The organism is Pseudomonas sp. TWI929, from assembly GCF_039673335.1.
In the GTDB taxonomy this organism is placed as follows: Bacteria; Pseudomonadota; Gammaproteobacteria; order Pseudomonadales; family Pseudomonadaceae; genus Aquipseudomonas.
The window spans coordinates 1-57,671 of the sequence record NZ_JBDJLK010000029.1 but is presented as its reverse complement, the minus strand read 5'-3'; the positions used below and the strand labels follow the sequence as shown (position 1 = coordinate 57,671).

The 57,671-nt window shown below is 63.1% G+C and carries 49 protein-coding genes (1 of these 49 running past the window's edge); 28 read left to right on the top strand and 21 right to left on the bottom strand.

The annotated features are described in order from the left end of the window. Positions 1 to 1,614 carry the 3' portion of a membrane-targeted effector domain-containing toxin gene (locus tag ABE456_RS14285; protein ID WP_346644490.1) on the top strand. 1,071 nt of this gene lie to the left of the window's left edge, so 1,614 of the gene's 2,685 nt are visible here — the last part of the coding sequence; the start codon falls outside the window, past its left edge; its stop codon occupies positions 1,612 to 1,614. Between the two features lie 99 nt (positions 1,615 to 1,713). Here the strand turns inward: ABE456_RS14285 and guaA are convergent, their stop codons facing one another. The 4 genes from guaA to ABE456_RS14265 form a co-directional block, all read right to left on the bottom strand. Continuing rightward, entirely contained in the window at positions 1,714 to 3,291 is a 1,578-nt protein-coding gene (guaA, locus tag ABE456_RS14280; RefSeq protein WP_079229545.1) for a glutamine-hydrolyzing GMP synthase, read from the bottom strand. A 78-nt stretch (positions 3,292 to 3,369) separates the two neighbouring features. Then, positions 3,370 to 4,839 carry an IMP dehydrogenase gene (gene guaB, locus ABE456_RS14275; RefSeq protein WP_346644489.1) on the bottom strand — a complete coding sequence of 490 codons (1,470 nt, stop codon included), beginning with the start codon at positions 4,837 to 4,839 and terminating at the stop codon, positions 3,370 to 3,372. Positions 4,840 to 4,925: 86 nt separating this feature from the next. Further along, complete coding sequence (locus ABE456_RS14270; RefSeq protein ID WP_346644488.1) at positions 4,926 to 5,483, bottom strand: sugar ABC transporter ATPase; 558 nt, start codon at positions 5,481 to 5,483, stop codon at positions 4,926 to 4,928. A gap of 47 nt (positions 5,484 to 5,530) precedes the next feature. After that, positions 5,531 to 6,286, bottom strand: coding sequence for a sulfite exporter TauE/SafE family protein (locus tag ABE456_RS14265; RefSeq protein ID WP_346644487.1), 756 nt, complete (start codon positions 6,284 to 6,286; stop codon positions 5,531 to 5,533). 97 nt (positions 6,287 to 6,383) lie between these two features. On the opposite strand from ABE456_RS14265, the gene ABE456_RS14260 reads away from it, so the two are divergent. The 4 genes from ABE456_RS14260 to leuA all read left to right on the top strand — a co-directional run bounded on the left by ABE456_RS14260 (position 6,384) and on the right by leuA (position 11,692). Beyond that, entirely contained in the window at positions 6,384 to 7,262 is an 879-nt protein-coding gene (locus tag ABE456_RS14260) for a LysR substrate-binding domain-containing protein (RefSeq protein WP_346644486.1), read from the top strand. 102 nt (positions 7,263 to 7,364) lie between these two features. Then, on the top strand, positions 7,365 to 8,744 hold the full coding sequence (gene xseA, locus ABE456_RS14255) for an exodeoxyribonuclease VII large subunit (protein WP_346644485.1): 1,380 nt from the start codon (positions 7,365 to 7,367) through the stop codon (positions 8,742 to 8,744). Positions 8,745 to 8,747: 3 nt separating this feature from the next. Then, positions 8,748 to 9,575 carry a peptidoglycan DD-metalloendopeptidase family protein gene (locus tag ABE456_RS14250; protein ID WP_346644484.1) on the top strand — a complete coding sequence of 276 codons (828 nt, stop codon included), beginning with the start codon at positions 8,748 to 8,750 and terminating at the stop codon, positions 9,573 to 9,575. Between the two features lie 443 nt (positions 9,576 to 10,018). Then, positions 10,019 to 11,692, top strand: coding sequence for a 2-isopropylmalate synthase (leuA, locus tag ABE456_RS14245; protein WP_346644483.1), 1,674 nt, complete (start codon positions 10,019 to 10,021; stop codon positions 11,690 to 11,692). Between the two features lie 156 nt (positions 11,693 to 11,848). On the opposite strand, the gene ABE456_RS14240 is transcribed toward leuA, so the two are convergent. From ABE456_RS14240 to zwf, 3 genes are read right to left on the bottom strand one after another with little or no spacing between them, the layout of a single operon-like run. Continuing rightward, a complete protein-coding gene (locus ABE456_RS14240; RefSeq protein WP_346644482.1) occupies positions 11,849 to 12,529 on the bottom strand; it encodes a bifunctional 4-hydroxy-2-oxoglutarate aldolase/2-dehydro-3-deoxy-phosphogluconate aldolase in 681 nt (226 codons plus the stop codon). A 17-nt stretch (positions 12,530 to 12,546) separates the two neighbouring features. Then, a complete protein-coding gene (gene pgl, locus ABE456_RS14235; RefSeq protein ID WP_346644481.1) occupies positions 12,547 to 13,260 on the bottom strand; it encodes a 6-phosphogluconolactonase in 714 nt (237 codons plus the stop codon). Then, entirely contained in the window at positions 13,247 to 14,716 is a 1,470-nt protein-coding gene (gene zwf, locus ABE456_RS14230) for a glucose-6-phosphate dehydrogenase (RefSeq protein ID WP_346644480.1), read from the bottom strand. The genes pgl and zwf overlap by 14 nt, the downstream gene beginning before the upstream one ends. Positions 14,717 to 14,927: 211 nt before the next feature. Between zwf and hexR the strand changes: the two genes are divergently transcribed. After that, a complete protein-coding gene (gene hexR, locus ABE456_RS14225) occupies positions 14,928 to 15,791 on the top strand; it encodes a DNA-binding transcriptional regulator HexR (RefSeq protein ID WP_346644493.1) in 864 nt (287 codons plus the stop codon). On the opposite strand, the gene ABE456_RS14220 is transcribed toward hexR, so the two are convergent. The 11 genes from ABE456_RS14220 to ABE456_RS14170 form a co-directional block, all read right to left on the bottom strand. Further along, on the bottom strand, positions 15,784 to 16,638 hold the full coding sequence (locus ABE456_RS14220; RefSeq protein WP_016485098.1) for a D-hexose-6-phosphate mutarotase: 855 nt from the start codon (positions 16,636 to 16,638) through the stop codon (positions 15,784 to 15,786). The two genes, hexR and ABE456_RS14220, sit on opposite strands and share 8 nt — an antisense overlap. Before the next feature lie 116 nt (positions 16,639 to 16,754). Continuing rightward, the gene (locus ABE456_RS14215; protein WP_346644479.1) at positions 16,755 to 18,098 is read right to left on the bottom strand and encodes a carbohydrate porin; all 1,344 of its coding nucleotides are present in this window, start codon (positions 18,096 to 18,098) and stop codon (positions 16,755 to 16,757) included. Positions 18,099 to 18,139: 41 nt separating this feature from the next. Beyond that, complete coding sequence (ugpC, locus tag ABE456_RS14210) at positions 18,140 to 19,294, bottom strand: sn-glycerol-3-phosphate ABC transporter ATP-binding protein UgpC (protein ID WP_346644478.1); 1,155 nt, start codon at positions 19,292 to 19,294, stop codon at positions 18,140 to 18,142. Positions 19,295 to 19,297: 3 nt separating this feature from the next. Next, on the bottom strand, positions 19,298 to 20,143 hold the full coding sequence (locus ABE456_RS14205; RefSeq protein WP_346644477.1) for a carbohydrate ABC transporter permease: 846 nt from the start codon (positions 20,141 to 20,143) through the stop codon (positions 19,298 to 19,300). Next, positions 20,136 to 21,044, bottom strand: coding sequence for a sugar ABC transporter permease (locus ABE456_RS14200; RefSeq protein WP_346644476.1), 909 nt, complete (start codon positions 21,042 to 21,044; stop codon positions 20,136 to 20,138). The genes ABE456_RS14205 and ABE456_RS14200 overlap by 8 nt, the downstream gene beginning before the upstream one ends. A gap of 140 nt (positions 21,045 to 21,184) precedes the next feature. Next, complete coding sequence (locus ABE456_RS14195) at positions 21,185 to 22,471, bottom strand: ABC transporter substrate-binding protein (RefSeq protein WP_346644475.1); 1,287 nt, start codon at positions 22,469 to 22,471, stop codon at positions 21,185 to 21,187. Between the two features lie 297 nt (positions 22,472 to 22,768). Further along, positions 22,769 to 24,223: an ATP-binding protein gene (locus ABE456_RS14190; protein WP_346644474.1), complete on the bottom strand. Its 1,455-nt coding sequence runs from the start codon at positions 24,221 to 24,223 to the stop codon at positions 22,769 to 22,771. Continuing rightward, positions 24,204 to 24,929 (bottom strand): two-component system response regulator GltR, encoded by a 726-nt coding sequence (gltR, locus tag ABE456_RS14185; protein WP_346644473.1) that lies wholly within the window; start codon positions 24,927 to 24,929, stop codon positions 24,204 to 24,206. Before gltR ends, ABE456_RS14190 begins: the two co-directional genes overlap by 20 nt. A 171-nt stretch (positions 24,930 to 25,100) precedes the next feature. Then, a complete protein-coding gene (locus ABE456_RS14180) occupies positions 25,101 to 26,063 on the bottom strand; it encodes a glucokinase (RefSeq protein ID WP_346644472.1) in 963 nt (320 codons plus the stop codon). After that, complete coding sequence (edd, locus tag ABE456_RS14175; protein WP_346644471.1) at positions 26,060 to 27,886, bottom strand: phosphogluconate dehydratase; 1,827 nt, start codon at positions 27,884 to 27,886, stop codon at positions 26,060 to 26,062. The genes ABE456_RS14180 and edd overlap by 4 nt, the downstream gene beginning before the upstream one ends. Positions 27,887 to 27,957: 71 nt before the next feature. Then, the gene (locus ABE456_RS14170; protein WP_346644470.1) at positions 27,958 to 28,152 is read right to left on the bottom strand and encodes a hypothetical protein; all 195 of its coding nucleotides are present in this window, start codon (positions 28,150 to 28,152) and stop codon (positions 27,958 to 27,960) included. Between ABE456_RS14170 and gap the strand changes: the two genes are divergently transcribed. The 6 genes from gap (at position 28,151) to ABE456_RS14140 (ending at position 35,030) form a co-directional block, all read left to right on the top strand. Next, positions 28,151 to 29,152: a type I glyceraldehyde-3-phosphate dehydrogenase gene (gap, locus tag ABE456_RS14165; RefSeq protein WP_346644469.1), complete on the top strand. Its 1,002-nt coding sequence runs from the start codon at positions 28,151 to 28,153 to the stop codon at positions 29,150 to 29,152. The genes ABE456_RS14170 and gap overlap by 2 nt on opposite strands. 246 nt (positions 29,153 to 29,398) lie before the next feature. Further along, positions 29,399 to 29,911: a sigma-70 family RNA polymerase sigma factor gene (locus ABE456_RS14160; protein ID WP_346644468.1), complete on the top strand. Its 513-nt coding sequence runs from the start codon at positions 29,399 to 29,401 to the stop codon at positions 29,909 to 29,911. 88 nt (positions 29,912 to 29,999) lie between these two features. Beyond that, positions 30,000 to 30,962 (top strand): FecR domain-containing protein, encoded by a 963-nt coding sequence (locus ABE456_RS14155; protein ID WP_346644467.1) that lies wholly within the window; start codon positions 30,000 to 30,002, stop codon positions 30,960 to 30,962. Positions 30,963 to 31,218: 256 nt separating this feature from the next. Further along, positions 31,219 to 33,807, top strand: a complete 2,589-nt coding sequence (locus ABE456_RS14150; protein WP_346644466.1) for a TonB-dependent receptor — start codon at positions 31,219 to 31,221, stop codon at positions 33,805 to 33,807. Positions 33,808 to 33,968: 161 nt separating this feature from the next. Then, the gene (locus tag ABE456_RS14145) at positions 33,969 to 34,562 is read left to right on the top strand and encodes a biliverdin-producing heme oxygenase (protein ID WP_346644465.1); all 594 of its coding nucleotides are present in this window, start codon (positions 33,969 to 33,971) and stop codon (positions 34,560 to 34,562) included. Between the two features lie 54 nt (positions 34,563 to 34,616). Continuing rightward, a complete protein-coding gene (locus ABE456_RS14140; protein WP_346644464.1) occupies positions 34,617 to 35,030 on the top strand; it encodes a YbaN family protein in 414 nt (137 codons plus the stop codon). Here the strand turns inward: ABE456_RS14140 and arcD (ABE456_RS14135) are convergent. Further along, positions 35,010 to 36,437: an arginine-ornithine antiporter gene (gene arcD / locus ABE456_RS14135; RefSeq protein WP_346644463.1), complete on the bottom strand. Its 1,428-nt coding sequence runs from the start codon at positions 36,435 to 36,437 to the stop codon at positions 35,010 to 35,012. The two genes, ABE456_RS14140 and arcD (ABE456_RS14135), sit on opposite strands and share 21 nt — an antisense overlap. A gap of 435 nt (positions 36,438 to 36,872) precedes the next feature. On the opposite strand from arcD (ABE456_RS14135), the gene arcD (ABE456_RS14130) reads away from it, so the two are divergent. The 13 genes from arcD (ABE456_RS14130) to ABE456_RS14070 all read left to right on the top strand — a co-directional run bounded on the left by arcD (ABE456_RS14130) (position 36,873) and on the right by ABE456_RS14070 (position 52,631). Continuing rightward, positions 36,873 to 38,300 carry an arginine-ornithine antiporter gene (arcD, locus tag ABE456_RS14130; protein WP_346644462.1) on the top strand — a complete coding sequence of 476 codons (1,428 nt, stop codon included), beginning with the start codon at positions 36,873 to 36,875 and terminating at the stop codon, positions 38,298 to 38,300. 33 nt (positions 38,301 to 38,333) lie between these two features. After that, positions 38,334 to 39,587 carry an arginine deiminase gene (gene arcA, locus ABE456_RS14125; RefSeq protein ID WP_346644461.1) on the top strand — a complete coding sequence of 418 codons (1,254 nt, stop codon included), beginning with the start codon at positions 38,334 to 38,336 and terminating at the stop codon, positions 39,585 to 39,587. A 69-nt stretch (positions 39,588 to 39,656) separates the two neighbouring features. After that, entirely contained in the window at positions 39,657 to 40,667 is a 1,011-nt protein-coding gene (locus ABE456_RS14120) for an ornithine carbamoyltransferase (RefSeq protein WP_346644460.1), read from the top strand. A 181-nt stretch (positions 40,668 to 40,848) separates the two neighbouring features. Continuing rightward, positions 40,849 to 41,778: a carbamate kinase gene (arcC, locus tag ABE456_RS14115; protein WP_346644459.1), complete on the top strand. Its 930-nt coding sequence runs from the start codon at positions 40,849 to 40,851 to the stop codon at positions 41,776 to 41,778. Positions 41,779 to 41,834: 56 nt separating this feature from the next. Continuing rightward, positions 41,835 to 42,203 (top strand): DUF5064 family protein, encoded by a 369-nt coding sequence (locus tag ABE456_RS14110; RefSeq protein WP_346644458.1) that lies wholly within the window; start codon positions 41,835 to 41,837, stop codon positions 42,201 to 42,203. Positions 42,204 to 42,372: 169 nt separating this feature from the next. Further along, a complete protein-coding gene (locus ABE456_RS14105; RefSeq protein ID WP_346644457.1) occupies positions 42,373 to 43,881 on the top strand; it encodes a sigma-54-dependent transcriptional regulator in 1,509 nt (502 codons plus the stop codon). 166 nt (positions 43,882 to 44,047) lie between these two features. Beyond that, positions 44,048 to 45,253 carry a sodium/glutamate symporter gene (gene gltS / locus ABE456_RS14100; protein WP_346644456.1) on the top strand — a complete coding sequence of 402 codons (1,206 nt, stop codon included), beginning with the start codon at positions 44,048 to 44,050 and terminating at the stop codon, positions 45,251 to 45,253. Between the two features lie 307 nt (positions 45,254 to 45,560). Further along, positions 45,561 to 45,944, top strand: coding sequence for a glycine cleavage system protein GcvH (gene gcvH, locus ABE456_RS14095; protein WP_346644455.1), 384 nt, complete (start codon positions 45,561 to 45,563; stop codon positions 45,942 to 45,944). A gap of 11 nt (positions 45,945 to 45,955) precedes the next feature. Next, entirely contained in the window at positions 45,956 to 48,811 is a 2,856-nt protein-coding gene (gcvP, locus tag ABE456_RS14090; protein ID WP_346644454.1) for an aminomethyl-transferring glycine dehydrogenase, read from the top strand. A 146-nt stretch (positions 48,812 to 48,957) separates the two neighbouring features. Then, the gene (locus ABE456_RS14085) at positions 48,958 to 50,334 is read left to right on the top strand and encodes an L-serine ammonia-lyase (RefSeq protein ID WP_346644453.1); all 1,377 of its coding nucleotides are present in this window, start codon (positions 48,958 to 48,960) and stop codon (positions 50,332 to 50,334) included. 27 nt (positions 50,335 to 50,361) lie between these two features. Further along, the gene (gene gcvT, locus ABE456_RS14080) at positions 50,362 to 51,483 is read left to right on the top strand and encodes a glycine cleavage system aminomethyltransferase GcvT (protein WP_346644452.1); all 1,122 of its coding nucleotides are present in this window, start codon (positions 50,362 to 50,364) and stop codon (positions 51,481 to 51,483) included. Positions 51,484 to 51,840: 357 nt separating this feature from the next. Continuing rightward, a complete protein-coding gene (locus ABE456_RS14075; protein WP_050704121.1) occupies positions 51,841 to 52,053 on the top strand; it encodes a cold-shock protein in 213 nt (70 codons plus the stop codon). Positions 52,054 to 52,142: 89 nt separating this feature from the next. Continuing rightward, positions 52,143 to 52,631, top strand: coding sequence for an RDD family protein (locus tag ABE456_RS14070; protein WP_009687037.1), 489 nt, complete (start codon positions 52,143 to 52,145; stop codon positions 52,629 to 52,631). 135 nt (positions 52,632 to 52,766) lie between these two features. On the opposite strand, the gene lptG is transcribed toward ABE456_RS14070, so the two are convergent. Both lptG and lptF read right to left on the bottom strand, forming a co-directional pair. Further along, positions 52,767 to 53,828 carry an LPS export ABC transporter permease LptG gene (gene lptG, locus ABE456_RS14065; RefSeq protein WP_346644451.1) on the bottom strand — a complete coding sequence of 354 codons (1,062 nt, stop codon included), beginning with the start codon at positions 53,826 to 53,828 and terminating at the stop codon, positions 52,767 to 52,769. Next, positions 53,821 to 54,936: an LPS export ABC transporter permease LptF gene (gene lptF, locus ABE456_RS14060; RefSeq protein ID WP_346644450.1), complete on the bottom strand. Its 1,116-nt coding sequence runs from the start codon at positions 54,934 to 54,936 to the stop codon at positions 53,821 to 53,823. The genes lptG and lptF overlap by 8 nt, the downstream gene beginning before the upstream one ends. A 301-nt stretch (positions 54,937 to 55,237) precedes the next feature. On the opposite strand from lptF, the gene ABE456_RS14055 reads away from it, so the two are divergent. From ABE456_RS14055 to ABE456_RS14045, 3 genes are read left to right on the top strand one after another with little or no spacing between them, the layout of a single operon-like run. After that, positions 55,238 to 56,731, top strand: a complete 1,494-nt coding sequence (locus ABE456_RS14055) for a leucyl aminopeptidase (RefSeq protein WP_346644449.1) — start codon at positions 55,238 to 55,240, stop codon at positions 56,729 to 56,731. 50 nt (positions 56,732 to 56,781) lie between these two features. Beyond that, entirely contained in the window at positions 56,782 to 57,210 is a 429-nt protein-coding gene (locus ABE456_RS14050; RefSeq protein WP_346644448.1) for a DNA polymerase III subunit chi, read from the top strand. A 5-nt stretch (positions 57,211 to 57,215) separates the two neighbouring features. Further along, the gene (locus tag ABE456_RS14045) at positions 57,216 to 57,581 is read left to right on the top strand and encodes a DNA polymerase III subunit chi (protein ID WP_346644447.1); all 366 of its coding nucleotides are present in this window, start codon (positions 57,216 to 57,218) and stop codon (positions 57,579 to 57,581) included. The last annotated feature ends 90 nt before the right edge of the window (positions 57,582 to 57,671 follow it).

Genomic DNA, 57,671 nt, shown 5'->3' with positions numbered 1-57,671 from the left:
TTGCACTCCAACGCGGATATACGCAAGGACATGCTACGCGGCTACCTGAGGGCCGGCTTGAAGGTTTTTGGCCCGCTCACGGCGCTGGCATCGCCGGTAGCGCTGGCATGCGCGGGCGCCGGGGCTGCCCTGATCACCCTGGATATCGACGAGGCGTTCAACGGCCACAATAGCGCTGAACGCCAGGCCGCCGTGGAAAATGCCTTCTTCGATATCATCGACACCTTGCAGTTCGGATTAGCCGCCGTCAGCGGCGCCGGTGCAATATCCCCGGAACCGGTTCCACCGCTGGAGGCACCGGTCGAACCGGTTCCGCCTGCGGAGCTCGAGCCTGCTACCCAGGAGGAAATCGACACCTGGGTACCCAAGGCCTTTCAGCCTGGAGAACTGACCAGTCAACTTCAGGCACTGCAAAGCAACGATATCGTCACTGCCCCCGCCGGCCGCGAAACGCTGGAGGGCATTTACACCCAGGACGGCAAGTACTACGCAATGGTCGACGACCTGACCTACCAAGTACGCTATGCCGGCGAGTTGAAGACCTGGGTCATCATCGCCCCCGAAAACCCCTTCGCTTTCCGCCAAAGTGTGCCCATCGTTCGGGATGCCGACGGCTCCTGGAAAGCCCTTGCCCCTCTCGGACTCAAAGGTGGCACTCCCAGGTTCCTGCTCAAGGCATGGGGGCGTCTGCAGCCTCGACCGGCACTGGCACCCTTGGAGCTGGAGCTTTACCCCCTGGCTGAACCCGAGCGCTCGCAGCTCAGACCCTTCGCACTGACAGGAGATGACCCGTACGGCACCATGCGAGACCCCTTCAACGGCTCAGCCAGCCAGGCGTATCACCGAGCGCTCTGGCAAATGACCCGTGACGTCGAGGCGTTCTACGATCAGGTACAACTGCCAATACGTCCTGCGCTACCGGCTTTCGCGCCCAGCGCCAATGCCCGGCAAATCATCGCCAGCCTGTATGAAGAAAACCAGGGACTGGTACTCGGCGAGTCCCACACCGAAGAGTGCGCCAGACAGTTCCTGACTCAGAACATGCGGCAGCTCAAACGCCAGGGCGTGAACGTGTTGTACTCGGAGCACTTCATGATCGACTACCAGCAGGCCGACATGGACATGTTCAATCGAACCGGGGTACTGCCAGCCGAACTGAAAACCTATGTCGAAGCCTGGGATGCAGAAGTGCAGATGCGAGAGACCTCCCGGACGATCAGGTACACCCTCAAGCGAGTGCTGTACGAAGCCTATGCCCAGAACATCCGGGTGCAAGGCATCGACACCATGGTCGGCTACCGCATGAACTGGGAGATGGGCGCGCCTTTCAACGCTGCTCGCCAGCGCATGATGAACTACACGGCCCATCGGATCATGACGGCCGACCAAGCCCAACGCGGCCCATCGAAATGGGTGGCGCTGATGGGCAACACACACGCCAATACCTTCGAGCACGTGCCTGGCGTGAGTGAATTGCAGGGTTGCATCGGCCTGCGCGTCGAGAGCGGCGCCCCTCGCGATGCCTTGAGTATCGGCGTCGATCCAGGCCTTGAGGTAGACGGAGAGCTTGCGCGCAGTGATCTGCTGTTGTCGGTGCCGCCAGCACGTACTTGAGCCGGATAGAACCTGCCACAGCCGACCTCAGAAGACTGCGCGGTGCACTGGCCATGCCAGAGACGACAAGGGCGCCTTGCGGCGCCCTTGTGGCTCAACTCATTCCCACTCGATCGTGGCCGGCGGCTTGCTCGACACGTCGTAGGTGACGCGGGAGATGCCGTCGATTTCGTTGATGATACGGCCGCTGACGGTTTCCAGCAGCTCGTACGGCAGGTGTGCCCAACGCGCGGTCATGAAGTCCACGGTCTCGACGGCACGCAGGGCCACGACCCAGGCGTAGCGACGGCCGTCGCCGACAACGCCAACCGACTTGACCGGCTGGAACACCACGAATGCCTGGCTGGTCTTGTGGTACCAGTCGGCCTTGCGCAGTTCTTCGATGAAGATGTGGTCGGCACGACGCAGGATGTCGGCGTATTCCTTCTTCACTTCACCGAGGATACGCACGCCCAGGCCTGGGCCCGGGAACGGGTGGCGGTAGACCATGTCGTACGGCAGGCCCAGCTCCAGGCCGATCTTGCGCACTTCGTCCTTGAACAGCTCACGCAGCGGCTCGACCAGCTTGAGGTTCATTTCCTCTGGCAGGCCACCGACGTTGTGGTGCGACTTGATCACGTGGGCCTTGCCGCTCTTGGCGCCAGCCGACTCGATCACGTCCGGGTAGATGGTGCCCTGGGCAAGGAACTGGATGTTGTCCAGCTTGCTGGCTTCGGCATCGAAGATGTCGATGAAGGTGCGGCCGATGATCTTGCGCTTCTTCTCCGGGTCGGCTTCGCCTTCCAGGTTGTCGAGGAACTGCTTTTCAGCGTCGGCGCGGATCACCTTGACGCCCATGTTCTCTTTGAACATGGCCATCACCTGGTCGCCTTCGTGCAGGCGCAGCAGGCCGTTGTCGACGAATACGCAGGTCAGCTGGTCGCCGATGGCGCGGTGCAGCAGCGCGGCAACCACCGAGCTGTCGACGCCGCCGGACAGGCCCAGCAGGACGTTGGCCGAACCCACTTGCTCACGCACCTGGGCGATGGCGTCTTCGACGATGTTGGACGGAGTCCACAGGGCTTCACAACCGCAGATGTCCTGCACGAAGCGGGACAGGATACGACCGCCCTGCTTGGTGTGGGTCACTTCCGGGTGGAACTGCACGCCGTAGTAGCCGCGGCTGTCGTCGAACATGCCGGCGATCGGGCAGCTTGGGGTGCTGGCCAGTACGTGGAAGTTGCCCGGCATCTGGGTAACCTTGTCGCCGTGGCTCATCCACACGTCCAGGCCCAGTACGCCGTCGTCATCAACGTGGTCTTCGATGCCGTCGAGCAGGCGGCTCTTGCCAACTACGTCTACGCGGGCATAACCGAACTCGCGCAGGTCGGAACCTTCGACCTTGCCGCCCATCTGCTCAGCCATGGTCTGCATGCCGTAGCAGATGCCCAGCACCGGTACGTTCAGGTCGAACACGGCCTGCGGGGCGCGTGGGCTGTTGGCTTCGTGGACCGACTCGGGGCCGCCGGCGAGGATGATGCCGCGCGGGTTGAATTCGCGGATCGCTTCATCGTCCATGTCGAACGGGTGCAGTTCGCAGTACACGCCGATTTCGCGCACGCGGCGAGCGATCAGCTGGGTGTACTGGGAACCGAAATCGAGGATCAGGATGCGGTGAGCGTGAATGTCGAGGGCCATGACTCAATCTCGTCAGTGGAAATCGGAAACGACGCGGGGCTGTCATGACAGCCCCGCTTGCTAATGTTGCTGGAAGCCTCAGCCTACGCGGTAGTTAGGGGCTTCTTTGGTGATCTGCACGTCATGCACGTGGGACTCGGCCATGCCGGCGCCAGTGATGCGTACGAACTCCGGCTTGGTGCGCATCTCTTCGATGGTTGCGCTGCCGGTGTAGCCCATGGACGAACGCAGGCCGCCCATCAGCTGGTGGATGATCGCGGCCAGGGCGCCTTTGTAAGGAACACGGCCTTCGATGCCTTCCGGTACCAGCTTCTCGGCGCCGGCCGAGGAGTCCTGGAAGTAACGGTCGGACGAGCCTTGAGCCTGTGCCATGGCACCCAGCGAACCCATGCCGCGGTAGGCCTTGTAGGAACGGCCCTGGAACAGCTCGACTTCACCCGGGGCCTCTTCGGTACCGGCGAACATCGAACCCATCATCACGCAGGAGGCACCGGCTACGATGGCCTTGGACAGGTCACCGGAGAAGCGGATACCGCCGTCGGCGATCAGTGGCACGCCAGTGCCTTCCAGTGCAGCGGCAACGTTGGCGATGGCGCTGATTTGCGGTACGCCAACGCCAGCTACGATACGGGTGGTGCAGATCGAGCCTGGGCCGATACCGACCTTGACGGCATCAGCGCCAGCTTCGGCCAGGGCCTTGGCGGCAGCGCCGGTGGCGATGTTGCCGCCGATCACCTGCACTTGTGGGTAGGTTTCTTTCACCCAGCGAACGCGGTCGATCACGCCTTTGGAGTGACCGTGAGCGGTGTCGACCACCACCACGTCAACGCCGGCGGCAACCAGGGCGGCAACGCGCTCGCCGGTGTCCTTGCCGGTGCCGACCGCGGCGCCAACGCGCAGGCGACCCTGGTCGTCCTTGCTGGCCAGCGGGTAGGCCTTGGCCTTTTCGATGTCCTTGACGGTCATCATGCCCTTGAGGTTGAACTTGTCGTCAACGATCAGGACTTTTTCCAGGCGGTGCTTGTGCAGCAGCTCGCGGACTTCGTTCTTGTTGGCGCCTTCACGCACGGTGACCAGGCGCTCTTTCGGCGTCATCACGTCGCGGACTTTGGCTTCCAGACGGTTTTCGAAACGCACGTCACGGGAGGTGACGATGCCGACCAGGTCGCCGTTGGCCAGTACCGGAACGCCGGAGATGTTGTTCAGGCGGGTCAGCTCGAACAGGTCGCGCACGGTGGCGTCGGCGTCGATGGTGATCGGGTCCTTGACCACGCCAGCCTCGAACTTCTTGACCTTGCGGACTTCGCCGGCCTGCTGCTCGATGGTCATGTTCTTGTGGATGATGCCGATGCCGCCTTCCTGGGCCATGGCAATGGCCAGACGCGCTTCGGTCACGGTATCCATGGCGGCGGAAACCAGCGGAATGTTCAGCTCGATGCCACGGGTCAAACGGGTCTTGAGACTGACTTCATTAGGCAGTACCTCGGAATAGCCAGGTACAAGGAGGATATCGTCGAAGGTCAGGGCTTCTTGGCTGATACGCAGCATCGCGGGGGCTCCCGGGCGGGAAAAATGGAAGCGCGCCATTATACTCATGCACGGCGCGCCGCTCAATGCAAAATAAGGGCCTTCGGTCAGCCTTGTGGCAGTTTTACCTGCACCACGGCCACCGGCTGGTCGAGCCAGTCGGCGAAGCTGTCGAGAAAGGCCTGGGTGAACCCGGCCTCGCCCCAGTTGTTGAAGATGAACCCCAGGTTGGAAAAGGCACATGGCTGCAGGTAAATGAAGCCATTGATGTCATCTTCGAAGCCGCACAGCGGGCAGGTGAAGTTGTCGCTCACCGCCGGCATCCACTCTTCCAGGCTTTCGAACAGCGGCTCGCCCACCTCGCGCCGGCACTCCGGGCAACCGGCCTCCTCGAGGAAGCCGTCGGTGGGGGTGTAGATGCAGCGCTTGAGCATCACTTCCAGGCCATTGGCCTGTTCGCCGAACGGCAACTTCTCCGGGTGCAGGGCCACTTTGCGTGCGCCGGCGGCCAGGGCATGGCCCATGCGGTTACCCGTGCGGCCACAGGTGGTCAGCTGTTCCTCGACGACCTTTTCGCGCACCAGCCAGCGCAGGATGGCGCGGGCGCGGGCTTCGTGCACCGGCACGGTAGACAGCTTGGGAACGATGATGCTCTGGGTGTTCATGAACGGGACTAGCCTGCAAAACTGCGGTAATGGTGCAATTCTACCGCTCAGGCGCTGAGGTAGCGACCGATGAGCGCCAGGCCGCTGGCCAGTACCAGCCAGGTGACCAGGCGCACGAAGGCTTCGCGGGACAGCCGATGGGTCAGCCGGCGCCCTACCCAGAGGCCGATGAACATGACGGGGAGCAGGCAGGCGGCAAGCAATAGCAGGCTTTGGTCGGCATACACGCCGGCGATCAGGAACAGCGACAGGCGCACCACCGTGCTGCAACTGATCAGGGCGCTCTGGGTGGCGCGCACTTGTTCCTTCACCTGCAGCCGTGCACTCAGGTAAAGCGCATAAAGGAAGCCACCACTGCCGAACAACGCGCCGAACAGCCCGCCTGCCGTGCCCATCGGCACCGCCCAGAAACCGGACAGGTTCGCCGGCCGCACCTTCACCGCCAGGCCGTACAGCGCATAGGCCGTGACAAACACACCCATCAACAGCAATAACAAATCGGACTTCAACTGCAGCAGGAACACCACACCCAACGTGCAGCCTATGGCCATGAACGGCAGTAGCCGCAGCAACTCACTGCGCACCACATCGCGGCGCGATGGCAGCAGGTTGCCGAAAGCCGCGACGAAGTCGAGCAACACCAGCAGCGGAATGATCCGTGACAGCGGCATGAAGTGGATCAATACCGGGCCAGCCACCAGCGCAGTACCAAAACCGGCGATGCCGAAGACGATGTAGGCAACCCCGACACCGAGCAGGATGGGCAGCCAGTCAAGGCCGGAAAACGACAGTTGGGCGAGCATGGCAGCAGTTCCTGGGAAGACAGGCAAAGGTTAGCCAGCAGCGAGCCATGCCGACTAATATGCCTTTATCGCCAAAGCCATCTCGAAAAGGCATGACATGACGTCGATCCGCCAGTTGCGTTACTTCGTGGAAATCGCCGAGTGCGGCAGCTTCAGCGGCGCCGCCGAGCGACTCTATATAGCCCAATCGGCGCTGAGCCGGCAGATCAAGGAGCTGGAGCAACAGTTGGGCACACCGCTGTTCGAGCGTACCGCGCGCCTGCCACGCCTGACGCTGGCCGGGCAGGCCTTCCTGGAGCGGGCGCGGCGCTTGCTGGCTGACCTGGCGCAAGCGGAGCGGGTTACCCGCGATATTGGCGAAGGGTTGCAGGGCAGCCTGCGCCTGAACCACTCCAGTACCGTGCCACTGACCGGCCCACTGCTGGCTCGCCTGGGCGGCTACTTGCGCGATAACCCTGGGGTTGCGCTGGAGATTGCCCAGCAGTCGTCGGAAGCGCAGCTGGAGGATATTGCTGCGGGGCGCCTGGATATCGGCCTGCTGCGTTTGCCGGTGTTGCGCCAGCATGAAGGCGTGGTGCTGCATGAATTGTTCAGCGAACCGTTGTTGCTGGCGGTTGCCGCTGGGCATCCGCTGGCTGACGCTGCGCAGGTGAAGCTTGAGCAGTTGCGTGAAGAGCGCTTTATTTCCATTCCGCACCGGGACCGCGGCGGGCTGAGTTACCTGTCGGCCTCGTTGTGCATGGCGGCGGGCTTTTTCCCGCAGGCGGCGCAGGTGCTGTCGCGCAAGACTACGCAGTTGCAGCTGATTCAAGCGGGGTTCGGGGTGGCGCTGCTGCCGGCGTGCATGCGTGAAATTGCCCCGGCTTCGGTCAGATTCGTGGCGCTGGAGGGGGGCTGTGAGAGTACCGTGGCGCTGGCTTGCCGACGGGATGCGGGGCAGTTGGTGCGGCAGTTCGTGATGGCGATGCAATATTGATGGCACCGGCTATGCCGGTGTTCGCGGGTGAACCCGCTCCCACAATGACCGCGACAGGGCCGGGACAGACAACCGGGGCCGATGTCCTTTATGATGCCGGCCATGATCAAAGACCCCTTCGAACGACTCGGCCTGGACCGCGAGGTCCTTACCGTCAGCCAACTCAACGGCCGCGCGCGCGTGCTGCTGGAAGACGTGTTCCGCAGCGTGTGGGTGGAAGGCGAAATTTCCAACCTCGCCCGCCCCGCGTCCGGCCACATGTATTTCACCCTCAAGGACAGCGGCGCCCAGGTGCGTTGTGCGCTGTTCCGGCAGAACGCCACGCGGGTGCGCCAGGCCCTGCGCGATGGCCTGGCGGTGCGGGTGCGGGGCAAGGTTTCGCTGTTCGAGGGGCGTGGCGATTACCAGCTGATACTCGACACCGTCGAACCGGCCGGTGATGGCGCGCTGCGCCTGGCCTTCGAGGCGCTGAAGGAAAAGCTCGGTGCCGAGGGGCTGTTCAGCGCCGAACGCAAGAAGCCGCTGCCCGCCCACCCGCAGCGCATTGGCGTCATCACCTCGCCCACCGGCGCGGTGATCCGCGACATCATTAGCGTATTCGGCCGCCGTGCCCCGCAGGTGGAGCTGAACCTGATCCCCACTGCGGTGCAGGGCCGAGAAGCCATCGCGCAGATCGTGCGGGCCATCCGCCTGGCCGACAGCCTCGGTTTCGATGCGCTGATCCTGGCGCGTGGTGGCGGCTCGCTGGAAGACCTGTGGTGCTTCAATGAAGAAGCGGTGGCGCGCGCCGTGGCGGCCTGCGTCACGCCGATTGTCAGCGCCGTCGGCCATGAAACCGATGTGTCGATCAGCGACTTCGTTGCCGACGTACGCGCCCCCACGCCGTCTGCCGCCGCCGAACTGCTGGCCCCCGACAACAGCGGCCTGCAGCAGCGTCTGGACGGCCTGCAGCGGCGCCTGCTGCTGCGCATGCAAAACCGCCTGACCCACGACCGCCTGCGCCTGGAGTCGCTGACCCGGCGCCTACGCCACCCGGGCGAGCGTCTGCGCCAGCAGGCCCAGCGCCTGGACGACCTGGACATGCGCCTGCGTCGCGCGTTCATGCTCAACCTCAACCAACGCCGCGAGCGCCTGGCACGCCTGGACACCCGCCTGGCCGCGCAGCACCCGGGGCGCAACCTGAAACTGCTGGGCCAGCGCCTGGACAGCCTGGCCGAGCGCCTGCCTCGGGCCATGCGCGAGGTGCTCAAGGACCGTCGTCAGCGCTTCCAGGCGCAACTGCAAACGCTGCAAGTGGTCAGCCCGCTGGCCACCCTCGCCCGCGGCTACAGCATCCTGCTCGATGAGCAGGGCCAGGCCATCCGCAGTGCCGAACAGACCCGCAATGGCCAGCGCCTGACTGCACGCCTGAACGAAGGCGAGTTGCGGGTGCGCGTCGAAGACAACCACCTGACCCCGGTCACCCTCTCACTACTGGACTGACACATGCCCCGCCTGCTCGCGCCCCTGCTTGCCCTTTCCCTTCTGCTGCTGGCCGGCGGCGCCCAGGCCAGCTACATCACCCGCACACTGAACAAGCCGGTGCCCGGCGGCGTGGCGGTGGTCGACCTCGGCCCCGGTGCCAACGCGCCCAGCGCCCACTTCGACGGCAAGCCGGTGCTGGTGGTGAAAGAGCAGGACAACTGGCTGGCCATCGTCGGCATCCCGCTAACCCAGAAGCCCGGCACCGCCGTGCTGAACCAGGGCGGGCGTACCCTGCCGTTCAGCGTCGGGAGCAAAAAGTACCCCGAGCAGCGCATCACCCTGAAGAACACCCGCCAGGTCAACCCGAACCCGGCCGACCTCAAGCGTATCGACCGTGAACTGGCCGAGCAGATCAAGGCCTACCGCAGCTTCAGCCCGAGCCTGCCGAGCAACCTGATCCTCGACAAGCCGGTAAGCGGCCCGCTGTCGAGCAAGTTCGGCGTGCGCCGCTTCTTCAATGGCGAACAACGCAACCCGCATGCCGGGTTGGACTTCGCAGTGCCGGCCGGCACGCCGATCAAGACCCCGGCCAACGGCAAGGTGATCCTGGTGGGGGATTACTTCTTCAATGGCCGCACGGTGTTCGTCGACCATGGCCAGGGCTTTATCAGCATGTTCTGCCACATGTCGAAGATCGATGTGCAGGTGGGGCAACAGTTGCGTCGCGGCGAGGTGGTCGGGCGCGTGGGCTCGACCGGGCGGGCTACCGGGCCGCACATGCACTGGAACGTCAGCCTGAATGATGCGCGGGTTGATCCGGCGATTTTCATTGGGGCATTCCAGCCCTGAGATTTGTATTGCTTGTGCTGGCCTCTTCGCGGGTAAACCCGCTCCTACAAAGGACAGCACAGCCTTCAGGTGCGGCGCGCCCCCTGTAGGAGCGGGTTTACCCGCGAAGAGGCCAGCACAGCCAACATCAATGTCACTGTGTTGCGCCATCGAAAAATACCGCGCAAAAATAAAGAAGCACCCAGAAGAATCAAGCCATAAAATCTCGCCTATTGGCTTTTTTTAAGCATTCCTCTCAAATTTTCCCGAACGCTTGCCATCCCCCACCCCACTGGTTAAGTTTGAAGGCATGAAAACCTTCAGCACCCTCATCCTGCTCCGACAACATCGCAGCCTCTGCCTGGTCAGCGCCCGACTACCAGGCTGAATCGCGTCGCCTCGCCTCTTCATCTCGTTATTGCTCGGCAGGCCCGATCTCGGCCGCACACAAAAGGATTGCTTCCATGACCATGCTCAAAGACCCTTCGAAGAAGTACCGCGCTTTCCCGACCATCGACCTGCCTGACCGTACCTGGCCGTCAAAGACCATCACCGCCGCGCCAATCTGGTGCAGCTCCGACCTGCGTGATGGCAACCAGTCGCTGATCGAGCCGATGGATTCGGAGAAGAAACTGCGCTTCTGGAAGACCCTGGTGCAGGTTGGCGTGAAGGAAATCGAAGCGTCGTTCCCGTCTGCCTCGCAAACCGACTTCGACTTCGTGCGCATGCTGATCGAAGAAGGCCACATCCCTGACGACACCACCATCCAGGTGCTCACCCAGGCCCGTGAAGACCTGATCGCCCGTACCTTCGAGTCGCTGCGCGGCGCGAAGAAGGCCATTGTCCACCTGTACAACGCCACCAGCCCGTCGTTCCGCCGCATCGTCTTCAACCAGGACAAGCAGGGCGTGAAGGACATCGCGGTAAGCGCGGCCAAGCTGTTCGTCAAGTATGCCGCCCAGCAGCCGGAAACCCAGTGGACCTTCCAGTACTCGCCTGAAACCTTCAGCGCCACCGAGATGGAGTTCGCCAAGGAAGTCTGCGACGCGGTCATCGAGGTGTGGAACCCGACGCCTGAGCACAAGATCATCCTCAACCTGCCGGCCACCGTGGAAGTGTCCACGGCGAACATCTATGCCGACCAGATCGAGTGGTTCTGCCGCAACGTCAGCCGTCGCGACAGCGTGATCATCAGCCTGCACTGCCACAACGACCGCGGCACCGGCATCGCTGCCACCGAACTGGGCCTGATGGCGGGTGCCGACCGTGCCGAAGGCTGCCTGTTCGGCAACGGCGAGCGTACCGGCAACGTCGACCTGGTGACCCTGGCGCTGAACCTCTACACCCAAGGCATCGACCCGCTGCTGGACTTCTCCGACATCGACGGCGTGCGCAAGGTGGTCGAAGAGTGCAACCAGCTGCCGGTGCACCCACGTCACCCGTACGTGGGCGACCTGGTCCACACCGCGTTCTCCGGCTCGCACCAGGACGCCATCCGCAAGGGCTTCGCCAAGCAGCAGGAAGGCGAACTGTGGGAAGTGCCATACCTGCCGATCGACCCGGCCGACATCGGCCGCAGCTACGAGGCGGTGATCCGCGTCAACAGCCAGTCGGGCAAAGGCGGCATCACCTACCTGCTCGAGCAGGAATACGGCATCAGCCTGCCACGCCGCATGCAGATCGAGTTCAGCCAGGTAGTACAGGGTGAAACCGACCGCCTGGGCCTGGAAATGACCGCCCAGCAGATCTACAGCCTGCTGCACAAGGAATACCTCCAGGCCAACGCGCCGTATGCGCTGGTCAGCCACCGCCTGCAGGAAGAAAACGGCCACAGCGCTGTGGAAGTGGAAGTTGCCGGTGAAGGCGAAACCACCCTGCACTGGCGCGGCAAGGGCAACGGCGCGCTGGAAGCACTGGTAGCCGGCCTGCCGATTGCCGTGGAGATCATGGACTACAACGAGCACGCCATTGGCGCCGGTACCAACGCCAAGGCTGCGGCCTACATCGAACTGCGCGTGGCCGGTGGCCGCCCGGTACATGGTGTGGGTATCGATGAAAACATCACCACAGCCAGCTTCAAGGCCCTGTTCAGCGCGCTGAACCGCTCGCTGAGCCAGCAGGAAGCCAAGGCGGCCTGAGCCTTACCGCCGTGAATGAGAAAGCCCGCATCGTTTGATGCGGGCTTTTTTGTTGGCCTGTGCCGGCGATAGCGCCAGAACAGGCGCTGCAAGAATTTCAGGCAAAAAAAGGGGCGCCGACCAAGCGCCCCACAAGCCGTAAAGCACACAACAAATTCAGTTGGCGTCCAGCAGCGCCATCGCCTCGGCACTGCACGCTTCGATCCGCGCCCAATCGCCATTCTTGATCCAGCTGCTGTCGAGCATCCAGGTGCCCCCCACACACATCACATTGGGCAAGGCCATGTAATTGCGCACGTTGGCCGGGTTCACCCCACCGGTAGGGCAGAAGCGAATATCGCCGAACGGGCCGGCAAAGGCCTTGATCGCTGCCACACCACCGCTGATCTCTGCCGGGAACAGCTTGAAGCGGCGGTAGCCCAGGGCGTAGCCCATCATGATTTCAGACGGTGTGCTGATGCCCGGCAGCAGCGGGATCTCGCTGTCTACCCCGGCTTCGAGAATGTCCTGGGTAATGCCCGGGGTAACGACGAATTGCGCGCCCGCAGCTTCAACGGCAGCAAACATGCCGCGATCAAGCACGGTACCGGCACCAACACACAGTTCCGGGCGCTGTTCACGCAGCACCTGGATGGCTTTCAGGCCGTGCTGCGAGCGCAGGGTCACTTCCAGGGTACGGATGCCGCCGGCAGCCAGGGCATCAGCCAGCGGCAGGATGTCTTCCTCACGGGCGATGGTGATCACAGGCAGGATGCGCGCCTTTTCGCAGATGGCATCGATCCGTGCGGCTTTGTCAGCCATCGAGAGCTGGGGCTGTGGGCGTTCGAGGGTGGTCATGACAGAGGATCCTTGGCTCATGGGCACCAGTAGATGTCCAGGGGGTCGTGAAGAAAAGCGCGAATAGGCATTTCAGTAAGGTCGTTGCCAGCCAGCGCGGCGCGCAGGGTAGCGAGTTTGCCCTGGCCTTGCACAGACAGGGCAATGAAGGTGGCACTGGCCAACAGCGAGCGGGTCAGCGACAGGCGCTGGTGCGGCACGCTTGGCGCCAGCAACGGCAGGCAGCGGCGCGGGTTGGCCAGGTCCAGGCCTGCTTCCAGGTTCGGGCTGGCGGGGAACAGCGAAGCGGTATGGCCATCGTCCCCCATGCCCAGCACCAGCACGTCGATTGGCGGCAGCGCAGCGAGGGCCTGGTCGGCCTTGAGCGCAGCGGCATCAAGGTTTTCCGCCTGCTGGTACAGGCCAACGAAGCGCGCCTGGGCCGCCTCGCCCTTCAGCAGGTGACGGGCCAACAGGCCGGCGTTGCTGTCGGCGTGTTCAACCGGCACCCAGCGTTCATCGGCCAGGCTGACCGTGACCTTGGCCCAGTCCAGGTGCTCGCTGGCGAGTTTTTCCAGAAACGGCACCGGGCTGCGACCACCGGACAACACCAGGCAGGCCTGGCCCTTGGCAGCAATCGCCGCACGCAGGCGTTCGGCCACGTCCTGGGCTTGAGTGGCGGCCAGCGCCTTGGCATCTGCCAGCGCGTGTACCTTCACCGCCGCTGGCAGTTTCAGTTCAGATATCCCCATACCACGCCCTCCCATCACGTGTGATCAGTGCAATCGAGCTCATCGGCCCCCAGGAGCCCGCCGCGTAAGGCCTGGGCGCATCGCCCGCGTTACGCCAGCCGGCAATCAACTGGTCGCACCACTTCCAGGCATATTCGATTTCATCCTTGCGCACGAACAGGTTCTGGTTGCCACGCATCACCTCGAGCAACAGCCGCTCGTAGGCATCGGGAATCCGCGCGCTGCGCCAGGTATCGGAAAAATTCAGCTGCAACGGGCCGCTGCGCAATTGCATGCCCTTGTCCAGACCCTGCTCTTTGGTCATCACCCGTAAAGAAATGCCCTCGTCCGGTTGCAAGCGGATGATCAGCTTGTTACCGATCTGCAAACGCTGTTCCGGGGCGAAGATGTAGTGCGGCGTTTCCTTGAAGTGAATGACGATCTGCGACAGCTTCTGCGGCATGCGCTTGCCGGTACGCAGGTAGAACGGCACGCCCGACCAGCGCCAGTTGCGAATGTCGGCACGCAGGGCGACGAAGGTTTCGGTATCGCTCTGGGCGTTGGCGTTGTCCTCTTCAAGGTAGCCAGGCACCGGCTTGCCTTCGCTGTAGCCGGCGATGTACTGGCCGCGCACCACACGGGTGCTCAGGCCTTCGCCAGTGATCGGTGCCAAGGCCTTGAGCACCTTCACTTTCTCGTCGCGTATCGCATCGGCGGACAGTTCGCTGGGCGGGTCCATGGCGATCAGGCACAGCAGCTGCAGCAGGTGGTTCTGGATCATGTCGCGCAGTTGGCCGGCTTTGTCGAAATAGCCCCAACGGCCTTCGATACCGACTTTTTCGGCGACGGTGATCTCCACATGGGAAATGGAATTCTGGTTCCACTGGGTTTCGAACAGGCTGTTGGCGAACCGCAAGGCAATCAGGTTTTGCACCGTCTCCTTGCCCAGGTAATGGTCGATGCGGTAGACCCGGTTTTCGGGGAAGAACCGCGCCACGGCATCATTGACCCGGCGCGACGACTCCAGGTCGTGGCCAATGGGCTTTTCCAGCACCACCCGGGTGCGCGAGGCCAGCCCGGCCTTGTCGAGGTTTTCGCAGATGGCCCCATACACTGCCGCCGCCGTGGCGAAGTAGGCGATCAACGGCAGCTCACCTGGCAACTGCTCGGCCAGGGCCTGGTACCCCTCGGGCTGCAGGAAGTCCAGGTGCTGGTAGTTCAACCGACCGAGGAAACGGCCCAGTGCAGCGGGCTCGATATCGCCCTCGGGCACATGCCGGCGCAGGTGGGCTTCGATGCTGTTCAGGTGCTCCTGCGCGCTGCCGGCCTCGCGGGCCAGCGCCAGCAGGCGGGTGTCCGGGTGCAACAGGTTGGCCCGGTCGAGCTGGTAGAGCGCGGGAAACAGCTTGCGCAATGCCAGGTCGCCAAGGGCGCCAAACAGGGCAAAGGTGCAAGGTTCGACACTGATCGCAGCCATGATGTTGGTTCTTTCCTAAAGTTGGTCTAGGAATACCGCTTTCACATACGGTTTTCAAGGGATAATGTAGTAAAAACCACAACATTACACACAAGTGTTACAGACAAGTGGTACGTCAACCGCACCGACAGTACGATAGACGACCGTGCAAAAAGCCTGCTGCTTCCACAGCCGGCTGTCTTCCCGACCCAAGGACACACCCATGGACCGCGTGCGAAACCTCCTGGAACAGATCCAGGGACGCCTCGACGAGCTGAACAAGGCCGAACGCAAAGTCGCCGAAGTCATCCTGCTCAACCCGCAACAAGCCACCCGTTTCAGCATCGCTGCGCTGGCCCAGGCGGCCAAGGTCAGCGAACCGACCGTCAACCGCTTCTGCCGCTCGTTCGGCGTCAGCGGCTACCCGGAGCTCAAGCTGCAGCTGGCGCAGAGCCTGGCCAGCGGCGCCGCCTACGTCAGCCGCGCGGTAGAGGCCGACGATGACCCGGCCGCCTATACCCAGAAGATCTTCGCCAGTGCCATCGCCTCGCTTGACGGCGCCTGCCAGCAGCTCGACCCACAGCAGGTCAGCCGCGCCGTGGACATGATGATCCAGGCTCGGCAGATCCACTTCTTCGGCCTTGGCGCTTCGGCCCCGGTGGCCCTGGATGCACAGCACAAGTTCTTCCGCTTCAACTTGGCGGTCTCGGCCCATGCCGACGTGCTGATGCAGCGCATGTTGGCCTCGGTGGCCCACACCGGTGACCTGTTCGTGATCATTTCCTACACCGGGCGCACCCGCGAACTGGTCGAAGTGGCCCGCCTGGCCCGGGAAAACGGCGCCTCGGTGCTGGGTCTGACCGCCGCCGGTTCGCCGCTGGCCAACGCCTGCAGCCTGAGCCTGAACATTCCGCTGCCGGAAGACACCGACATCTACATGCCGATGACCTCGCGGATCATTCAGCTGACCGTGCTCGATGTGCTGGCCACCGGCATGACCCTGCGCCGCGGCGTGGACTTCCAGCCGCACCTGCGCAAGATCAAGGAAAGCCTCAACGCCAGCCGCTACCCGATCGAGGACGACGAACTCAACTGAGCCGGTGCGCCTGCAGGCGCAGGTGGGCACGCTGCCCCGGCGCCAGGCTCAGGCCCTCGCCACTGCCGCTGGCGGCTTCGACGCAGACAAATCGCTGGCTTTCGCGGCCGGTCACGCCCATCAGCGGGCGGTTGCCCGGGTGCCAGACCACGGTGTCATCGCTGTCACCGGTGTCGATGCACAGCTCGCGCTGCCAGGCCGGGTCCTGCAGTTGCACCCGCGGCGTACCGGGGTAGACCTTCTGGCAACCGCCCTTGAGCTTCAGCGCGCCATCCTCACGGCAGGCCTGGCGGTTAAGGCGGTCGTAACCCTCGATATCCTCAAGCCCGGATAGCGCTATCTCGGACACGTCACTAATGCGCCAGTAGGCCAGCAGCGCATGGCTCAGCTGGCAGGGTTCGCTGTCCTGGTGCTCGGTGCTCAGGCTCAGCTCCATGCGGCTACCCAGCCGGGCATGCAGGTCAACCTGCCAGTCGCACAGGTCCAGCCGCCATTTCAGGGTCACACCCTCCTCGTCCTCGCGGCTGTCCACCAGCTTCCAGTCCAGCAACCGCGCCCAGCCATGGGCCGGCCACAGGTCTTCGCTGGGATGGCGGCCATACCACGGCCAGCACACCGGCACGCCACCACGGATCGCGCCCACCTGCGGCCACTGTTCGGCGCACCACAGCCAAGGCCGCTCACCTGCCGGTTGAAAGTGCAGCAACTGCGCACCCTGGCGGCTGAATACCGCCTGGCAACGGGGGTGATCGATGATCAGCACATCGCGCTGCTGGTAACGCTCCCACTCGAATGTCGGCCGTGGCCGCTGCGAGGAAAAGAAGCGATGGAGCGGATGTTCGGGCATGGTTCAGAGCTCTTGTTGTTTGAGATAGCGCTGTCTCGGCCTATCCCCGGCTACCACTGCAAGCCAGTGGTGCCGGGAACCGAAAATGGATTGGCGTAAATTTACAACAATTGCCCTCAGAATGACGACTGAATCTTCAAGCCTGCGACCAGCGCGTTGTCCACCTCATCCACCCCGCCGGGGCTCTTGATGTACTGCAGGTTGGGCCGCACGGTCAGCCAGTTGGTGACGTGGAAGCCGTAGTAGAGCTCGGCGTTGTACTCGGTGCGCTGCAACGGCACGAAGCCTGGGTTGTCGTAATCATTGATGCCGCTCTGGGCATTGAGCAGTTCGGCGCGTTTCTTCACGTCGTCATTCACATGAATCCGCGCCACGCCAAAGCCGATGTCATCCTTGGGCCGGGCGTCGAAGGCACCTTTGTAAACCAGCCCCACCTGCTGGTAGTTGTCGACCACGTTGGTGGCCTTGTCGTGCACGGTGAAGTTGGCGAACAGGCTGAGGCCGCGGTTGATGTCGCCGCCATGGGCGGTGACCTGCTGCTGCGCCACCACCCACCAGCCGTGCTTGCTGGAGTGTGACTTGAAGGCCTCACCGCTCAGCGCCTGCGGGTTGCCGTTGACGTCGTCGAACACATCGTCGGCCTTGGCCGTGCTGTAGTAGTAACCCAGCCGGTACTCGCCCGGCAGGCCGTTGACCTTGGGCGACCACACCGCTTCTACTGGCAATATCGCCCCCTCGGTGCCGCTGCCGCTGAGCTTGAAACCATTGCCGGTTTCCAGGTTGGACGGGTTCTGCTCAAAGGCGCCGACCTGGACGAAGAATTCCGGGGTGATGTTGTATTTGACCCGCAGCGCCCACTGGCTGACCGGCCAGTTGTACCAGATGCCGCCAACCCAGTTGCCCACCTGCGAGCCGCAGAAGGCCAGGTTCTGGAAGTCGCAGGGGAAGCTGTTGAAGTCCTCGCCTTCGCCGAAGCGGCCGAATTTCACGTCCAGCGCGCCATCGAAGTACTTCTGCTTGATCCACATCTGGGTCAGCCGCCAGGTCTGGCCACGCCCCCACACCTCCTGCACCGAGCTGAACTGCCCGGCACGCGGGTCACTGATGCGGTCGTTGGACAGGTTGCGGCCGCTGCGCTCGGTGATCGCCAGCTTGAATTCGGCATCGTGCCAGCCAAGGATTTTCTGCAAGTCCAGGTGTGCGCCGAGGGCGAACTGGTCGCTGTAGCGGGCGGTCTTGTCGTCGTTGTAGCCGCCGTGCAGGTTGCCGGCCACCTCACCGACGTAGTCCAGGGTGAAGTCGTAGCCCTTGTCCAGCAGTTCGGTACGGGTGCCACCCCAGTCGCCGGTCATCCATTTCGATTCGCTGGAAAAGGCCTCTGCAGCCTGTGCACCGCTGCTGCCCACGATGGCAAGCAGGGCCAGCGAGCCCAATGCCCTGATACGTTTGCGCTGTTCCATCCCTTTGCGTCCTCTTTTTTCTTATTGATGGTGTAGACGAGTTAACGGCCTTTGAAGTGCGCCACGTTGTCCATTACGGGTGCGGCAGTGCTGGCCAGATGCAGCCGCTCACCGCTGTTTGCGTCAAACAGCAGCACCCGGGCCGGGTCGAATTGCAGGTTCAGGCTGTCGCCAACCCGGCACGGCACATCCGGCGCCAGGCGGCAGCACACCTTGGTCTGGTTGAGGGTGACGAACACCAGCAGGTCCGGCCCGATAGGCTCGGTTACCTGTACTTCGGCGCGAATGCCTGGCAGGCCGTTGCCCTCCCCTGCCCCCAGGGCGATCTGCTCGGGGCGGATGCCAAGGATGACCTCGCGGCCATCCAGTTGGTCGGCGGCCAGCCCCAAGGGCAGCTCGCAACGCGCCTGGCCGCTGTCGAGCAGCGCCAGCAAGCGGCCATCCTGTTGCGCCAGGCGCACCGGGATGAAGTTCATCGGCGGCGAACCGATGAAGCTGGCGACAAACTGGTTAGCCGGGTCGTTGTAGATCTGCTGCGGGGTGCCGAACTGCTGGATGATGCCGTCCTTCATCACCGCCACCTTGTCGCCCAAGGTCATGGCCTCGATCTGGTCATGGGTGACGTACACGGTGGTGGTCTTCAGGCGCTGGTGCATCAGTTTCATTTCGGTGCGCATCTCGACCCTCAGCTTGGCATCGAGGTTGGACAGCGGTTCGTCGAACAGGTAGATCTTCGGCCGTCGCGCCAGCGCCCGGCCCATGGCCACCCGCTGTTGCTGGCCACCGGACAGCTGCGCCGGCTTGCGCGCCAGCAGGTGCTCGATCTGCAGCAGCTTGGCCACCCGCGCCACCTCCTCGTCGATGGCGGCCTGGGGCAGCTTGCGGATCTTCAGGCCAAACTCGATGTTTTCGCGCACGCTCATGGTCGGGTACAGCGCGTACGACTGGAACACCATGGCGATGTCACGGTCCTTGGGGCTCATGCCACTGACATCCTGCTGGTCGATGAGGATCGCACCACCGGTGATCTGCTCCAGGCCGGCGATGCAGTTCATCAAAGTCGACTTGCCGCAGCCCGACGGGCCGACCAGGATCAGGAACTCACCGTCCTTGATCGACAGCTGGATGTCCTTGAGGGTGTCTGGCAAGCCGCTGCCATAGGTCTTGTTCACATTGCGAAGTTCGAGCGTTGCCATGGTTTACCCCTTGACCGCGCCGGCGGTCAGCCCGCGCACGAAATATTTGCCTGCCACCACGTAGACCAGCAGGGTTGGCAGGCCGGCGATCATCGCCGCTGCCATGTCGACGTTGTATTCCTTGGCCCCGGTGCTGGTGTTGACCAGGTTGTTCAGGGCCACGGTGATCGGTTGCGAGTCGCCGCTGGAAAACACCACGCCGAACAGGAAGTCGTTCCAGATCTGGGTGAACTGCCAGATCAGGCAGACCATGATGATCGGCGTCGACATCGGCAGGATGATGCGGCGGAAGATGGTGAAAAACCCGGCACCGTCCAGGCGGGCCGCCTTGACCAGCGCGTCAGGGATGCTTACGTAGAAGTTGCGGAAAAACAGCGTGGTGAAGGCCAGGCCATAGACCACGTGCACCAGCACCAGGCCGCCAGTGGTGCTGGCCAGGCCGAGCTTGCCGAGGGTGAACGAGGCCGGTAGCAGCACGGTCTGGAACGGCAGGAAGCAGCCGAACAGCAGCAGGCCGAAGAACAGCTGCGAACCGCGGAAGCGCCACATCGACAGCACATAACCATTCAGTGCACCGATGGTGGTGGAGATCAGCACTGCCGGCACGGTGATCATGATCGAGTTCCAGAAATAACCGCTGACCGTGCTCCAGGCCTTGACCCAGCCAATGCCGGTGATCACCGCCGGCCAGCTCAGCAGGTTGCCGGTGCTGATGTCTTCCGGGGTCTTGAAACTGGTCAGCAACATCACCACCAGCGGCACCAGGTAGAGCAGCACGGCAGCCAGCAGTACTGCGTGGATGGCGATGCGGCTCGCGCTCAGCGGCGCCTTGTCGACAGGGCTATGCATGGCGTTTGCTCCGCAGCTCCGAGTACAGGTAAGGCACGAGGATCGCCAGGATGGCCCCGAGCATGAGGATGGCGCTGGCCGAGCCCATGCCCATCTGGCCGCGGCTGAAGGTGAACGAGTACATGAACATCGCTGGCAGGTCAGACGAGTAGCCCGGGCCGCCGGCAGTCATCGCCGCCACCAGGTCGAAGCTTTTGATGGCGATGTGCGAAAGGATCATCAGCGCGCTGAAGAACACCGGGCGCAGGCTGGGCAGCACCACCCGCCAGTAGATGCGCGGCAGGCTGGCGCCGTCGATTTGCGCGGCGCGGATGATCGACGGGTCGACGCCGCGCAGGCCGGCAAGAAACATCGCCATGATGAAGCCCGAGGCCTGCCATACGGCGGCGATCACCAGGCAGTACACCACCCGGTCGGGATCGATCAGCCAGTCCAGGCGAAAGCCCTCCCAGCCCCAGTCGCGCAGCAGCTTGTCCAGGCCCATGCCAGGGTTGAGCAGCCACTTCCAGGCGGTGCCGGTGACGATCATCGACAGCGCCATGGGGTACAGGTAGATAGTGCGGATGAAGCCTTCGCGGCGGATGCGCTGGTCCAGCAATACCGCCAGCAGTACGCCGATGACCAGGCTGATGACGATGAACAGGCCGCCGAACACCAGCAGGTTCTTGCTGGCTACCCACCAACGGTCGTTGTCGAACAGCCGGGCGTATTGCGCAAAGCCAGCCCACTTGTAGGTGGGCAGGAAGGTCGAGGTGGTGAAGGACAGCACGAAGGTCCAGAGGATGTAGCCGTAGAAGCCCACCAGGACGATGAACATGCTAGGGGCCAGCACCAGCTTTGGCAGCCAGCGCTGTAGCGCGTCCAGGGGTGAGGCCCGCAGTTGGGCGGTTGTTGTGGTCATGGTCGAATCCCGTAAAAGGTGGCCAACACATCACCTGTGGGAGCGGGTTTACCCGCGAAGCAGACACCGCGATGCCTGGCACCGGCGTTGCCGGTGTTCGCGGGTAAACCCGCTCCCACAGGGAACTCGCCGCGAGCTAGCTATTGAGCGGCTTTTACTGCCGCGTAGAGCTTCTTCGCCGCGTCGGCCGGGTCGGCCTTGGGGTCGTTGATGTAGTTGGTCACCACATCGAAGAACGCGCCCTGCACGGCCAGCGTGGTGGCCATGTTGTGCGCCATGCTTGGCTGCAGGCCGCCATTCTTGGCGTCTGCGAGGAAGTCGCTGGCGGAGGACCGCGCACAGGCATCGAACCCGTACTTGCCCATGTCGGCCAGCATGTCATTGCGCACCGGGATCGACCCTTTGTTGGTGCTGAAGACCTTCTGGAAGTCCTCGCCCAGTACCTTGCGGGCAATGTCCTGCTGGCCGGCGGAGGTGCCGGCGTTGTTCTGCTTGAACACTACCAACGAGTCGATGTTGTACAGGAAGGCCTTGTCGGTGCCAGGGAACGGCACGCACTGGTAATCCTTGCCGGCGGTCTTGTTCGCCAGGGTCCATTCGCTCTTGGCCCAGTCGCCCATGATCTGCATGCCAGCCTTGCCGTTGATGACCTTGGCCGCTTCCAGGTTCCAGTCCTGGCCTTTGCCATCCGGGTCCATGTAGGTGGCAACCTTTTTCAGCTCGGTCAGCGCCTTGACCATCTGCGGGCCGGTCAGGGCCGCGCTGTCGAGTTCGACCATGGCCTTCTTGTAGCCGTCGGCGCCCATCACCGCCAGCACCACGCTTTCGAACACGGTGCTGTCCTGCCAGGGCTGGCCGCCATGGGCAAGCGGGATGAAACCGGCGGCCTTGAGCTTGTCGGCGGCAGCGTAGAATTCGTCGAGGGTAGCCGGCGCCTTGTCGATGCCGGCCTTCTTGAATACGTCGGGGTTGATCCACAGCCAGTTGGTGCGGTGGACGTTCACCGGCACGGCGACATAGTCACCGTCGTACTTCACGGCGTCGGCGACTTTCTTGTCGAGCAGCGTGTCCCACTTTTCCTCCTTGGCCACATCCTTGAGCACATCGGCGTCGAGCAGGCCGGTGGCCGCCCAGTCCTGGATGTCCGGGCCTTTGATCTGCGCGACACCTGGTGGGTTGCCGGCCACAGCGCGGCTCTTGAGCACGGTCATGGCGGTGGCACCACCACCGCCGGCAACAGCGCCGTCCTTCCAGGTGAAGCCGTCTTTCTCGACTTGTGCCTTGAGCACATCGACCGCCGCTTTTTCACCGCCCGAGGTCCACCAGTGCACCACCTCGACACTGCCTTTGGATTCGGCAGCCTGGGCACTCAGTGGGATCAACGAGGCAAAAGAGATTGCGGCAGCGAGACGGAGCGTGGAATTCATCGAAGCACCTTTCTTGTTGTTATGCCGTGCAAGTCGGTCGCTTGCGTTGCATGAAGTCTAAACAGCGTGCGTGCCCCGCCAGGTAACGAAGCGATGCGTGAATGTCATCGTTTGGTTACATTGCCGCTGACTTCATGGCCGCCGGGATTGCCACCGGGCGGTGACATTTCAGTTAACTGTGCTGGCCTCTTCGCGGGTAAACCCGCTCCCACAGGGACCTCACAGACTTCGTGGCTGGTGAGGGTCTTGTGGGAGCGGGTTTACCCGCGAAGAGGCCGGCACAGGCAGCACAAATTCTCAGTCCATGCCCCGCGGCAGATGCAGGGTCACCCGCAACCCGCCTTCGCGCAGGTTGAGCAAGCTCACCTCCCCGCCATGGCTATGGGCAATGTTGCGGGCAATCCCCAACCCCAGCCCATACCCCTGCTGCTGCCCGGCCAGGCGGAAGTGCGGCTCGAACACCTGCTCCAGCTGCTGCTGTGGCACCCCCGGCCCTTGGTCGTCCACCTGCAGCACAAACCCTTCGGCACTGTCGATGATGCGCAGCCGTGCCCGCTCGCCGTACTTGATGGCGTTGTCGATCAAGTTGCCGATGCAGCGCCGCAATGCCAACGGCTTACCCGGGTACGGCGCCAGCGCCCGGCCTACCAGGGTGATGCGGCCATCGCCCAGGTAAGGTTCGGCCAGAATCTCCAGCACCTGGTTAAGGTCGACCGGTTCGATGTTTTCGTGAATGTCGGTGTCCTTCACGCACTGCAACGCGCCTTTGACCAGCAGTTCCAGCTCGTCCAGGTCCTGGCTGAACTTGGCCTGCAGGCGCTCGTCCTCCAGCAGTTCGACGCGCAGGCGCAGCCGGGTGATGGGTGTGCGCAGGTCGTGGGAAATGGCGCTGAACAGCTGGCTGCGCTCCGTCAGGTAGCGGCTGATGCGCTCGCGCATGCTGTTGAACGCCCGGCCCACCTCGACCACTTCGCTGCCACCGCCTTCGGCCACTGGCGCCACATCAGCACCCAGCGACATCTCCCGCGCAGCCCGCGCCAGGCGCTTGAGCGGCCAGCTCTGCCAGTGCACCAGCAAGCCGATGAACAACAGCAACAAGGCGGTAGTGAGCACGATGAAGCCAATCTGCTGACGTGGCAGGCGCTCGGCCTCCAGGCTGGTATACGGCTCGGGCAGCAGCGAGGCGATGTACAGCCACTCGCCCTCGCCCAGGCGGATCTGCGTTACCAGTACCGGTGGGTTGAGCGGTTCCAGGGTCAGCGAATAATGCGCCCACGAACGTGGCAGCTCGTCGAGCTTGAGGCCGCTGTTGAAGATGCGCAGGTCATCGGGGGCGACGAACTCTACGGAAATTTCCATCTGCGAGCCGAGCCGCTCGTGCAATACCTGCTGGAACACGTCGATCACCGCCTGCTTGCGCGTGGTGATCGGCAGTACCGGCATGTCCAGTGGCTTGACATTGAGCGACACGAAAAAGCGCGTGCCCCCCATGCTGCGCAGCTGGTCGAGCACCAGCGGCCGGTAGGCCACCGGCAGCGAGCGGAAGTAGCTGACACTGGCACTCATCGAATGGGCCAGGCTGCTGGCGCTGGCGCGCAGGCCCTGCAACTGGCTGGCGCGTAACTGGGCAACCCAGATGATGCTCGACAAGCCCTGGGCCAGCAGTACCACCAACAGGGTCAGCAGCAGCATGCGCCCCAGCAACGAGCGCGGCAGCAGGCGCCAGCGCCGTTCAGGGTGCACAGCAGACATGCGCCGCCAGCAGGTAGCCGCTGCCGCGCACGGTGCGGATCAGCCGGGGAGGTTTTTCGGTATCGCGCAGACGCTGGCGCAAGCGGCTGACCGCCATGTCGACGATGCGGTCCAGTGGCATCGGCTCGCGGCCACGGGTGGCGTTGCCGATGGTGTCGCGGTCGAGGATCTGCTGCGGGTGGTCGAGGAACAGCTTGAGCAAAGCGAAGTCAGCGCCGGAGAGAATCACCTCTTCACCGTCACGATGGAACAGGCGGTGGCTGACCGTGTCCAGGCGCCAATCATCGAAAGCCAGCACAGCACTGCCTGGCGCAGCCTGGCCGAAATCGGCGCGGCGCAGCAGGGCCTTGATCCGCGCTTGCAGCTCACGGGGGCTGAAGGGTTTGCCCAGGTAGTCGTCGGCGCCCAGTTCCAGGCCGATGACCCGGTCGGTTTCGTCGGAACTGGCGGTGAGCATGATGATCGGTACCCGCGCCTGGCGCGGGTGCTGGCGCACCCAGCGGCACAGGCTGAAGCCGTCTTCGTCGGGCAGCATGACATCGAGGATGACCAGGTCGCAGGGGGTGCTTTCCAGCGCGCGGCGAAAACCTGCGCCGTCGGCTTCGGCATGCACCTGGAAGCCGGAACGGCTCAGGTAGGTTTGCAGCAGTTCGCGGATTTCCTGGTCGTCGTCGACCATCAGGATCGATTTGCCGGCAGTGCTCAAGGTGGTCCTTCCTCTTGTTTGTTACAGGTCTTGGTTGCCTGTTATTGGGGCCGCTTCGCGCCCCGTCGCGACACAAGGCCGCTCCTACAGGGACCGCGCAATGCCAGAAAGATCTGCGGTCCCCAGGAGCGGCCTTGTGTCGCGATGGGCCGCGGAGCGGCCCCTTGTCACCTATCCGTGATCCAGTGCCTGCTGCAACGCTACCCCGGCCCCCAGCAACCCGGAAAACTCTGCCGTTACCAGCCACACCGGCACGCCAGCGAAATAGCCACTCATGCAACCCTTGTCGGCAAAGCTTGTGGCGAACCCGCTACGCAGGAACAGCTCGGCAAAGCGCGGGATCACCCCGCCGACAATATAGACCCCGCCCCGCGCGCCCAGTGTCAGCACATTGTTACCGGCCACACGCCCAAGGAACCGGCAGAACTGCTCGACCACCGCCAGCGCCCGTGGCTCGCCGCCCAGCGCAGCATCGGTGATCTGCGCTGGGGAAGTGTGCCTGGGTATGTCGCCGTCCAGCGCACAGATCGCCTGGTACAAGCGCAGCAGGCCGCCACCACTGAGTACGGTTTCGGCACTGACATGGCCGATCTGACCGTGAATATGCTGATGGATCGCCGCTTCGCGGGCATTGCCCACCGGCAGGTCAACATGGCCGCCCTCGCCCGGCAAGGCCTGCCAGTGCTGCTCGCCCAGGCGCAGCAATGAACCCACGCCCAAGCCAGTGCCAGGCCCAATCACCAGCGCCGGCCGCGTTGGGTCGGCCTGGCCCGGGCACACTTCGCGGAACTCCCCCTGGCGCAGGCGGGTCATGCCCAGTGCCATGGCGGTGAAGTCGTTGATCAGCAGCAGCCGCTCCACCAGCAATGTATTGCAGAACGCGGTGCGGCTCAGCCGCCAGTGGTTGTTGGTGAAGCGGAACTCATCGCCATCGACCGGCCCGGCCACCGCCAGGCACACCGCCGCCAGGCCGCCACGGGCGATACCCTGGCCCTCCAGGTAGGCCTCGATGGCCTGCTCCGGGCTGGTGTAGTCCGCGGTGGCGAACACTTTCACTTCATGCAGCTGGTTGTCACGCCACAACGCAAAACGGGCATTGGTGCCGCCGATGTCGCCAACCAGCAGGTCCTTCATTTGAGGTTCTCCAGGGCCGAGGTGAAGGCACTGGCGCCCTGCTCTGCCGGGCTGAACGCCATGCGCATGAAGCCGAACAGCTCGCGCCCGCAACCCAGGTCGTTGCCCTGGGGCGCTGGTGGCAGGTCACGGCTGGCCAGTTCTTCGGCCGAGACCATCACCCGCAGCGTGCCTTCGACACCATCGACCCGCACGATATCACCATCGCGCACCCGCGCCAGCGGGCCGCCGTCATAAGCCTCGGGGCAAACGTGGATAGCCGCCGGGATCTTGCCCGAGGCACCCGACATACGCCCGTCGGTGACCAGCGCCACTTTGTAGCCACGGTCCTGCAGTACACCGAGGAACGGCGTGAGCTTGTGCAGTTCCGGCATGCCGTTGCAACGCGGGCCCTGGAAGCGCACCACGGCAACGAAGTCACGCTCCAGCTCGCCGGCCTTGAACGCATCGGCCAGCGACTGCTGGTCGTGGAACACCCGTGCCGGGGCCTCGACTACCTGGTGCTCGGCGGCGACAGCAGACACTTTCATCACGCCACGGCCCAGGTTGCCTTCCATCACCCGCAGGCCGCCTTCGGCCGAAAACGGCCGCGCCACCGGGCGCAGGATACTTTCGTCCAGGCTATGCTGCGGCCCTTCGCGCCACACCAGCTTGCCGTTGTCGAGGAACGGCTCCTGGGTGTAGCGGCGCAGGCCGTGGCCGGCCACGGTGTTGACGTCTTCGTGCAGCAACCCGGCGTCGAGCAGCTCGCGGATCAGGAAGGCCATGCCGCCAGCGGCCTGGAAGTGGTTGATATCGGCCTTGCCGTTGGGGTAGACGTGCGACAGGGTCGGCACCACTTCGGAGAGGTCGGCCATGTCCTGCCAGGTCAGCTGGATACCTGCCGCTTGGGCAATCGCCGGAATGTGCAAGGTGTGGTTGGTCGAGCCGCCGGTGGCGTGCAGGGCGACGATGGAGTTGACCAGCGCCTTCTCGTCGACGATTTCGCCCAGCGGCATGAAGCTGCCGCTGGCCTTGGTCATGCGCGTGACCTGCTGCGCAGCCTCGGCGGTGAGCGCATCGCGCAGCGGGGTGTACGGGTTGACGAACGAGGCCCCCGGCAGGTGCAGGCCCATCACTTCCATCACCAGCTGGTTGGTGTTGGCAGTGCCGTAGAAAGTGCAGGTGCCAGGGCTGTGGTAGGAGTTCATCTCCGACTCCAGCAGCTCTTCGCGGCTGGCCTTGCCTTCGGCATAGCGCTGGCGCACGTCGGCCTTCTGCTTGTTGGAGATGCCGGAGACCATCGGCCCACCGGGAACGAAGATGGTCGGCAGGTGGCCGAAGCGCAGTGCGCCCATCATCAAGCCGGGGACGATCTTGTCGCAGATGCCCAGCATCAGCGCGGCATCGAACATATTGTGCGACAGCGCTACCGCAGTGGACATGGCGATCACTTCACGGCTGGCGATAGCCAGTTCCATGCCCGGCTCGCCCTGGGTCACGCCGTCGCACATGGCCGGCACGCCACCGGCGAACTGGCCGACCGAGCCGACCTCGCGCAGGGCCTGCTTGATCTGCTCGGGGAAGTGCAGGTACGGCTGGTGGGCAGACAACATGTCGTTGTACGCCGAGACGATGGCTACGTTGGCAGCGTTCATCAGGCGCAGGGTCTGCTTGTCCTCGCTGCCGCAACCGGCCACGCCATGGGCGAAGTTGGCGCACTGCAGGCTGGCACGCATGGGCCCTTCACTGGCCGCGCCACGAATCAGCTGCAGGTAGCGTTCGCGGGTGGCACGGCTGCGTTCGACCAGCCGCTGGGTGACCTCAAGGATGCGCGGGTGCATGTACTGGACTCCAGGCTAATTGTAAGGGCGGTTTACCAGGCATTTCCCCTCCAAACGATTGCAGCCTAGGCTCAAGGTAAGGAGCCCGCTGCATCGGTGGAGGCACGTCGCCCAACCACTCGTTGTATGTTTAAACAAAATACTGCCACTAAAAAGGCTTTTTTTCTATCGCCCAGTGAATAATCTTGTAATTCCAACAACAAAACCGTTTCAGTGAAGCGCCTTTGTGCCACAGCTTTCACTCGGACTGCCAGAGGTACTGCCATGACCCTACGCATCGCCATCAATGGATTCGGCCGCATCGGGCGCAACGTCCTGCGCGCACTGTATACCCAAGGTTACCGCCAGGACCTGCAGGTCGTCGCCATCAACGACCTGGGAGACAGCGCCATGAATGCCCACCTGCTCAAGTACGACAGCGTGCACGGCACCTTCGACGCCACTGTCGAGGCCGACCATGAAAGCCTGACGGTCAATGGTGACCGTATCGCGGTCAGTGCCATCCGCAACCCGGCCGAACTGCCCTGGAAGGCCGAGGCGATCGACGTGGTGTTCGAGTGCACCGGGCTGTTCACCGAGCGCGCCAAGGCCGCCGCGCACCTGGCCGCCGGGGCTGGCAAGGTGATTGTCTCGGCGCCGGCCAAGGGTGCCGATGCCACCGTGGTGTATGGGGTAAACCACGACATTCTGCGGGCCTCGCACCAGGTCATTTCCAACGCCTCCTGCACCACCAACTGCCTGGCGCCGATCGCCCAGGTGCTGGACCGTGAATTTGGCATCGAGCAAGGCCTGATGACCACCATTCATGCCTACACCAATGACCAGGTGCTGACCGACGTGTACCACGGCGACCCGTACCGTGCGCGCTCGGCGACCCAGTCGATGATCCCGAGCAAGACCGGTGCCGCCGAGGCCGTGGGCCTGGTGCTGCCGGAGCTGGCGGGCAAGCTGACCGGCATGGCGGTGCGGGTACCGGTGATCAACGTGTCGCTGGTGGACCTCACCGTCAACCTCAAGCGCGAGGCCACGGCTGAGCAGGTCAACCAGCTGTTCCTTGAGGCCAGCAAACATTCCCGGGTATTGGGCTACAACGCCTTGCCGTTGGTTTCCTGCGATTTCAACCACAACCCGCTGTCGTCGATTTTCGATGCCAACCACACCCGGGCCAACGGGCGCATGCTCAAGGTGCTGGCCTGGTACGACAACGAGTGGGGGTTCAGCAACCGCATGCTGGATAACTGTCTGGCGCTGCACCGGGCAGGCTGACGACCCGGCCTTTGTGGCAGCGGCCTTGCGTCGCGATTGGGCCGCAAAGCGGCCCCCGGATTTCAGCATTTGCGCAGAAAATTCTGGGGCTGCTTTGCAGCCCAATCGCGACGCAAGGCCGCTCCCACAAAAAGCACACCAACATCAGCGCACTCACAATCTTTACCTTTTCCTAACATTTCCACACTTGACCTTCGGCATAGATGATAAGCATTATCATTAACCTTTCGTCGGCCAGGTTCCCCCGTGAGTCAGTCCCGGTTCAACTCCGTCTTCCTCGTCCAGCGCCTTACCTTGCTGCGTACCTTGCAGCGTATGGTGGGCAACCCCAGCACGGCCGAGGACCTGCTGCAGGAAACCTACTTGCGGGTGTCCCGCGCCCTGGGTGAGCGGCCTATCGAGCATATCGAGCCGTTCGTGTTCCAGACCGCACGCAACCTGGCCCTCGACCACCTGCGCGCGCGCCGGGTGCAGGCGCGCATGCTGGTCGACGACGTGCCTGACGAGGTGCTGCATAGCGTGGCCGCACCCGCCAGCAACAGCGAGGATGCCGCCCATGCCGAACAGTTGCTCAAGCGCCTCAGTGTCAGCCTCAACCAACTGAGCGAGCGCCAGCAGCGCATCTTCATCCTCAGCCGCCTGCATGGCGCCACCTACCTGGAAATTGCCGAACAACTGAATGTTTCGGCCAGCACGGTACAGAAGGAACTGAAACTGATCATGGCGATCTGCATGGGTGTAGCCGACCGCCTCAAGTGAGCCGAGAACAGGCGAGCGGTAACGCAAAGCCCTTGCCACACCCCGCCCAAGCCTTGATCATTCGCAAAAAACCATTCAAGGATTCACCGTGACCGACAGCCCCGCCCCTCGCCCGTCACCTGCCGGGCCCAACGCCCGTGCTCGTGCCATGGACGAGGCGCTGGACTGGCTGGTGCGCCTGCAATGCGCCGATGCCGAGGACACCCTGGCCTTCGAAGCCTGGCTGAGCGCGGCACCGGAAAACGCCGAGGCCTATGTCGAGGCAGAAGCACTGTGGAACGGTACGCCGCTGCACCAAGTGGCCACGCAGATGCACCAGCAGCAGCGCCGCTCGTGGCGCGGGCGCCTGCGCAGCCACTGGAAACCCCTGGCCACCGCCGCAGTGCTGCTGGTCGGGCTGTTCACCCTCGGCAACCTGCCCATGCGCCTGCAGGCTGACCACCTGACGGTGGTGGGCGAGCGCCAGCGCCTGCAGCTGGAAGAGGGCGCGAAAGTGCTGCTCAACACCAACTCGGCATTTGCCAGCGACCGCCGTGACGGGCAGCAGGTCGCCCGCCTGCTGCAGGGCGAGGCATACTTCCAGGTGCCCGAGGGCGCGCTGCTGCCGCTGGAGGTGGAGGCCGGGCCGTTGCGGGCACAGGTACGCGACACCGATTTTGCCGTGCGCTACCTCGACGGCGAGGCGCAGGTGCGGGTGCAGCGCGGCGATGTCGACCTGCAAGGCGCACGCGACCAGCGCATTCGCCTGAGTGCCGGCGACAGCATCAGCGTCGGCCCACAGGGCTTTGGCCAGCGTCAGCGCCCCGACATGCACAAGGACCTGGCCTGGGTCGACGGCCGCCTGGTGTTCGAGAACTGCCCGTTGAGCCAGGTGCTGGCCGAGGTGCGGCGTTACTACCCGGGCTGGATCATCAACCGCAATGCGCAACTGGAAGACGTTGCCGTCACCGGCAACTACCGCCTCGACCAGCCCCTGGAAACCCTGCGCGCACTGGCCCACATCACCTCGGCACAGCTGCATGAGTACCCGGCGCTGGTCATTCTGAACTGATTACACAGGCACACACATCGTTGTAGGAGCGGCTTCAGCCGCGAACACCGGCGCAGCCGGTGCCATGTACCGCGTTGGATTCTTCACGGCTAAAGCCGCTCCCACAGGTTATTCGGACCGCTTGCGAGAGCTAGCAAATTATTTTTACGCAGTCGCGCTACCCCGCCCGTCTCGTTATAGCCAATGCAACTGATTCTTGTTTGAAAACGAGAACAGCCATCACCTATAACAGTCCGCGCGTCTGGGAGCGCTTTCGATGTCCACAGGTCCTACCCGCTCGTCCACCCTTCCCCGCCGTACAGGGCAGCTCTCGCTGCTGACCTTGGCCCTGCTGGCCAGCGGCGCCTGCAGCCTGCCGGCGCTGGCCGCCGAGCCGGCCCAGGCCAGTAGCCCGCGCATGGGCGACTACCGGTTCAGCATCGGCCAGCAGCCGCTGGTATCGGCAATCAACGCCTTCAGCCAGGTCACTGGCTGGCAAGTCGGCTTCAGCGCCGAGTTGGCCGACGGCGTGGCCTCGCCAGGGGTACAGGGTTCGCTGCCGCCAGATGCCGCACTCAAGCGCCTGCTGCACGGTACCGGCCTGGGCTTTCGCAAGATCAGCAACGGCAACGTGGTGCTCGAACGCCAAACCAGCAGCAATGTGATTGCCCTGCAGCAGGTTACCGTCAGTGCCACCCGTAGCGCCCAGGACGTCAGCCAGGTGCCGAGCACGGTCAGCGTGCAGACCCGTGAGCAACTGGACCGGCAGAACGTCAACAATATCCAGGACCTGGTGCGCTACGAGCCAGGCGTGTCGGTGGCCGGCACTGGCCAGCGCAGTGGCCTGAACGGCTACAACATCCGTGGTATCGACGGCGAGCGGATCCTCACCCAGGTCGACGGCGTGTCGATCCCTGACAGCTTCTTCTATGGCCCTTACGCCCAGACCCAGCGCAACTACGTGGACCCGGAAATCGTCAAGCGCGTGGAAATCCTCCGCGGCCCGGCCTCGGTGCTGTATGGCAGCAACGCCATCGGCGGCGCGGTGAGCTACTTCACCCTCGACCCGGACGACATCATCAAGCCCGGCAAGGACGTGGGCGCCCGCCTGAAGACCGGCTACAGCTCGGCCGACGAAAGCTGGCTGACCTCTGCCACCGTCGCCGGCCGCCAAGGTGACTTCGACGGCCTGCTGCACCTGAGCCAGCGCAACGGCCACGAAACCGAGACCCACGGCAGCCACAGCGGCGACGGGCTGTCGCGCACCGAGGCCAACCCGATGGACGTGCGCACCACCAACGTGCTGGCCAAGCTGGGTTGGAACTATGCCGACGACGCACGCCTGGGATTTACCTACGAGCGCTACAAGGATGACCGCGACCAGAACATCCTCAGCGCGGTTGGCGGGCCGTTCATCAATGGCACCAATGCCATGGGCTTTTACAAAGCGCGTAATGGCAACGACACCATCACCCGCGAGCGCTTCGGCATCAACCATGAGTTCGGCCTGGAATCGCTGGTCGCCGATCATGTGAAGTGGAGCCTGAACTACCAGATTGCCAAGACCGATCAGCACACCGAGGAAATCTACGCGCCGATCACCCGCCAGGTGCTGCGTACCCGCGACACCACCTACAAGGACCGCCAATGGGTGTTCGACGCTCAGCTGGACAAAGCCTTCAGCATCGGCGCCACCGACCATCTGCTGACCTACGGCACCACCCTCAAGCACGAGAAGGTTACCGGCTCGCGTAGCGGCACCGGCACCTGCCTGGCCGTTGGCGTGGGTTGCTCGGCCGCCGGCGCCGACCGCCCGGCAGACGGCCAGGCCCTGGTCAGCGACTTCCCGGACCCGACCGTAAACACCTACAGCCTGTTCGTGCAGGACGAAATCCGCTGGAACAACTGGACCTTCATGCCTGGCGCACGCTACGACTACACGCGCATGGAGCCCAAGTTCACCGAAGAGTTCCTGCGTGGCCTGGCCTCCACCGGTACCGCGCCCACCTCTCAAGACGACTCGGACAAGAAGTGGCACCGCGTATCGCCCAAGTTCGGCCTCACCTACGCCTTCAACGACAACTACACCTGGTACGGCCAGTACGCCGAAGGCTTCCGCACCCCCACCGCCAAGGCCATGTTCGGCCGCTTCGAAAACATCGAGCAAGGCTACCGCGTTGAGGGCAACCCGAACCTTGAACCGGAGAAGAGCAAAAGCTACGAAACCGGCCTGCGTGGCAACTTCGACGCTGGCAACTTCGACGTGGCGGTGTTCTACAACAAGTACCGCGACTTCATCGACGAAGACGCCGTGCAGGGTGCCAGCCTGGAACAGACCTTCCAGGCCAACAACATCAAGCACGCCACCATCAAGGGTGCCGAGGTCAAGGGCCGCCTGAACCTCGACCACTTCGGTGCGCCGCAGGGCCTGTACACCCAGGGTTCGATTGCCTACACCTATGGCCGCAACGACGATACTGGCGAGCCACTGAACAGCGTCAACCCGCTCAAGGGTGTGTTTGGCCTGGGTTACGAGCAGCAGAACTACGGCGGCTTGCTGAGCTGGACGCTGGTCAAGCGCAAGACCCGTGTCGACGACACCACCTTCTACTCGCCCGACGGCTCGACCTCCAAGTTCCGCACCCCGGGCTATGGCGTGCTGGACCTGAGCGGCTACTACAAGGTCACCGACGACGTCACCATCAACGCCGGCCTGTACAACCTCACCGACAAGAAATACTGGCAGTGGGACTCGGTACGCAGCTACGACGGCCAGGGTGAAGCCGGTGTGACCCAACCGGCCAACATCGACCGCCTGACCATGCCAGGGCGCAACTTCGGTATCAATGTGGTGTGGGATATCTGACCGTTCCAGATTTGCATCGCCTGGGAGATCGAGCGCCGCGCGGGCGGCGCTCGATCTCCCAGGCGCTGCAATAACCAATCTGTAAATACCCAGTTTTTTTACTGTCTCGCCCGCGCTGTTTCGTCTTGTCTCTAGACGCCTCTCTTTCCAAGGACTGCCCCATGACCGACCGCCCAGCCCTGCGCTCCCAGCGCCTGAACCAGATCACCCACGCCCCCCACGCCGAGCTGGATGCCCTGGTCAAATCCCATGCGCCGTTCGACAGCCGCGAAAGCTTCGCCCGTTTCGTGGTCGCCCAGTACCTGTTCCAGTCCGAGCTGCAGGCCCTGTACAACGACCCGCAACTGATCGCCATCGTCCCCGACCTGGCCGAGCGCTGCCGTGCCGACCAGGCCCGCCTGGACCTCGCCGATCTCGACACCGAAGTACCCGCAGCCGTGCCAGGTGCCCTGGGTAACCCAAGCCTGGGCGAGGCAATGGGCTGGATCTTCGTCTCCGAAGGCTCCAAACTGGGCGCTGCGTTTCTGATCAAGCGTGCCGTGGCCCTGCAGCTGTCCGACAGTTTCGGCGCCCGCCACCTGGGCGAACCGGCCGGTGGCCGTGCCGAAGGCTGGAAGCAGTTCACCCGCATTCTCGATGGCCTTGAACTGTCGGCCGAAGAGGAAGCCGCTGCCGAACGTGGCGCAGTCGCCGCCTTCGAACGCTTCACCGAACTGCTCAAGCACGCCTATGCTGCAGATGCCGCGCTGGTTTGATACGCCGTAACCGGCCACCCTTTCGGTGGCCGAACCGTTTTATGCAGTGAGACCATGACCCGACCCGCCCGCTCGAAACTCGCCCGCCTGCTGTATGGAGTCCTGGCTTACGTGAGCCTGGGCGTGGGCCTGGTCGCGATTGTGATTCCCGGCCTGCCGACCACCGAGTTCATCCTGCTGGCCGCCTGGGCGGCTACCCGCAGCTCGCCGCGGCTGTCGGCCTGGCTGGAGAGCCACCGGCTGTTCGGCCCGATCCTGTACAACTGGCGCAATGGCAAGGTGATCCAGCGTCGGGCCAAGGTCAGCGCGACCATCAGCATGCTGCTGTGCGCAGGCTTGATGCTGGCCTTCCTGGAACACCGCTGGCCGGTGTTCCTGGCCATCGCCGGCATGGCCCTGGGCAACCTGTGGATCTGGTCGCGCCCGGAGCATGCCTGCCCAGCACCGTCACAAGCTCAACAGCCCTGAATACAGGGCGTAGGCCGCCAGCGCAGCGCCCGCCAGCACGGCAGCGAAAATCAGCTTTTCCCAGGTAGTGAACAACGCCTGGCCCTGCTCATGCTTGGCCCTGGCGAACAGGATCACACCGGGGGCGTACAGCAGCGCCGACAGCAGCAGGTACTTCAGCCCGCCGGCGTACAGCAGCCACACCGCGTACAGCAAGGCAATCAGTGCCACCAGCAGGTCCTTGCGCCGCAGCCCCGGCTGCCCGGCATAGGTTTCTGCGCGCACTGCCAGCAGCACGGCATACGCCGCCGACCACAGGTAGGGCACCAGAATCATCGACGAAGCCAGGTAGATCAGGCTGGTGTAGGTACCGGCCGAGAATAGCGTGATCAGCAGGAAACCCTGGATCATGCAGTTGGTCAGCCACAGGGCATTGGCCGGCACATGGTTGGCGTTTTCCTTGGCCAGGAAGCGTGGCATGGTCTTGTCGCGCGCCGTGGCATAAAGGATCTCCGCACACAGCAACGCCCACGACAGCAAGGCGCCGAGCAGTGAAACCGCCAGGCCGAGGCTGATCAGCAAGGCGCCCCAAGGCCCAACGATATGCTCCAGCACCGAAGCCAGAGACGGGTTCTGCAGCCCAGCCAGCTCCGGCTGGGTCATCACGCCTAGCGACAGCACGTTGACCAGCACCAGCAGCGCCAGCACACCGAGGAACCCGATCACCGTGGCCTTGCCCACGTCCGAGCGGCGCTGGGCACGGCCGGAATACACGCTGGCACCCTCGATGCCGATAAACACGAACACGGTGACCAGCATCATGTTGCGCACCTGGTCCAGTACATTGCCGAACTGCGGGTTGCTCAGGCCCCAGATGTCACGGGTGAAGATGTCGGCGCGGAAGGCGAACGCCGCGATCACCACGAATATCAACAACGGCACCACCTTGGCCACGGTGGTAACCTGGTTGATGAACGCCGCTTCCTTGATGCCGCGCAGCACCAGGAAGTGCACCGCCCACAGCAGCAACGAGGCGCAGCCGATGGCGATTGGCGTGTTGCCTTCGCCGAATATCGGGAAATAGAAGCCCAAGGTGCTGAACAGCAGCACGAAGTAGCCAACGTTGCCCAGCCAGGCACTGATCCAGTAGCCCCAGGCTGAGGAAAAACCCATGTACTCGCCAAAGCCGGCCTTGGCGTAGGCGTACACCCCCGAGTCCAGCTCTGGCTTGCGGTTGGCAAGGGTCTGGAACACGAAGGCCAGCGCCAGCATGCCAACCGCGGTGATGCTCCAGCCGATCAGCACCGCGCCCACATCGGCACGCGCTGCCATGTTCTGCGGCAGCGAGAAGATCCCGCCACCAATCATCGAGCCGACCACCAGCGCGATCAGCGCGCCCAGGCGCAGCTTCTGTCCCGGTTCGCTCATGAGTCCCCCATTTTTTTACGCGCTGTCATACGTTTGAAACAGCCCTGCGAGCCATATAAATGCTGTTACTTATAATGGACCAAGCCATTGAAGCTATAGCAGTCATAACTGCTTTGTCTATGCAGCCCCTGAGTAGAAATTAGCAGCTCCCAGGCAACTAGAAAAGAAACTGATAAAACTCGAAATTCTTGTGAAAAATTTGCGAAAGCGGCAAAAGCGGCTAGCTTCAAGCATCGCAGGCCGAACAGAGCGTTTGCTCTAGAAGGACATGGAGGTGCCAGCGCGCAAGGCCTGCAGCAGAAGCTGTCGGCACTCTCCAGGAGTCACGTGAAGGATTTTTCCTACTTTACGTAGCCAAAAACTGACGCAAGTCAGCCGCTGGCCCAGGCGTCGGATTTACTCTGTCGTCAACTTTCTCCTGGCAGGAGTTGTTAAATGTCTGATTCATCCGGAAAACTAAAACTCGGCGCGTTAGTTGCACTTGTAGTCGGCTCGATGATCGGTGGCGGGATCTTCTCGCTGCCGCAAAACATGGCCGCCAGCGCGGGGGTTGGCGCGGTACTGATCGGTTGGGCCATCACCGCGGTCGGCATGCTGACCCTGGCTTTCGTGTTCCAGACCCTGGCCAACCGCAAGCCTGACCTGGACGGCGGGGTGTATGCCTACGCCAAGGCCGGTTTTGGCGACTACATGGGCTTCTCCTCGGCCTGGGGCTACTGGATCAGTGCCTGGCTGGGTAACGTCGGCTACTTCGTGCTGCTGTTCAGCACCCTGGGCTACTTCTTCCCGATCTTTGGCGAAGGCAACACCCCCGCCGCCATCATTGGCGCGTCGGTGCTGCTGTGGGCAGTGCACTTCCTGGTGTTGCGCGGCATCAAGGAAGCGGCGTTCATCAACCTGGTCACCACCGTGGCCAAAGTGGTGCCGCTGGTACTGTTCGCCCTGATCTGCCTGTTCGCCTTCAAGCTCGACATCTTCACCGCCGACATCTGGGCCGTGGGCACGCCGGACCTTGGCAGCGTGATGAACCAGGTGCGCAACATGATGCTGGTCACCGTATGGGTGTTCATCGGCATCGAAGGCGCAAGCATCTTCTCGTCCCGGGCGGAAAAACGCTCTGACGTGGGTAAGGCCACGGTCATCGGCTTTGTCACCGTGCTGCTGTTCCTGGTGCTGGTCAACGTGCTGTCGCTGGGCATCATGACCCAACCGGAACTGGCCAAGCTACAGAACCCGTCGATGGCCGCCGTGCTTGAGCATGTGGTCGGCCACTGGGGTGCGGTGCTGATCAGCGTCGGCCTGATCATCTCGCTGCTGGGGGCCCTGCTGTCGTGGGTGCTGCTGTGCGCCGAGATCATGTTCGCCGCCGCCAAGGACCACACCATGCCGGAGTTCCTGCGCCGCGAGAACGCCAACCAGGTGCCGGCCAACGCCCTGTGGCTGACCAACGCCATGGTGCAGATCTTCCTGGTGATCACGCTGTTCTCCAGCAGTACCTACCTGTCACTGATCTACCTCGCCACCTCGATGATCCTGGTGCCTTACCTGTGGTCGGCGGCCTACGCCTTCCTGCTGGCACTGCGCAGCGAAACCTACGAACAGGCCCTGGCCGAACGCAAGAAAGACCTGATCATCGGTGGCATCGCACTGTTGTACGCCATCTGGCTGTTGTACGCCGGCGGCGTGAAATACCTGCTGCTCTCGGCCCTGCTCTACGCCCCTGGTGCAATCCTGTTCGCCAAGGCCAAGCGTGAAGTCGGCCAACCCATCTTCACCAACGTGGAAAAACTGATCTTCGCAGCCGTGGTCATCGGCGCCCTGGTGGCAGCCTTTGGCCTGTACGACGGCTTCCTGACCCTTTGACCCACGTTTTCATTCAATTGGAGGAATGAAACCATGTCCGCTGAAAAACAGAAGTACGGTGTCCACTCCGAAGCCGGCAAACTGCGCAAAGTGATGGTTTGCTCGCCGGGCCTGGCGCACAAGCGCCTGACACCGAGCAACTGTGACGAGCTGCTGTTCGACGACGTAATCTGGGTCGACCAGGCCAAGCGCGACCATTTCGACTTCGTCACCAAGATGCGCGAGCGCGGCGTGGATGTGCTGGAGATGCACAACCTGCTGACCGACATCGTGCAGAACAAAGAGGCCCTGAAGTGGATCCTCGACCGCAAGATCACCCCCGACACCGTCGGCGTGGGCCTGACCAACGAAGTGCGCAGCTGGCTCGAAGGCCTTGAGCCGCGCCACCTGGCCGAGTTCCTGATCGGCGGTGTGGCTGGCCAGGACCTGCCGCAGAGCGAAGGTGCCGATGTGGTCAAGATGTACAACGACTACCTGGGCCACTCCAGCTTCATCCTGCCACCGCTGCCCAACACCCAGTTCACCCGCGACACCACCTGCTGGATCTACGGCGGTGTAACGCTGAACCCGATGTACTGGCCGGCGCGCCGCCAGGAAACCCTGCTGACCACCGCCATCTACAAGTTCCACAAGGAGTTCACCGGCGCCGACTTCCAGGTGTGGTACGGCGACCCGGACAAGGACCACGGCAATGCCACCCTCGAAGGCGGCGACGTAATGCCGATCGGCAATGGCATCGTGCTGATCGGCATGGGTGAGCGCACCTCGCGCCAGGCCATCGGCCAACTGGCGCAGAACCTGTTCGCCAAGGGCGCGGTCAAGGAAGTGATCGTCGCCGGCCTGCCGAAGTCCCGCGCCGCCATGCACCTGGACACCGTGTTCAGCTTCTGCGACCGCGACCTGGTCACGGTCTTCCCGGAAGTGGTGAAAGAGATCGTGCCGTTCATCATCCGCCCGGACGAAAGCAAGCCGTACGGCATGGATGTGCGCCGCATCAACAAGTCGTTCATCGAAGTGGTGGGCGAGCAACTGGGGGTCAAGCTGCGCGTGGTCGAGACCGGCGGCAACAGCTTCGCTGCCGAGCGTGAACAGTGGGATGACGGCAACAACGTGGTGGCCATCGAGCCAGGCGTGGTCATCGGCTACGACCGCAACACCTACACCAATACCCTGCTGCGCAAGGCCGGCATCGAGGTCATCACCATCAGCGCCGGCGAACTGGGCCGGGGCCGTGGCGGCGGCCACTGCATGACCTGCCCGATTGTGCGCGACCCGATCGACTACTAACGACCATTGCACCCGGCCGCGCCCACAAAGCGCCGGCCGGGACACTACCGAACTCAAGGAGAAGCGATCATGGCGTTCAACATTCACAACCGCAACCTGCTCAGCCTGGAACACCACACCACGCGCGAGTTGCGCTACCTGCTGGACCTGTCCCGCGACCTCAAGCGCGCCAAGTACACCGGCACCGAGCAGCAGCATCTGAAGGGCAACAACATTGCCTTGATCTTCGAAAAAACCTCCACCCGTACCCGCTGCGCCTTCGAAGTGGCCGCCTATGACCAGGGCGCCAACGTCACCTACATCGACCCCAACTCTTCGCAGATCGGCCACAAGGAAAGCATGAAGGACACCGCCCGCGTGCTCGGGCGCATGTACGACGCCATCGAGTACCGTGGCTTCAAGCAGGAAATCGTCGAAGAGCTGGCCAAGTTCGCTGGCGTGCCGGTGTTCAACGGCCTGACCGACGAGTACCACCCGACCCAGATGATCGCCGACGTGCTGACCATGCGTGAAAACAGCGACAAGCCGCTGCACGACATCAGCTACGCCTACCTGGGCGATGCCCGCAACAACATGGGCAACTCGCTGCTGCTGATCGGCGCCAAGCTCGGCATGGACGTGCGCATCGCAGCGCCCAAGGCGCTGTGGCCGCATGACGACCTGGTCGAGCGCTGCAAGAAATATGCAGAGGAAAGCGGCGCCCGCATCACCCTTACCGAAGACCCGGTTGCCGCGGTCAAGGGTGTGGACTTCGTGCACACCGACGTCTGGGTGTCGATGGGTGAGCCGATCGAAGCCTGGGGCGAGCGCATCAAGCAGCTCAAGCCGTACCAGGTGAATGCGCAGCTGATGAAAGCCACCGGCAACCCGCGGACCAAGTTCATGCACTGCCTGCCGGCGTTCCACAACTCCGAAACCAAGGTAGGCAAGCAGATCGCCGAACAGTACCCGGACCTGGCCAACGGCATCGAAGTGACTGACGACGTGTTCGAATCGCCGGCCTGCATCGCCTTCGAGCAGGCGGAAAACCGCATGCACACGATCAAGGCGATCCTGGTTTCGACCCTGGCTGACCTGTAAGGGCTGACTCGCCAGGCCGGGCGACTACGATCCCCTGTGGGAGCGGGTTCACCCGCGAATTCGTCGGCAGCACCAGCACCTTAACCTGGGCTGACGCCTTCGCGGGTAAACCCGCTCCCACAAGGGGCGGTGATATCCGGTCGAGAGCAGCGCTCCCTTCTTTCGTTAAAGGACATTCCCCATGCGTATCGTTGTTGCATTGGGCGGCAACGCCCTGCTGCGTCGCGGCGAGCCCATGACCGCTGACAACCAGCGCGCCAATATCCGCACCGCCACCGAACAGATCGCCAAGATCCACCCTGGCAACGAGCTGGTCATCGCCCACGGCAACGGCCCGCAAGTTGGCCTGCTGTCGCTGCAGGGCCTGTCCTACAAGCCCGACGAGGCCTACCCGCTGGACGTGCTGGGTGCCGAAACCGAAGGCATGATCGGCTACATGATCGAACAGGAACTGGGTAACCTGCTGGCCTTCGAAGTGCCGTTCGCCACCCTGCTGACCCAAGTGGAAGTAGACGCCAACGACCCCGCCTTCAAAGACCCGACCAAATTCATCGGCCCTGTCTACGCCAAGGAAGAAGCCGAACGCCTGGCCAAGGAAAAGGGCTGGGTGGTCAAGCCAGACGGCGACAAGTACCGCCGCGTGGTAGCCAGCCCGAAACCCAAGCGCATCTTCGAGATCCGCCCGATCAAGTGGCTGCTGGAAAAGAACAGCATCGTGATTTGCGCCGGCGGCGGCGGCATCCCCACCATGTACGATGAAAACCGCAAGCTCAAAGGCATCGAAGCGGTGATCGACAAGGACCTGTGCTCGGCCTTGTTGGCAGAGCAACTGGACGCCGACCTTTTGATAATCGCCACCGACGTCGATGCCGCCTACATTGACTGGGGCAAACCCACGCAAAAAGCCATTGCCCAGGCACACCCCGACGAGCTCGAACGGCTTGGCTTTGCCGCAGGCTCCATGGGGCCCAAGGTGCAAGCGGCCAGTGATTTCGCCCGCAACACCGGCAAAGTGGCGGTAATCAGTTCGCTGGAGAATATTGAAGACATCGTCAAAGGCACAGCCGGCACACGGGTTTCCACCGCCAAGCCGGGGATCAGCTACCGTTGAATGCAGTGGGCGGGCCTATGGTGCCCGCCATTTTCGACCTTCCAAAGGAGCTTGCCATGGCCCAGTACCAACCCGGTCATGTACACATCGAGCGCACCGCGCTGAACAAGAACGACCACAGCTATGACCTGAACATCGAATACGAGGCAGTGTCGGACCCCAAGGAAGGCCGAGGCATTCAGTTCCACATGCATGGCAGCATCGAAGGCAAGGCGGTGGAAGAAAAGTTCTACCTGGCCAAGGATCAAGTGTTGCCCAGTTTCCTCATGCTACTAACCCGCAAGGCCCAGTCGTATCTGGTGCCGCCGAAGAAGTTCGAGAACCTGAGTTCGCCACACAAGCTCTATGACCACATGTTCAAGGACATCCGTGAAAAGCTGGATGTGAAGTCGGGCGACCCGATCAAGCCTGAACATTTGGAATGATTTCAGGATTTTGGGGCTGCTGCGCAGCCCATCGCGACGCAAGGCCGCTCCTACAAGGGATACGCGTTCCCCTGTAGGAGCGGCCTTGCGTCGCGATTGGGCCGCAAAGCGGCCCCGGCGATGTTAAGGCATACTAGCGCCCTCCCCGGCCACCACCTTCACCGTCCCCATGCGCATCCACGTCAGCTTCATCGACCGCGTCGGCATCACCCAGGAAGTCCTCGCCCTGCTCGGTGCCCGCAACCTCAACCTGGACGCCGTGGAGATGGTCCCGCCGAACGTCTACATCGACGCCCCTACCCTCAGCCCCGCCGTGCTCGAAGAACTCCACGACGCGTTGTTCGAAGTGCGCGGCGTGCAATCGGTGGACGTGGTCGACATCCTCCCCGGCCAGCGCCGCCACCTGCAACTCGATGCCCTGCTGGCCGCCATGAGCGACCCGGTGCTGGCCGTGGACAGTGCTGGCAAGGTGCTGCTGGCCAACCCGGCGCTGATCGAGTTGTGCGGTCGCGAATCGGCCGGGCGCTCAGTGGGTGAACTGTTCGGCGACCCGGCACTGCTGCAGGCACTGCTGGACAACAACTTCCACCTGCCCATGCGCGAGATGCAACTGAACGGCCAGAGTTTGCTGCTGGACGCCATGCCAATCACCAACGCCGGTGGCCTGCTGACGCTGTACCCGCCAACGCGCATGGGCGAACGCCTTTCGGCGCTGCACCACGACCATGCCGAAGGCTTCGATGCCTTGCTCGGCGATTCGCCGGCCATCCGTACCCTCAAGGCCCGTGCCCTGCGCGTGGCAACGCTCGATGCACCACTGCTGGTACATGGCGAAACCGGCACCGGCAAAGAACTGGTAGCCCGCGCCTGCCATGCCATCAGCAGCCGCCACGCCGCACCGTTCCTGGCGCTAAACTGCGCCGCACTGCCGGAAAGCCTGGCCGAAAGCGAACTGTTCGGTTACGCCCCCGGCGCCTTCACTGGCGCACAACGGGGTGGCAAACCCGGGCTGATGGAGCTGGCCAACCAGGGTACGGTATTCCTCGATGAAATCGGCGAAATGTCGCCGTACCTGCAGGCCAAGCTGCTGCGCTTTCTCAGCGATGGCAGCTTCCGCCGGGTGGGTGGCGACCGCGAAGTGAAGGTAGATGTGCGCATCATCAGCGCCACCCACCGCGACCTCGAGCGCATGGTCGCCGAAGGCAGCTTCCGCGAAGACCTGTTCTACCGCCTCAACGTGCTCAACCTGCAAGTACCGCCACTGCGCGACCGCGGCCAGGACATCCTGATGCTGGCGCATTTTTTCATGCAGCAAGCCTGTACGCAGATCCAGCGCCCACCCTGCCGGCTGACCCCGGCCACCCATTCGGCACTGCTGGCCAACCCTTGGCCAGGTAACGTGCGCCAGCTGCAGAACGTGATTTTCCGCGCGGCGGCTATCTGCGAGGGCAACCTGGTGGATATTGGTGACCTGGACATCGCCGGCACCTCGGTGGCCCGCGGCCTGGACGGCGAAGTGGCCAGCCTGGAACAGGCTGTAGGCGATTTCGAGCGTGAGCTGTTGCAACGGTTGTATGCCAGCTACCCCTCGACCCGACAACTGGCCGGGCGCCTGCAAACTTCGCACACCGCCATCGCCCAGCGCCTGCGTAAATATGGAATACCGGGTAAAGCCTGATAGTTGTTGTAATAATCCGGTTGTTATTCAGGCTTTTCCTACGCCAGTGAAAGATACTCTCCCACGTATGCCTCGTAGAATGGTGACAGTGTATTCCCACCTGTCACCCCACTTATCCACCGCACAGCGGGAAGTGGTTCGTTTCTGGATATAACGAGAGCACCTGATGTTTGAACTCGATTTTTACGGGACGCTTGTAGCCGCCTCATTAGTACTGTTACTGGGGCGCGGTCTTGTCGCCCGCATTGGTTTCCTGCGCGCCTATAACATCCCGGAACCTGTCGCAGGTGGCCTGGTAGTAGCCGTGGCGCTGCTGGCCTTGCGCAGTTTCGATGTGCATGTGCAGTTCGATACTTCGCTGCAAACACCCCTGATGCTGGCATTTTTCGCCACCATCGGTTTGAGTGCCGACTTCGCCAGCCTTAAAAAAGGTGGCCGTGTGGTGACCGTGTTCCTGCTGGTGGTGACCTGCCTGCTGCTGGTGCAGAACGGCATGGGTATCGGCCTGGCCACAGCATTGGGGCTCGACCCGCTAATGGGCCTGCTGGCCGGCTCGATTACCTTGTCCGGCGGCCACGGCACTGGTGCTGCCTGGGGGGCAACGTTCACCGAGAAGTTTGGCCTGGCCTCGGCCTCGGAGCTGGCGATGGCCTCGGCCACTTTTGGCCTGGTACTCGGTGGCCTGATTGGTGGCCCAGTCGCCCGGCTGCTGATCAAACGGGTAAAAACACCTGGGCTTGAGCAAGAATTGCCGCAACTGCCCAAGGGTTTCGAACAACCCGACAAAGAGCGCCTGATCACCTCGTTTTCATTTGTCGAGACACTGGCACTGATTGCCGTCAGCTTGCTCGCCGGTTCGTTACTTAACGGTTTGTTGAAAGGCACTGCATTTGAGCTGCCAACGTTCGTTTGTGTGTTGTTCGTGGGAGTGTTGTTACGCAACGGCCTTTCGGCGTTCGGCTTTTATCATGTGTTTGAACGGGAAGTTTCGGTACTGGGCAATGTAAGTTTGTCGTTGTTCCTGGCCATCGCCTTGATGTCGCTCAAACTGTGGGACCTGGCAGCATTGGCCTTACCGTTCTTTGTACTGTTGGCCGCACAAACACTGGTCATGGCACTGTTTGCGATCTTCGTGACGTTCCGGGTCATGGGGCGTAACTATGATGCGGCGGTGCTGGCTGCCGGGCACTGTGGTTTTGGCTTGGGCGCTACACCAACAGCCATTGCCAACATGCAAGCGGTGACCCAACGCTATGGCGCCTCGCACATTGCCTTCCTGGTGGTGCCGATGGTGGGCGCGTTCTTCATCGACATCATCAATGTCATCGTGATCAAGTTGTACTTGGCATTGCCCTTGTTTATCCCCGGTTAAGCGATTTCAACCTGTACAGGCGACTGGGCCAATGCAGGATGACATGTATTGATTTGAATACACCGTACCGAAAACGATACACACCCATTCGAATGCGCCTGCACAAGGGTTTGATCCCCAAACCCTTTTCCTTTCTTCGCCCCCTGTATCGATTTCATTCCATCAATAAGTCAAATTGGTTACAAAAAATACTTAAATAACTGATTTATAAAGCTTTTTTATGATTGGCCGCATTTTTGCTAAGGGAATCCTAACCCCAAGAGCGCGGAGCCACCGCGCCCAACGCCCTGCTTCCCGAGGATTCCCCATGAGCGAGTTGCGTTTCACTGAAGATCACGAATGGCTGCGCGTCGAAGCCGATGGCAGCGTCACCGTGGGCATCACCGCCTACGCCCAGAACGCCCTTGGCGATGTGGTTTTCGTGCAACTGCCAGAGTTGCAGCAGTATGAGAAAGGCAGCGAAGCGTCCACCGTCGAATCGGTCAAGGCCGCAAGCGGCGTATACATGCCGCTGACCGGCGAAGTAGTCGAGGTCAACGGCCAGCTTGAAGACAGCCCGGAACTGGTCAACGAAGACCCGATGGGCGAAGGCTGGTTCTTCCGCTTCATCCCTGCCGATGCCAGCGCCGTCGGCGCCCTGCTCGACCAGGACGCCTACGACCGCCTGATCAAAGCCAACGACGACGCCTGAGGAACCCCGCCATGACCATCAACCTCGGCACCGCCAACGAATTCATCGCCCGCCACATCGGCCCACGCGCCGCTGACGAGCAGGCCATGCTCAGCGCACTCGGCTTCGACTCGCTGGAAGCCATGACCGCAGCGGTCATCCCCGACAGCATCAAGGGCACCAGCGTGCTCGGTTCGCACGACGGCCAGAGTGAAGCTGACGCGCTGGCCGCACTCAAAGCCATCGCCGGCAAGAACCAGCTGTTCAAGAGCTACATCGGCCAGGGCTATTACAACACCCACACCCCGGCACCAATCCTGCGCAATCTGCTGGAAAACCCGGCCTGGTATACCGCCTACACCCCGTACCAGCCAGAAATTTCCCAGGGCCGCCTGGAAGCACTGCTGAACTTCCAGACCCTGATCAGCGACCTGACCGGCCTGCCGATCGCCAACGCATCGCTGCTCGACGAAGCTACCGCCGCCGCCGAAGCCATGACCTTCTGCAAGCGCCTGTCGAAGAACAAGGCCAGCCACAGCTTCTTCGCCTCGGTACATTGCCACCCGCAAACCCTCGACGTGCTGCGCACCCGTGCCGAACCGCTGGGTATCGAGATCGTGGTCGGCGACGAGCGCGAACTGAGCGATGTCAGCGCCTTCTTCGGCGCCCTGCTGCAGTACCCGGCCAGCAACGGTGAAGTGTTCGACTACCGCGACCTGGTGCAGCGCTTCCACGCGGCCAACGCCCTGGTCGCCGTGGCCGCCGACCTGCTGGCCCTGACCCTGCTGACCCCACCGGGCGAATTCGACGCCGACGTGGCCATCGGCAGTGCCCAGCGCTTTGGCGTACCACTGGGCTTCGGCGGCCCACACGCGGCCTACTTCGCTACCCGTGACGCGTTCAAGCGCGACATGCCGGGCCGCCTGGTCGGCGTGTCGATCGACCGCTTCGGCAAGACCGCCCTGCGCCTGGCCATGCAAACCCGCGAGCAGCACATCCGCCGCGAAAAGGCCACCAGCAACATTTGTACCGCCCAGGTACTGCTGGCCAACATCGCCAGCATGTTCGCCGTGTACCACGGCCCGGCCGGCCTCAAACGCATTGCCGAACGCACCCATGCCCTGACCGCCATCCTGGCCGCCGGCCTGAAGGTACTGGGCGTTCAAGTAGTGGGCGCCAGCGCCTTCGACACCCTGACCCTGGCCACCGGCACTGCCACCGCCAGCCTGCATGACCAGGCACGTGCCCAAGGCATCAACCTGCGTCAGGTCGATGCCGCCCACCTGGGCCTGTCGCTGGACGAAACCAGCAGCCAGGCGGACGTCGAGGCCCTGTGGCAGCTGTTCACTGGCGACCAGGCCCAGCCTGACTTCGCCGCGCTGGCCGCCAGCACCGGTTCGCTGCTGCCTGCCGCCCTGCTGCGTCAGTCGGCCATCCTCGAACACCCGGTGTTCAACCGCTACCACAGCGAAACCGAGCTGATGCGCTACCTGCGCCGCCTGGCCGACAAGGACCTGGCGCTGGACCGCAGCATGATCCCGCTGGGCTCGTGCACCATGAAGCTGAACGCCGCCAGCGAAATGATCCCGGTCACCTGGGCCGAGTTCGGCAACCTGCACCCGTTCGCCCCGGCCGAGCAAAGCCAGGGCTACCTGCAGATGACCACCGAGCTGGAAGCCATGCTCTGCGCCGCCACCGGCTACGACGCCGTGTCGCTGCAGCCCAACGCCGGCTCCCAGGGCGAGTACGCAGGCCTGCTGGCCATCCGCGCCTACCACCGCAGCCGTGGCGAAGGCCACCGCGACATCTGCCTGATCCCGTCTTCTGCGCACGGTACCAACCCGGCCACCGCGCACATGGCCGGCATGCGCGTGGTGGTCACCGCCTGTGACGCCCGCGGCAACGTCGATGTCGAGGACCTGCGCGCCAAGGCCATCGAGCACCGCGAGCGCCTGGCCGCAATCATGATCACCTACCCGTCGACCCACGGTGTGTTCGAGGAAGCGATCGGCGAAATCTGCGCGATCATCCACGACAACGGTGGCCAGGTGTACATCGACGGCGCCAACATGAACGCCATGGTCGGCCTGTGCGCGCCGGGCAAGTTCGGCGGCGACGTTTCCCACCTGAACCTGCACAAGACCTTCTGCATCCCGCACGGCGGTGGCGGCCCAGGCGTCGGCCCGATTGGCGTCAAGTCGCACCTGGCGCCGTTCCTGCCAGGCCATGCGCAACTGGAAAACACCATCGGTGCGGTGTGCGCCGCGCCGTTCGGCAGCGCCAGCATCCTGCCGATCACCTGGATGTACATCCGCATGATGGGCGGTGCCGGCCTCAAGCGTGCTTCGCAGATGGCGATCCTCAACGCCAACTACATCGCCCGCCGCCTGGAAGAGCACTATCCTGTTCTGTATACCGGTGGTAATGGCTTGGTGGCCCACGAGTGCATCCTCGACCTGCGCCCGCTGAAGGACACCAGCGGCATCAGCGTCGACGACGTGGCCAAGCGCCTGATCGACTTCGGCTTCCACGCCCCGACCATGTCCTTCCCGGTGGCCGGCACGCTGATGATCGAACCGACCGAAAGCGAGTCCAAGGAAGAACTGGACCGCTTCTGCAACGCGATGATCCAGATCCGCGAAGAAATCCGCGCGGTCGAGAACGGTAGCCTGGACAAGGACGACAACCCGCTGAAAAACGCCCCGCACACTGCGGCCGAGCTGGTTGGCGAATGGGCCCATGGCTACAGCCGCGAGCAGGCGGTATACCCGCTGCCAAGCCTGGTGGAAGGCAAGTACTGGCCGCCAGTCGGCCGGGTCGACAACGTGTTCGGCGACCGCAACCTGGTGTGCGCCTGCCCGTCGATCGAGAGCTATCAGGACGCCTGAGGCGCCCTTTAGGAAGCTGGGGCCGCTTTGCGGCCCAATCGCGACGCAAGGCCGCTCCCTCAGGGACCGCGCCGCTCTTTGTGGGAGCGGCCTTGTGTCGCGAAAGGGCTGCGCAGCAGCCCCAAAGATCTTCAGGAGGTACCACCATGTCACTGAGCGTCTTCGACCTGTTCAAGATCGGCATCGGCCCCTCCAGTTCGCACACGGTCGGCCCGATGCGCGCTGCTGCGCGTTTCGCCGAAGGGCTACGCCGTGATGGTCTGCTTGCCCGCACCGCCAGCGTCAAGGCCGAGCTGTATGGCTCGCTGGGCGCCACCGGCAAGGGCCACGGCAGCGACAAGGCCGTGCTGCTGGGCCTTGAAGGCGAACACCCCGACATCGTCGATACCAACACCATCCCCGCCCGCCTGCAGGCCATCCGCGACAGCGGCCGCATCAACCTGCTGGGCGAGCACAGCATTGCCTTTATCGAAAAGCAGCACCTGGCAATGATCCGCAAGCCCCTGGATTACCACCCCAACGGCATGATCTTCCGCGCCTTCGATGACGCCGGCCTGCAAATCCGTAGCCGCGAGTACTACTCGGTGGGCGGCGGCTTCGTGGTCGACGAGGACGCCGCCGGCCACGACCGCATCGTCGAGGACAGCACGGCGCTGGCCTACCCGTTCAAGACCGCCAAGGAACTGCTCGGCCACTGCACCGCACAAAACCTCACGGTGAGCCAGGTGATGCTGGCCAACGAGGCGGCCTGGCGCCCGGAGGCCGAAACCCGCGCCGGGCTGCTGCGCATCTGGCAGGTGATGCAGGATTGCGTCGAAGCCGGCTGCCAGCATGAAGGCATCCTCCCGGGCGGGCTCAAGGTCAAACGCCGGGCGCCAGCCCTGCACCGGCAGCTGAGCCGCCACCCGGAGGCCAGCCTGCGCGATGCCCTGTCAGTGCTCGACTGGGTCAACCTCTACGCCCTGGCGGTGAATGAGGAGAACGCCAACGGCGGGCGTGTGGTCACCGCCCCCACCAACGGCGCGGCAGGCATCGTCCCGGCGGTACTGCACTACTACATGCGCTTCGTACCGGGCGCCAGCGAGGACGGGGTGGTGCGCTTTCTGCTCACTGCCGCGGCCATCGGCATCCTGTACAAGGAAAACGCCTCCATTTCCGGCGCCGAAGTGGGCTGCCAGGGCGAGGTCGGCGTGGCCTGCTCGATGGCTGCCGGGGCGCTGTGCGAAGTCATGGGCGGCAGCGTGCAGCAGGTGGAAAACGCCGCCGAAATCGGCATGGAACATAACCTGGGCCTGACCTGCGACCCGATCGGCGGGTTGGTCCAGGTGCCTTGCATCGAGCGCAACGCCATGGGCTCGGTGAAGGCGATCAACGCGGTGCGCATGGCCTTGCGCGGCGACGGGCAGCACTACGTGTCGCTCGACAAGGTTATCCGCACCATGCGCCAGACCGGCGCCGACATGAAAAGCAAATACAAAGAGACCGCCCGTGGCGGCCTGGCCGTCAACATCATCGAATGTTGACCCTACAACAACAGCAAGGAGTCACCGATGTCCGAAACACTGCTCAAGACCCCACTGCATGCCCTGCACCTGGAACTGGGTGCGCGCATGGTGCCGTTCGCCGGCTACGACATGCCGGTGCAGTACCCGTTGGGCGTGCTCAAGGAACACCTGCACACCCGCGAGCAGGCCGGCCTGTTCGATGTCTCGCACATGGGCCAGATCACCCTGCGTGGCAGCGATGCCGCCAAGGCCCTGGAAAGCCTGGTGCCGGTGGACATCATCGACCTGCCGGTGGGCATGCAGCGCTACGCCATGTTCACCAATGAACAAGGCGGCATCCTCGACGACCTGATGGTTGCCAACCTGGGCGACGACACCCTGTTCCTGGTGGTGAACGCCGCCTGCAAGGACCAGGACCTGGCCCACCTGCAAGCGCACATCGGCAGCCGTTGCGAAGTACAGCCACTGTTCGAGCAACGCGCCCTGCTGGCCCTGCAAGGCCCGGCAGCGGTCAAGGTGCTGGAGCGCCTGGCCCCGGAAGTGGCCGGCATGACCTTCATGCAGTTCCGCCCGGTGAAACTGCTGGGTGAAGACTGCTTCGTCAGCCGCTCGGGCTACACCGGCGAAGACGGCTACGAAATTTCGGTACCTGTGCACGCTGCCGAAGCCCTGGCCCGCCGCCTGCTGGCCGAGCCCGAAGTGCAGCCGATCGGCCTGGGTGCGCGCGACTCGCTGCGCCTGGAAGCCGGCCTGTGCCTGTACGGCCACGACATGAACACCGAGACCACCCCGATCGAAGCGAGCCTGCTGTGGGCGATTTCCAAGGTGCGCCGCGCCGATGGCGCACGTGCTGCCGGCTTCCCGGGCGCCGAGGCCATCTTCGCCCACCAGCGCGATGGCGTAGCGCGCAAACGTGTCGGCCTGTTGCCGCAGGAACGTACGCCAGTACGTGAAGGCGCGGATATTGTCGACGCAAACAATAAACCGGTAGGTAAAGTGTGCAGCGGCGGCTTTGGCCCGACACTCGGTGCACCTGTAGCAATGGGTTATATCGATAGTGAACATGCTGCACTCGACACGGCACTGTTTGCTGTGGTGCGGGGCAAGAAGGTTGCCTTGAAAGTCAGCAAAATGCCTTTCGTGGCACAACGTTACTACCGTGGCTGAAACTGCTTTGTGAAGGTTGCAGGCAGGTTCGACATATTCGTTTTCGAACCTGTCCAATAACTTTTGAACATGGCGCCAGGCCAGGCGCCATGCCGTTTCCGACAAATCGGTCGGTTATCGGCAAGCGGCCGATTTTCCATACGACCAAGGGCTTGTTTTTCTCTCGGGAGTTGGCGTAGAGTCACTGCACTGTGTTTGCATGGGTCGCAACAGTTCGTGACCTGGGCCAGTAGCCGCAATTTGCTACAACCCGATTGACGTCTCTTACTTTCCTGCAACCCAGCCCAGTAATCTTTTGCTTACAAACAGTGCAAAAGAAACTGTCATCAAAATTTAAGCTTCATAGGAAATAAGACAATGGCTGAGCGTCAGAACGGTACCGTCAAGTGGTTCAATGACGAAAAAGGTTACGGCTTCATCACCCCAGAAAGCGGTGCTGATCTGTTCGTGCACTTCCGCGCTATTGAAGGCAACGGCTTCAAGAGCCTGAAAGAAGGCCAGAAGGTCACCTTCGAAGCAGTTCAGGGCCAGAAAGGCCTGCAGGCTGACAAGGTTCAGGTCGTCGCCTAAGCGAATACCAGACACCAAAAGCCCCTGCCAAGTGCAGGGGCTTTTTTTTGCCCGTAGAATAGCGGCTTCGTCTTCTGGAGCCGTCCTGCATGTCCAAGCCTCTGCTCACACCCCAGGGTGATTTTCCGCCGGTCGGCCTGGGCCGGCGCCTGGCGGCGATGTTCTATGACTTTTTGTTGTGCACGGCGCTACTGATCGTTACCGCTGGCGCCTACAAGATGATCCAGATGGCGATCATCGGCGAAGCACGCATGCGTGAGCTGACCGAGGCCGGCGCGCTGGATGGCGACCCGCTGTTATCGACGGTATTGCTGTTTGCCTTGTTTGGCTTCTTTGCCAAGTTCTGGACCCATGGCGGGCAGACCCTGGGTATGCAGGTGTGGGGCGTGCGGGTGCAGAACGCCGATGGCTCGGCCATCAGCCTGTGGCAGGCGCTGTTGCGCTTTGTAGTGTCGATTGCTTCGTGGTTGTGCCTGGGGTTGGGTTTTTTCTGGGTGCTGATCGACAAGCGCAAGCGTGGTTGGCATGACATCTATTCGGAAAGCCAGCTGGTGCGGGTGCCGAAGCAGAAGAAATGAGCCGAGAGTTGTACCGCCTGTGCCGGCCTCTTCGCGGCGGTTCGGCGCACCGATGAACCCGCGAAGAGGCCGGCACAGGTTTACGCCCACAAAAAAGCCGACCCTGAGGTCGGCTTTTTTGTGCAGCTCAGGCCATCAACCTGCCCGGCGCAACAGCCACAAACCTGCCAGCGCACAGATGCCTGCCGGGATCACCACCGCCAGCAGCGGCGGGAAGCCAAACACCTGGCTCGAAGGCCCGAGCAGGTCCTGGCCGATGCGGAACACGAAGCCCACCAGCACACCGGTGAACACGCGTTGACCAAGGGTCACCGAGCGCAGCGGGCCAAAGATGAACGAGATCGCCATCAGCACCAGCGCCGCAGTTACCATCGGCTGCAGCACTTTGGTCCAGAACGCCAGCCAGTAACGGGCATTGTTCAGGCCCTGGTCGGACAGGTAGTGGATGTAGTCCCACAACCCGGTAATCGACAGCGACTCCGGCGCCAGGATCACGGTATTGAGCAGTTCTGGCGTGAGCGAAACATCCCAGCGTTCCTCCGGGGTATTGACCACTTCGGTATGGTCGCCACGGAAGTAGGTGGTGCGCACATCGGCGAGCAGCCAGTGGTCTTGCTGGTATTGCGCACGGCGGGCGAAGCTTGAAGTGACAATCTTGCGCTCGCTGTCGAAGCGGTAGCGGGTCACGCCCAGCAGCAGGCCGTTGGGCTGCACGGCGTTGATGTGCACGTACTCCTCGCCCTGGCGGTGCCACATGCCGCGCTTGGAGCTTTGCGCTTCACCGCCACCCTGGGCCAGGGAACGGTCGGCCTGGGCCTTGTTCTCGGTCACCGGTGCCACATATTCGCCAATCAGCAGGCCGACCAGCATCAGCACCAGCATCGGCTTCATCACCGCCCAGACAATGCGGCCGATGGAAACCCCGGCAGCGCGCATGATGGTCAGCTCGCTGCTGCTGGCCAGGCTGCCCAGGCCAATCAGGCAGCCAATCAATGCAGCCATAGGCAGCATTTCATACAACCGGCGTGGTGCGGTCAGCAGGACGAAGTTGCCTGCTTCCATCACCGTGTAGGTGTCGCTCAGGTCGCTCATCTCATCGATGAAGGCGAACAGCGAGGCCAGGCCGAGAATGATCCCCAGCACGGCCACGATGGCCAGCAGCACGCTCTGGCCAATGTAGCGGTCGAGCTTACCCATGGGCCACCTCCGCACGGCGAGCGGCACGCTTGAGGCGCAGCGGCTCCCAGTACATCAGGCCCAGGCCGATCAGCAGGAACAGGCCGTGGACCCACCACATGCCCAGGGCGATCGGCAGTTTGCCCTTCTCAAGGGCGCCGCGTGCAGAAATCAACATTGTCAGGTAGGCCATGTACAGGAGAATTGCCGGCAGCAGCTTGAGGAAGCGGCCCTGGCGCGGGTTGACCCGGGACAGCGGCACCGCCAGCAGGGTGACGACGAACACCAGGATCGGCAGCGACAGCCGCCATTGCAGCTCGGCGCGCTCGCGCAGGCCCTTCTTGCCGAACAGTTCGGAAGTAGGGATGGCTTCGCGATCGGTCACTTCCTCGGCGACTTCCGGCTTGGGCAGCAGCACACCGTAGGTATCGTACTTGATGGCACGGTAGTCGGCCTGGCCTGGGTTGCCGTCGTAACGGTAGCCGTTCTCCAGTACCAGGTAGCGGTTGCCGTCGGCCTGGATTTCCTGGTGGCCTTTTTCGGCAACCAGCACCGACGGGGCGCGGTCCTTGGTCTTGTCCTGGTTGAAGCGCTTCTCGGAGATGAACACCCCGCCCAGGTTGATGCGGTCGTCCGACAGCTCTTCGGTGTAGGTCACCCGCGAGCCGTCACGCAGGGTCTGGAAGCGGCCCGGCACCAGGGTGTCGAACTCGGTCAGGGCGTCCTGTTGGGCGATGATCTGCTGCACCTGGGCCACACCCAGCGGCGCCAGGCTCAGGCTCAGCCAGGCTACCAGCAGGGCGACCAGGGCGGCCGGCGCCATGGTCAGGCCCAGCAGGCGCTGCTGGCTCATGCCAGTGGCCGAGAGCACGGTCATCTCGCTTTCCAGGTACAACCGCCCGTACGCCAGGAGAATGCCGAGGAACAGCCCCAGGGGCAGGATCAGTTGCAGGAAGCCCGGCATGCGGAAGCCCATGATCAGGAACAGCACGCTCGGGTCGAGCACGCCCTGGGCAGCCTGGGCCAGGTACTTGATGAAGCGCCCGCTCATGATGATCACCAGCAGCACAGCGCTGACGGCGCTCAAGGTCACCAGGACCTCGCGGGACAGATAACGAAAGACGATCAAACCAGACACTCCTGGGTTGTCAGGGCGGACTGCCAATCAATGGCGCCAAACAATGACTTAGTACATCCAAGACCAATGCCGGTTCGCCAAAGGCGAACCTCCATGTAAAGTGCGCGCATTATCCTGTGATTGACCGCCCCTGTCACTTGGCCGCGCATGAAGGTGCAATACGGGGTTGTCAGCACGCTTGCCGCAGGCTCAAACTGGCAGCTTTTCCGCTGGCGCGCGACTACGCGGCCAGGCCCGTCCAGAGCGCTGGAGCACACAGCGCCATTCGTATCGATCATTCGGGGATCCTGACATGGAACTGGTTGTAAAAAGCGTAGCTGCTGCATCCGTAAAAACCGCCACCCTGGTCATTCCGGTAGGTGAAAGCCGCAAGCTTGGCGCCGTTGCCAAGGCCGTCGACCTGGCCAGCGAAGGTGCCATCAGCGCCGTGCTCAAGCGCGGTGACCTGGCCGGTAAACCGGGCCAGACCCTGCTGCTGCAAAACCTCCCAGGCCTGAAGGCCGAGCGCGTACTGCTGGTGGGTAGCGGCAAGGACGAAGCCCTGGGCGACCGCGCCTGGCGCAAACTGGTCGCCAGCGTCGCCGGCGTGCTCAAGGGCCTGAACGGCGCCGACGCAGTGCTGGCCCTGGACGATATCGCAGTCAGCAACCGCGACGCCCATTACGGCAAGTACCGCCTGCTGGCCGAAACCCTGCTCGATGGCGAATACGTGTTCGACCGGTTCAAGAGCCAGAAGGCCGAGCCGCGCGCCCTGAAGAAAGTCACCCTGCTGGCCGACAAGGCTGGCCAGGCCGAGGTCGAGCGCGCCGTCAAGCACGCCAGCGCCATCGCCACCGGCATGGCGTTCACCCGCGACCTTGGCAACCTGCCGCCGAACCTGTGCCACCCAAGCTTCCTGGCCGAACAGGCCAAGGACCTGGGCAAGGCACACAAGGGCCTGAAAGTCGAAGTACTGGACGAGAAGAAAATCAAGGACCTGGGCATGGGCGCTTTCTACGCCGTGGGCCAGGGCAGCGACCAGCCGCCACGCCTGATCGTGCTCAACTACCAGGGCGGCAAGAAGGCTGACAAGCCGTTCGTACTGGTGGGCAAGGGCATCACCTTCGACACCGGTGGCATCAGCCTCAAGCCAGGCGCCGGCATGGACGAAATGAAGTACGACATGTGCGGCGCCGCCAGCGTGTTCGGTACCCTGCGTGCGGTGCTGGAGCTGCAACTGCCGATCAACCTGGTGTGCCTGCTGGCTTGCGCCGAAAACATGCCGAGCGGTGGCGCCACCCGCCCGGGTGACATCGTCACCACCATGAGCGGGCAAACCGTCGAAATCCTCAACACCGACGCCGAAGGCCGCCTGGTGCTGTGCGACACCCTGACCTACGCCGAGCGCTTCAAGCCGCAGGCGGTGATCGACATCGCCACCCTGACCGGCGCCTGCATCGTTGCCCTGGGCAGCCACACTTCCGGCCTGATGGGCAACAACGACGACCTGGTCGGCCAGTTGCTCGACGCCGGCAAGCGCGCCGACGACCGCGCCTGGCAGCTGCCGCTGTTCGATGAATACCAGGAGCAGCTGGACAGCCCGTTCGCCGACATGGGCAACATCGGCGGGCCGAAGGCCGGCACCATCACCGCCGGTTGCTTCCTGTCGCGCTTCGCCAAGGCCTACAACTGGGCACACATGGACATCGCCGGTACCGCATGGGTCAGCGGTGGCAAGGACAAGGGCGCCACTGGCCGCCCGGTACCTCTGCTGACCCAGTACCTGCTGGACCGCGCTGGCGCCTGATGCCGTGACGCCGGTGGTGCCTTGCGCACCACCGGCCGGCGATTCCCACCATGAGCAAAGTCGACTTCTATATTTTGCCCACCGACTCGCTGTCGGCGCGGCTCGATTTCGCCTGCAAGCTGTGCGAAAAGGCCTGGCGCCTCGGCCACCGGGTCTATCTGCACTGCCAGGATGCCGAACAGCGCAGCGAGTTGGACCAACGCTTGTGGCGCTTCAAGGGCGAGGCGTTCGTGCCCCACGACCTGGCCGAGGCGCATGCCGATGCCGGCGTGGCCCTGGGCCTGGCTGACAATGCGGGCGAGCACCGCGACTTGCTGATAAACCTGGGCGCCAGCGTGCCGGGCTTTGTCGGCCAGTTCGAGCGGGTGGCCGAAATCGTCGTCGAGGAGCCTGGCATTCGCCAATCGGCCCGAGAGCGATTCCGTTTCTACCGTGAACAGGGCTATGCTCTGCAAGACCACCGCTTACAGCGACTTTGACGACGATGGACAAGCCCTCCCCCCTGCCCGACTCCGCCCATCTGCTCGATGACCTCGAGTCGATCCGCCAGTTACTTGGCGACGCCGACCTGCAACCGCCGCTGCTGACCGAAACGGTGGAGCAGATCCCGTTGTTGCTGGAAGAAGCACACGGCAACCCTGCAACTGCTGCCGAACCGCTAACCGCCGGGCCCGAAGACGACCCACAGACCCGCCGCCAGGACACCCTGCTGCACCTGGAAAGCGAGTTGCGCGCGGCGGCGCAAATGATCATGCAAGACGTGATCAACGACTTCACCCCGCATATCGAGAACGAGATCAAGCGCCGGCTGGACGCGCGGATCGAGCGGCTGATCAAGCGTTCCGAGTAAGCCAGAAGAATCGGCGGCGCCTGCTTCGCGGGTAAACCCGCTCCCACAGGATCAGCACAGGCCTGAAGGCACTGCTGCACCTGTGGGAGC

What these genes read in the sequence shown, in the direction of transcription:
- ABE456_RS14180 (WP_346644472.1), bottom strand. Translation starts at nt 26,063, where the DNA reads ATGAAGGACCTGCTGGTTGGCGACATCGGCGGCACCAATGCCCGTTTT.
- gcvT (WP_346644452.1), top strand. Translation starts at nt 50,362, where the DNA reads ATGTCCGAAACACTGCTCAAGACCCCACTGCATGCCCTGCACCTGGAA.
- ABE456_RS14250 (WP_346644484.1), top strand. Translation starts at nt 8,748, where the DNA reads ATGCCCCGCCTGCTCGCGCCCCTGCTTGCCCTTTCCCTTCTGCTGCTG.
- gap (WP_346644469.1), top strand. Translation starts at nt 28,151, where the DNA reads ATGACCCTACGCATCGCCATCAATGGATTCGGCCGCATCGGGCGCAAC.
- ABE456_RS14270 (WP_346644488.1), bottom strand. Translation starts at nt 5,483, where the DNA reads ATGAACACCCAGAGCATCATCGTTCCCAAGCTGTCTACCGTGCCGGTG.
- zwf (WP_346644480.1), bottom strand. Translation starts at nt 14,716, where the DNA reads ATGGCTGCGATCAGTGTCGAACCTTGCACCTTTGCCCTGTTTGGCGCC.
- gltS (WP_346644456.1), top strand. Translation starts at nt 44,048, where the DNA reads ATGTTTGAACTCGATTTTTACGGGACGCTTGTAGCCGCCTCATTAGTA.
- ABE456_RS14070 (WP_009687037.1), top strand. Translation starts at nt 52,143, where the DNA reads ATGTCCAAGCCTCTGCTCACACCCCAGGGTGATTTTCCGCCGGTCGGC.
- ABE456_RS14045 (WP_346644447.1), top strand. Translation starts at nt 57,216, where the DNA reads ATGGACAAGCCCTCCCCCCTGCCCGACTCCGCCCATCTGCTCGATGAC.
- ABE456_RS14195 (WP_346644475.1), bottom strand. Translation starts at nt 22,471, where the DNA reads ATGAATTCCACGCTCCGTCTCGCTGCCGCAATCTCTTTTGCCTCGTTG.
- ABE456_RS14145 (WP_346644465.1), top strand. Translation starts at nt 33,969, where the DNA reads ATGACCGACCGCCCAGCCCTGCGCTCCCAGCGCCTGAACCAGATCACC.
- arcD (WP_346644463.1), bottom strand. Translation starts at nt 36,437, where the DNA reads ATGAGCGAACCGGGACAGAAGCTGCGCCTGGGCGCGCTGATCGCGCTG.
- ABE456_RS14200 (WP_346644476.1), bottom strand. Translation starts at nt 21,044, where the DNA reads ATGACCACAACAACCGCCCAACTGCGGGCCTCACCCCTGGACGCGCTA.
- gcvH (WP_346644455.1), top strand. Translation starts at nt 45,561, where the DNA reads ATGAGCGAGTTGCGTTTCACTGAAGATCACGAATGGCTGCGCGTCGAA.
- ABE456_RS14150 (WP_346644466.1), top strand. Translation starts at nt 31,219, where the DNA reads ATGTCCACAGGTCCTACCCGCTCGTCCACCCTTCCCCGCCGTACAGGG.
- ABE456_RS14075 (WP_050704121.1), top strand. Translation starts at nt 51,841, where the DNA reads ATGGCTGAGCGTCAGAACGGTACCGTCAAGTGGTTCAATGACGAAAAA.
- ABE456_RS14240 (WP_346644482.1), bottom strand. Translation starts at nt 12,529, where the DNA reads ATGACCACCCTCGAACGCCCACAGCCCCAGCTCTCGATGGCTGACAAA.
- arcC (WP_346644459.1), top strand. Translation starts at nt 40,849, where the DNA reads ATGCGTATCGTTGTTGCATTGGGCGGCAACGCCCTGCTGCGTCGCGGC.
- lptG (WP_346644451.1), bottom strand. Translation starts at nt 53,828, where the DNA reads ATGGGTAAGCTCGACCGCTACATTGGCCAGAGCGTGCTGCTGGCCATC.
- ABE456_RS14085 (WP_346644453.1), top strand. Translation starts at nt 48,958, where the DNA reads ATGTCACTGAGCGTCTTCGACCTGTTCAAGATCGGCATCGGCCCCTCC.
- ABE456_RS14055 (WP_346644449.1), top strand. Translation starts at nt 55,238, where the DNA reads ATGGAACTGGTTGTAAAAAGCGTAGCTGCTGCATCCGTAAAAACCGCC.
- ugpC (WP_346644478.1), bottom strand. Translation starts at nt 19,294, where the DNA reads ATGGCAACGCTCGAACTTCGCAATGTGAACAAGACCTATGGCAGCGGC.
- guaA (WP_079229545.1), bottom strand. Translation starts at nt 3,291, where the DNA reads ATGGCCCTCGACATTCACGCTCACCGCATCCTGATCCTCGATTTCGGT.
- ABE456_RS14265 (WP_346644487.1), bottom strand. Translation starts at nt 6,286, where the DNA reads ATGCTCGCCCAACTGTCGTTTTCCGGCCTTGACTGGCTGCCCATCCTG.
- ABE456_RS14205 (WP_346644477.1), bottom strand. Translation starts at nt 20,143, where the DNA reads ATGCATAGCCCTGTCGACAAGGCGCCGCTGAGCGCGAGCCGCATCGCC.
- gcvP (WP_346644454.1), top strand. Translation starts at nt 45,956, where the DNA reads ATGACCATCAACCTCGGCACCGCCAACGAATTCATCGCCCGCCACATC.
- xseA (WP_346644485.1), top strand. Translation starts at nt 7,365, where the DNA reads ATGATCAAAGACCCCTTCGAACGACTCGGCCTGGACCGCGAGGTCCTT.
- ABE456_RS14140 (WP_346644464.1), top strand. Translation starts at nt 34,617, where the DNA reads ATGACCCGACCCGCCCGCTCGAAACTCGCCCGCCTGCTGTATGGAGTC.
- ABE456_RS14260 (WP_346644486.1), top strand. Translation starts at nt 6,384, where the DNA reads ATGACGTCGATCCGCCAGTTGCGTTACTTCGTGGAAATCGCCGAGTGC.
- ABE456_RS14050 (WP_346644448.1), top strand. Translation starts at nt 56,782, where the DNA reads ATGAGCAAAGTCGACTTCTATATTTTGCCCACCGACTCGCTGTCGGCG.
- arcA (WP_346644461.1), top strand. Translation starts at nt 38,334, where the DNA reads ATGTCCGCTGAAAAACAGAAGTACGGTGTCCACTCCGAAGCCGGCAAA.
- arcD (WP_346644462.1), top strand. Translation starts at nt 36,873, where the DNA reads ATGTCTGATTCATCCGGAAAACTAAAACTCGGCGCGTTAGTTGCACTT.
- ABE456_RS14190 (WP_346644474.1), bottom strand. Translation starts at nt 24,223, where the DNA reads ATGTCTGCTGTGCACCCTGAACGGCGCTGGCGCCTGCTGCCGCGCTCG.
- ABE456_RS14120 (WP_346644460.1), top strand. Translation starts at nt 39,657, where the DNA reads ATGGCGTTCAACATTCACAACCGCAACCTGCTCAGCCTGGAACACCAC.
- guaB (WP_346644489.1), bottom strand. Translation starts at nt 4,839, where the DNA reads ATGCTGCGTATCAGCCAAGAAGCCCTGACCTTCGACGATATCCTCCTT.
- ABE456_RS14215 (WP_346644479.1), bottom strand. Translation starts at nt 18,098, where the DNA reads ATGGAACAGCGCAAACGTATCAGGGCATTGGGCTCGCTGGCCCTGCTT.
- ABE456_RS14220 (WP_016485098.1), bottom strand. Translation starts at nt 16,638, where the DNA reads ATGCCCGAACATCCGCTCCATCGCTTCTTTTCCTCGCAGCGGCCACGG.
- leuA (WP_346644483.1), top strand. Translation starts at nt 10,019, where the DNA reads ATGACCATGCTCAAAGACCCTTCGAAGAAGTACCGCGCTTTCCCGACC.
- pgl (WP_346644481.1), bottom strand. Translation starts at nt 13,260, where the DNA reads ATGGGGATATCTGAACTGAAACTGCCAGCGGCGGTGAAGGTACACGCG.
- edd (WP_346644471.1), bottom strand. Translation starts at nt 27,886, where the DNA reads ATGCACCCGCGCATCCTTGAGGTCACCCAGCGGCTGGTCGAACGCAGC.
- ABE456_RS14110 (WP_346644458.1), top strand. Translation starts at nt 41,835, where the DNA reads ATGGCCCAGTACCAACCCGGTCATGTACACATCGAGCGCACCGCGCTG.
- ABE456_RS14170 (WP_346644470.1), bottom strand. Translation starts at nt 28,152, where the DNA reads ATGGCAGTACCTCTGGCAGTCCGAGTGAAAGCTGTGGCACAAAGGCGC.
- ABE456_RS14105 (WP_346644457.1), top strand. Translation starts at nt 42,373, where the DNA reads ATGCGCATCCACGTCAGCTTCATCGACCGCGTCGGCATCACCCAGGAA.